Origin of the sequence: Sphingomonas adhaesiva (genome assembly GCF_002374855.1) — a bacterium.
Classification (GTDB): Bacteria; Pseudomonadota; Alphaproteobacteria; order Sphingomonadales; family Sphingomonadaceae; genus Sphingomonas; species Sphingomonas adhaesiva.
On record NZ_NWVC01000008.1, the window covers coordinates 110,585 to 168,255 of the forward strand.

Below are 57,671 nucleotides of genomic sequence, written 5' to 3' on the forward strand. Positions count from 1 at the left end.
CTCGCCCCGATCTACCGCCGCGATTTCGTGGCGCCGCTGGTGTTCGTCCTGGTCGCCCTGTCGGCGGTGACGCTGCTGCTGCTGTTCTGGTTCAGCGCCGCATCGGATAACCAGGAAATCACGCGCGAGCGGCAGATGGCGGAGTTCCTGATCGATTCGGAACGCGACTTCCTGGTCCGCAACGAACGCGGCTATGCGCAATGGGACGATGCGTTCGAGCGGATCGTGCGCCGACGCGACGCGGCCTGGGTGCATCGCAACATCGGCAATTACGTCTATCAGTCGAACCACTATGAATATGCGCTGGCGATCGACGGCAAGGATCGCACCATCTATGCCAGCTACAAGGACCGGCAGGAGCCGATCGACGCCTTCGCGCTGATCGGGCCGGCGCTTCGCACGGTCATCGACGACCTGCGCCGCCGCCCGGCGAGCGACCGCAACGAACGCGGCATGTTCGTGCGCATCCGCAACCGGCTGGCGATCGCGAGCGTGACGCAGATCACCGATGCCGACGGACGGACGCCGGGCCACCAGGACCGCTCCTACCTCATCTTCGTCAACGTCCTGTCGCCGGCCGAACTGCAACGCCTGGGCGGCGAGCGCGAGCTGGCGGATGTCGAATTCGTCCGATCGGGCGCGCCGGTACCGGCCGGGCATGCGACGCTGCCGCTGCGCGACGTGCGCGGCATGCAGATCGGACGCCTGCAATGGGACGCGCAGCAGCCCGGCACCATCCTACGCAACCGCTGCCTGCCGGGGGTGCTGATCCTGCTGGCGCTGCTGGCGCTGCTGACGCGGCGGGTGCTGAAGCGATCGCGCGACACGCTGGCCCGTACCGCGGCCGCGCTCGCGCAGTCCGCCAGGGATACGCGGCAGGCGCAGGACGCGCTGGAGGAGCTGAACCGCGCCCGCGATGCCGCCGCCGAAGCGGAGCAGGAAGCGCGCGAATGGCTGGAATGGACGGTGGCGCAGGTGCGCGCCGAAAACCGCGCGCTGGACGCCAAGGTGCGCGAGGCCCGCGACGTGGCGATGGCCGAGGCGCGCCAGCAGCTGGAGAGCGAACTGGCGCCGTTGCTGGCGACGATGCGCGGGCAGGCCGCGTTGCTGGCGGGCGCATCCGAGCAGGTCCGCGACCAGGCGCGCGGGCTGGAGACGCTGGCGACCACCGCGTCGACCGCCGCCGCCGCCACCGAACGCCGCTCGCTCGACCTTGCCCCGCAGGCGGCGACCTTCACCGAGGCGAGCCGCGAGATCGAGCGCCAGTCGCTCGCCGCCCTGTCCGACGCGCGCCGCGCCGCGGGCGACGGGCAGGAGATCCAGGCGAGCGTGGGCGAACTGGCGGGATCGCTGGACGAGATCGGCGGCGTGCTGACGCTGATCGACGACCTGTCGCGGCAGACCAACCTGCTGGCGCTCAACGCGCAGATCGAGGCGGCGCGGGCGGGCGAGGCCGGCTCCGGCTTCGCGGTGGTCGCCAGCGAGGTGAAGTCGCTGGCGCATCACACCGCCGATCTGACCGCGCGCGTCACCACCCAGATCGGCGCGCTGCGCGACCGCGTCGGCACCGCAATGGAATCGATCGGGACGATCGGCGACGCACTGACCCGCACCGAACAGGCATCGAGCGTCATTACCGAGGCGGTGAACCGCCAGGCGCGCGGCATCGACGGCATCCGCGCGGGGATCGACGGGATCGCCGCCGAAAGCCGCACCGCCGCCGCATCGGTAGGCGACACGCGCTCCGCGATCGCCGCCGGCCATGCCGCCGCCGACCGGCTCGACGGCGTGGCGCTGGACCTGACCGAGACGCTGTCGCAGCTCGACCGCAGCGTCGCCACCTTCCTGCAGCAGTTGCGCACCGCGGCCTGACCCGCGCGGCTGGACTTTCCCGCCCGCGCGCCTAGCTACGCCATCATGTACGCCTTCGACATCGCCGCCACCGACCGCGCGGAATTGTACCGCGATCTGACCGCCGCGCTCGACGCACTGACCGCGGGGGAGCCGGACGCGATCGCCAACATGGCCAATGCCGCCGCGCTGATCGGCCAGTATCTGCCCGACCTGAACTGGGCCGGATTCTACCGGATGGTCGACGGCGAGCTGGTGCTGGGACCGTTCCAGGGGAAGGCCGCGTGCATCCGCATCCCGCTGGGCAAGGGCGTGTGCGGTACCGCCGCGGCCGAGCGACGCACCCAGCTGGTGGAGGACGTCCACGCCTTTCCGGGGCATATCGCGTGCGATGCGGCGAGCCGGTCGGAACTGGTCGTGCCGATCCTGGACGGGGACCGGCTGATCGGCGTCCTCGATCTCGACAGCCCGCTGCCCGCGCGGTTCGATGCGACCGACGCTGCGGGGTGCGAGGCGATGATGGCGCTGCTCGCCCCGCGCCTGCGCGGCTGATCGCCAACCGCCCCGGATCGGGACAGGTCACCGCGGCTCTGGTTGCGGTGGCGTCACGATGGTAAGCAACCCGTTCACCACGGGCGCGTTGCGGCCGGGTTGCTTCAGGGGAAGGATTGCGCCCATGCGCCTGCTGCCGATCGCCGCCATCGCCTCATTCGCCGTCGCCGCCGGCATGCCTGCCGCGGCGCAGACGGCGCCGGGGACGACCGCATGGAACGGCGGCCGCCATGGTCTGGCGAACGGCGGCCATTGGAACCGCGGCGACGGGAACGGCAACCGCGCGTGGCGCGCGCCGCGCTGGGGCGGGCAGATCGGCGGCCGCTGGTGGGGCGGAATGCGCGCGCCCGGCGGATGGGGTGCGTATCGCCGCCCGGCGCGCGGCTGGGTGCTGCCCGGTTACTGGATCGCGCCCGGCTGGTCGATCAACGACTGGCAGGCCTATGGCCTGCGTCAGCCGCCCTATGGCTATACCTGGTCGCGCTATTATGACGATGCGGTGCTGATCGACCCGCGCGGCACCGTGTACGACAGCGTCGGCGGGATCGACTGGGCGCGCGGCGACGACGGATATGGCCAATATGCCGACGGCTATCCCCGGCTTGCCTACCCCACGCGCGACGCCGACGGCGGGCTGGGCGGCGCCGCGATCGGTGCGGTGGTCGGCGGGGTCGCGGGCAATGTGATCGCGGGATCGGGGAACCGGCTGGGCGGGACGTTGCTGGGCGCGGGTGCCGGCGCGCTGGCCGGTATGGCGATCGACCGGGCGGACGGCGCGGGGCGCGTTCCCGTCGCACCGCCGCCGGGGGCCGGCTATCCCCCTCCCGGCGCAGGCTACCCGCCGCCGCCGCCGCATGGCGGCGGCCCGGGCGCGCCGCCGCCCCCGCCGGTCGTCGCCTATCAGCAGGGCAGCTATGGCGGCGATTATGCCGGCACCACCTATTCGGGGACGACCTATTACGGGCCGCCGCCGGTCGCCTACCCCGGCTACGCGCCCTATCCTCCGGCGCAGGTGATCGGGGGCAACGGCACGATCGTCACCACGACCCAGGGCGCGCCGGGCTATGTCGCGGGGGGCTGGTATTATCCGCCCGCCACGATCACCACCGTCACCGTCCAGTCCGGCAGCACCGGGCAGACGGTGGAGGACGTCTACGAGGACCGCGTGGTCTACACCGGGCATCGCTACACCAAGGCGCCGCGCCGCTATGCCAAGGGCCGCTGCCGCTGCTGATGCGGCGGCGGGCCTGCCGCCAGCGCCTCAGCTGAGCCGGTCGATCGCGGCGGCGTCCAGCCCGCCCGGGACGATCATCAGCGGCACCGACAGCGTGCCGGCCTCCGCCGCGAAATGGCTGACCAGCGCGCCCGGGGCGCCGGGCGCGGCGCCCAGCACCAGCGCGGCGATGCGCGGATTGTCGGCGATCATCTGCCGGATCACCTTCGGCCCGTCGCCCTCGCGCACGGTCAGCGACGGGCGCACCCCCGATTCCTCCAGGATCGTACCCGCCGCGCGCGCGACCAGCCCCTCCGCATGGTGGCGCTGTTCTTCCTCGATCGTGGCCTGAACCCCGCCGAAGGCGATGAATTCCTGTGGCGGCAGCAGCGCCAGTATCTCCACCCCGCCGCCCGTCTTCACCGCGCGCCGCGCCGCGAAGCGCAATGCGCTCAGCGCCTCCGGGGTGTCGTCGATCACGGTCAGGTAGATGCGCATCCGGGCAGCCTACGCCCCGCCGCGACGCACGCCAAGGGGCAGACGGGCTTGACCGCATAGCGCGTGTCCGCGACAGACGGCGCATTCCCCAGGAGCCTTTCGAGGATCACGATGCCCATCGAAATCAAGATGCCTGCCCTGTCCCCGACGATGGAGGAGGGCACGCTGGCCAAATGGCTCGTCAAGGAAGGCGACGAGGTGAAGTCCGGCGACATCATGGCCGAGATCGAGACCGACAAGGCGACGATGGAGTTCGAGGCGGTCGACGAAGGCCGCATCGCCAAGATCATGGTGGCCGAGGGCACCGACGGCGTGAAGGTGGGCGCGGTGATCGCGCTGCTGGAGGGCGAGGACGAGGAATCGGCGCCGCAGCCCGCCGCGACGAAGGAGGGGGCGCCCGCCGCTGCCCCCGCCGACGCCGATCACGGCAAGCCCGCCGACGCCGCGGTCGCCAGGGAAGAGAAGCCGGCGACCCCTGCCCCCGCGCCCGCTCCGGCGCCGGCCGCCGCGCATCAGGATGGCGAGCGCGTGAAGGCCAGCCCGCTGGCGCGCCGCATCGCCGCCGACAAGGGTGTCGACCTGTCCGGCGTCACCGGCTCCGGCCCGAACGGCCGCATCGTCAAGGCGGACGTGGAGAAGGCGCAGCCGGGCGCCGCCGCGCCGGCCGCCACCGCTGCCGCGGCCCCGGCCGAGGCGCCCGCCGTCGCCGCTGCGCCGAAGCCCGCGCAGGTGCCGGACATCCCGCACGAGACGACCAAGCTCAGCAACATGCGCAAGACGATCGCGCGCCGCCTGACTGAATCGAAGCAGCAGGTGCCGCACATCTACCTGACGGTGGATGTGCAGCTGGACAAGCTGCTGAAGCTGCGCGGCGAATTGAACGCCGGGCTGGAAGCGCGCGGCGTCAAGCTGTCGGTCAACGACCTGCTCATCAAGGCGCTGGCGGTGTCGCTGATCCAGGTGCCCAAGTGCAACGTGATGTTCACGCCCGACCAGCTGGTCAGCTTCCACCGTGCCGACATCTCAGTCGCGGTGTCGACGCCCGAAGGCCTCATCACCCCCGTCATCACCGAGGCGGACAGCGCGTCGCTGTCCAGCATCTCGACGCGGATGAAGGATCTGGCCGCCCGCGCGCGTGACAAAAAGCTGAAGCCGGAGGAATTCACCGGCGGCACCGCATCGCTCAGCAACATGGGCATGTTCGGGATCAAGCAGTTCGAAGCGGTCATCAACCCGCCGCAGGGCATGATCCTGGCGATCGGCGCGGGCGACAAGCGCCCGTGGGTGATGCCGGACGGCTCGCTGGGCGTCGCCAGCATCATGAGCGCGACGGGCAGCTTCGATCACCGCGCGATCGACGGCGCGGACGGTGCGCAACTGATGCAGGCGTTCAAGACGCTGGTCGAAAACCCGCTGTCGATGCTCGCCTGAGGCGGGCCGCGATGGCGCAGATGCAGCTCTCCGCCGAAAAGCGCGAGATCGCATGGACCGTGCTGGGCTTCGGGATCACCGCGCTGGTCTTCCAGGGCGCGGCCTGGAGCTATCCGCAGGGCGCGGATACGATCTGGCTGATCGGCGCGGCCACCCTGGTGGTGGTCGGCGTACTGGGCGCGCGCGACGTCGGGCGGGTGCAGCGCGGCGGGGGGGCGGCATGACCGATGCCGCACTCCCGCCCGAGCGCTCGCCGACGATCCGGGTCAGCGCAATGCCCGCCGACGCCAATGCCTATGGCGACATTTTCGGCGGGTGGCTGATGAGCCTGATGGATTCGGCCGCGGGGCTGGTCGCCGCGCGCCGGTCACGCGGGCGGGCGGTGACGATCGCCACCGACGGGATGCATTTCCACGCCCCCGTCCATGTCGGCGACGAAGTGTCGGTCTATGCGCAGATCGAGAAGATCGGCCGCACGTCGATGGCGATCCAGGTCGAAAGCTGGGCGCGCGACCGCCATGGCGAGGAATCGCGCAAGGTGACCGAGGCGCGCTTCACCTTCGTCGCGATCGACGAGAACCGCCGCCCGCGCGACGTACCGCCGGCGGCGTGAGCTTTCACCCGGCGCGCGCGACCCGCGCCGCGCCGGTTATGCGATGACACACAGGGCTGCGGCCCGGGAGTTTTGAAATGGCTGACACCTACGACCTGATCGTGCTCGGCTCCGGCCCCGGCGGCTATGTCGCCGCGATCCGCGCGAGCCAGCTGGGCCTGAAGACCGCGATCGTCGAGCGCGAGCGGCTGGGCGGCATCTGCCTGAACTGGGGGTGCATCCCGACCAAGGCGCTGCTGCGCACGTCGGAGGTCTATCACTATATGACCCATGCCGCCGACTACGGGCTGAAGGCGGACAATGTCGGCTTCGACCTCACCAAGATCGTCGAGCGCAGCCGCAAGGTCGCCGGAACGCTGAACGCCGGCGTCAAGGGGCTGATGAAGAAGAACAAGGTCACGGTGGTCGAAGGGTTCGGCAGCCTGGCCGGCAAGGGCAAGCTGTCCGTCAGGCAGGGCGACAAGACCGTCGAGCTTTCGGCCAAGCACATCCTGATCGCCACCGGCGCGCGCGCGCGCGACCTGCCGTTCGCCAAGGCCGACGGCAAGCGCATCTGGACGTACCGCCACGCGATGGTGCCCGAGGTGATGCCGACCAAGCTGCTGGTGATCGGATCGGGCGCGATCGGGGTGGAGTTCGCCAGCTTCTACAACGACATGGGCACCGATGTGACGATCGTCGAGATGCTGCCGCGGATCCTGCCCGTCGAGGACGAGGAGGTCAGCGCCTTCATGGAGAAGCGCCTGACCAAGGACGGCATCAAGATCGTCACCGGCGCTGCGCTGGAGAAGATCGACAGCGGCGCCAATGCGGTGAAGGCGACGATCAAGGGCAAGGACGGCAAGAGCACGACCGAGGAATACAGCCACGTCATCGTCGCGATCGGCATCGTGCCGAACACCGAGGAGATCGGGCTCGAGACGCTGGGCGTCGCCACCGAGCGCGGGCATATCAAGGTCGACGGTTTCGGGCGCACCAACGTCGAGGGCATCTATGCGATCGGCGACGTCACCGGCGCGCCGTGGCTGGCGCACAAGGCGAGCCACGAAGGCATCGTGTGCATCGAGAAGATCGCCGGCCAGAACCCCCATCCGTTCGAGACGTGGAACATCCCCGGCTGCACCTACAGCCGCCCGCAGGTCGCCAGCGTCGGCCTGACCGAGGCGAAGGCCAAGGAGCAGGGCCGCGACGTCAAGGTCGGCAAATTCCCGTTCATCGGCAACGGCAAGGCGATCGCGCTGGGCGAGGCGGACGGTTTCGTGAAGACCGTGTTCGATGCGAAGACCGGCGAATTGCTGGGCGCGCACATGGTCGGCGCGGAAGTGACCGAGTTGATCCAGGGCTATGTCGTCGCGCGCCAGCTGGAGACGACCGAACATGAGCTGATGGAGACGGTGTTCGCGCACCCGACGCTCAGCGAGATGATGCACGAAAGCGTGCTGGGCGCCTACGGCCGCGCGCTGCACATCTGACGCGGCGGCGGCGGCGGGGGTGCCGCATCGGGGGGACGGCAAGCGATGACGCGGGTTCTTCGGACGGCGGGCGGCGGTGCGGCGGCCCCCGCCGCTGCCGCCGCCGCGCTGTTCGCGGCATCGCTGGCGGTGTTCTGGCCGGGAATCGTCGAATATGACGTCCTGCGCCAGTACGAACAGATCGTCGCGGGGCGGCTGGACGACTGGCATCCCCCGGCGCTGGCGCGATTGTGGGAAGCGACGCTGGCGTGGCGCCACGACCTGGCGCCGCTGCTGGCGCTGCAGCTCGCGCTCTACTGGCTGGCGATCGGGCTGATCGCCACGGCGCTCGCCCGGCGCGGACGCGCGCGCGCCGGCTGGGCGACGCTGGCGGTGGCGGCGCTGCCGCCTTTCCTGGGGTGGCAGGGCGTCGTCGTGAAGGACACGCAGTTCGTCGGCGCGACGCTGGCCGCGGTCGGGCTGACCGCGTTCTGGCGGCTGCGGGGGCGCGCGGTGCCGTGGGGCGCGGGCATCGCCGCGGCGGTGCTGCTGGCCTATGCCATGCTGCTGCGCGCCAATGCGGTGTTCGCGCTGGCGCCGCTGATCGCCATGCTGCTGCCGCTGCCAAGGATGCGCCATCGCGCGATCGCCGGGGTGCTGATCCTTGCGGCCGGGCTGGCGCTGTCGGGGCCGGTCAACCGCCACCTGCTGGGCGCGACGCGGCCGAGCGGGGTGCAGAAGACGCAACCCTTCTACGATCTGGCCGGCATTGCGGTGCGCACCGGCGGCAACGACGGTACCGGGCTGTCGGCGCAAGCCGCGCGCGTGATGGCGGCGCGGCATTGCGTGTCGCCGCTGTTCTGGGATTCGATCGGCGACGACGCGCACTGCGGCCCGGTGACCCGCCGGTTGTGGGGGCAGCCGCCCGCCACGCTCTATCCGCGGCTGGCGATCAGCGCGGCGCGCCATCCGCTGGCGTATCTGTCGCATCGCGCCGCCCATTGGAACATGACCGAGCGGTGGATCGTGCCCGCGCACCTGCCCTTCGCCGATCCCCCCGCCTGGGGCGAGCCGAACGCGGTCGGCCTGCCCACCGCCGGGGGCGCGGCGATGCATCGCTGGCAGGCGATCGCGGCATGGCTGGTGGAAACCCCGCTGGGCTGGCCGATCGCGTGGCTGGCGCTGGCCGCCGGGCTGGCGTGGACGGCATGGCGGCGCCCCGCCGCCCCGGCGCGCGATCTGGCAGCGGCGCTGCTGGCGTCGGCGATCGCGCTGGAGGCCAGCTTCGTCGCGGTCTCGATCGCGTCCGACCTGCGCTACCACCTGTGGCCGATGATCGCGACCGCGCTGGCGGGGGTGCTGCTGGCGGACCGGGCGGTGCCGCGGCGCGCCTTCGTGCCGCTGGCGGTGGTCGTCGTCACCGCCACGCTGGCGCGGCTGGCGCTGCCCACCCCGCCGCAGGATTATGCCGCGCTGATCGGCTGGTGGCCGGGCGCGATCGCGCTGCAATAACCCGCGCCGCTGCGCGCGTCCTTTTGCGATGATGTGCGTTGTGCCGCGCATGAAACGATCCGCCCGCCCCGCGGCATGAACCGCCTGGCCCCCGACGATTCGGATGCGCGCTTCCTGCGCCGGGTCCTGTGGCTGATCGTCATCGTCGCGGTCGTCGCCGCGCTGTACCTGGCGCAGCATCTGCTGATCCTCGCGTTCGGGTCGATCCTGATCGCGATCGTCATCCACGCGCTGGCGGACCTGTACGAAAACCACGCGCGCCTTCCCAAGCGCCCGGCGCTGATCGCCGCGATCCTGTCGGTGTTGGGGTTCATCGCGCTGATGGTGTGGCTGTTCGGCGTCGAATTCCGCGCGCAGGTGAACACGCTGGTCGTCGCGCTGCCGGGCCTGATCGACCAACTGGACGATTATCTATCGCAAAGCCCGGTGGGCGCCAAGGTGGTCGATGCGGTGCGCGCCGCCTTCGCCGGCAGCCGCGTGGCGCAGGACATCGGCCAGATCGTGCGCGGCGCGGGGCAGCTGTTCCTCAATTCGTTCATCGTGCTGTTCGGTGCGATCTTCTTCGCGGTCGACCCCAAGGTGTACGAACGCGGCTTCCTGCTGCTGATCCCGCCGTCGAAGCGTGCCGCGGTGGAGGATGCGCTGGGCGACGTCGGCTCCACGCTGCTGCTGTGGCTGCGCGCGCAGCTGATCCAGATGACCGCGATGGGCACGATGGTGGGCATCGGCCTGTGGATCGCGGGGGTGCCGTCCGCCGCGCTGCTGGGGTTGCTGACGGGGATATCGGAGTTCATTCCCTATGTCGGCCCGCTCGCCGCGATGCTGCCCGCGCTGGGGCTGGCCGCGACCGCGGGGACGGAACCGCTGCTGGGCGCGCTGGCGACGTTCGCGCTGGTGCGCATCGTGCAGACCAACCTGGTCACCCCCTATGTCACCGGGCGGGTGATCGCGATCCCGCCCGCGCTCAGCCTGTTCGCGATCATCGGCACGGGCGCGGTGTTCGGCGTGTTCGGGCTGTTTTTCTCCGGCGGAATCCTGGTCGTTACCTACACATTGGTGCGCAGCCTGTACCTGCGCGAGGTACTGGGCGAGGACATCCCGCCCACCCGCGAACGCCGCCTGTTCACCGCCAAGGGCACCCCGCGGGATGCGCCGGCCAAAGAACTCAAATCAGATTCGGGTGACGACTCGCCGGAATCATTGGCTTAAGTCGAAATTAACCTTTTGCGTTCAGAAGCGGTTTGGTAAATGGATATCTGGTGAGGCGGGCCGACAGGGTGGTGCCGCGCTTGCGAACCGGGGGACTGCACCTATGCGCGTTCTGCTGATCGAGGACGAGCCGACCACCGCCAAGGCTATCGAGCTGATGCTCTCGACCGAAGGGTTCAACGTCTATTCGACGGACCTGGGCGAGGAAGGCCTCGATCTGGGCAAGCTGTACGATTACGACATCATCCTGCTCGACCTCAACCTGCCGGACATGCACGGCTATGACGTGCTCAAGAAGCTGCGCGTCGCACGCGTGCAGACCCCGGTGCTGATCCTGTCGGGCATCAACGAGATGGATTCGAAGGTCCGCAGCTTCGGCTTCGGCGCCGACGATTACGTGACCAAGCCGTTCCACCGCGAAGAACTGATCGCGCGCATCCACGCCGTGGTCCGCCGTTCGAAGGGCCATTCGCAGTCGGTCATCAAGACCGGCAAGCTGTCGGTCAACCTGGACGCCAAGACGGTCGAGGTCGACGGCGCGCGCGTGCACCTGACCGGCAAGGAATATGCGATGCTGGAGCTGCTGTCGCTGCGCAAGGGCACCACGCTGACCAAGGAAATGTTCCTCAACCACCTGTACGGCGGGATGGACGAGCCGGAACTGAAGATCATCGACGTCTTCATCTGCAAGCTGCGCAAGAAGCTGAGCACGGCCTGCGAGGGCGAAAACTACATCGAGACCGTGTGGGGCCGCGGCTACGTGCTGCGCGAGCCGGAAGAGATCGTCGCCGTCGCCTGACGCGACCACCGTTTTCCCCCGGCGTGTCCGGGGAACAGGAAAGGCCGCGGCACCGGGGGGCGCCGCGGCCTTTTTTGTGCCCGCCGATGTGGCCCCGGCGCATCACCGACGCGCGATTCGCCGCGCCGGGGCGATCGGCGCGCGGCAGCGCGATGGTCCGTTACGAAACCGCAACCGAACCGTCATCGCCCTGACCCGAAACATCGGCACCGGCGCCCCCGAACCTGTTCCGGGGGAAACATAAGATAATGACGACCAAGTTCATGCTGCTCGCCGGCGCCACCGCGCTGCTGTTCACCGCAACCGCCGTCGCTGCGCAGGAAGCGCCCGCGCCGACCGCCGCCGCCGACCAGCCGGCCGCCGGGGAGAATAGCGACATCGTCGTGCTGGGGTTCGGCCAGGCGCGGCAGGTGCAGACCGTGACCGCCGCCGATCTGGAGCGGCTGACCCCGGGCACGTCCCCGCTGAAGGCGGTGGCGAAACTGCCGGGCGTCAATTTCCAGTCGGCGGACGCGTTCGGCGCCTATGAATGGTCGACGCGCATCTCGCTGCGCGGGTTCAACCAGAACCAGCTGGGCTTCACGCTGGACGGCGTGCCGCTGGGCGACATGAGCTACGGCAACGTCAACGGCCTGCACATCAGCCGAGCGGCGATCTCCGAAAACCTCGCCAGCACCACCGTGGCGCAGGGCGCCGGCGCGCTGGGCACCGCATCGACCAGCAACCTGGGCGGCACGCTGCAATTCGTCACCCGCGCGCCGTCGAATGACGCCGATATCGTCGCATCGGGCACCTATGGCAGCAACGACACGATACGCGCGTTCGCGCGCATCGACACCGGCGATATCGCCGACGGGCTGAAGGGCTATATCAGCTACGGCTTCCTCACCACCGACAAGTGGAAGGGCTATGGCGTGCAGCGCCAGCACCAGGCGAATGCCAAGCTGGTGAAGGATATCGGCGATCGCGGCGCGATCACCGCGTTCCTGAACTTCTCCGACCGGCGCGAGAACGACTATCAGGACCTCAGCTACGACATTCTGCGCCGTCGCGGCTATTATGCCGACAATATCTCGAACGACTATCCGCTCGCGCTGCAGATCGGACAGATCTACCAGAACCAGGCCGCGCGTGCGGGCAATGCCAATGCCGCCCTGCCCTATCCGAACGCCGGCCTCACCTTCCCGGCCGGCATCGGCACGGTCGACGATGCCTATTACGACGCGGCCGGCGTGCGCCGCGACTGGCTGGGCGGAATCACCTTCGATGCGAAGCTGACCGACGCGCTGTCGATCGTGTCGACCAGCTACGGGCACAAGAACCGTGGCCAGGGTTCGTGGATCACGCCCTATGTCGGCTCGCCCGCCGGCGTTCCGGACGGCAACGGCGGCACGCTGTCGGCGGCATCGCCGCTGTCGTTCCGCACCACCGAATACAGCATCCGTCGCGCCGGCAACCTCACCAACCTGGCGCTCGACATGGGGGCGAACCGGCTGGACGTGGGCGGCTGGTACGAAACCAATACGTTCAACCAGGCGCGCCGCTTCTACGGGATGACCAGCGCCGCGACGCCCAACCGCAACGCGCGCGATTTCCAGAGCGACCCGTTCTTCACCCAGTGGAACGGCAAGTACGATACCGAGACGATCCAGTATCACGTCGCCGACACGCTGACGCTCGACCGGCTGACGCTGAGCGGCGGGTGGAAGGGGATGCAGGTCCGCAACCAGGCGACGCTGCGCACCGGGTCGCTGGTGTCGGGCCGCATCCAGTCGCGCGACTGGTTCCTGCCGCAGGTGGGCGCGGTGTTCCACCTGGGCGGCGGCGCGGAGGTGTTCGCCAGCTATACCGAGAACATGCGCGCGTTCGTTTCCTCGGCCACCAGCGGGCCGTTCGCGACGACCCAGGCCGGGTTCGACGGCATCCGCAACACGCTGAAGCCCGAAACGTCGAAGACCGGCGAAGGCGGCGTGCGCCTGCGCAGCGGCGGGCTGCAGCTGTCGGCGGCGGGCTATTACATCCACTTCGCCGACCGCCTGCTGACCTTCGCCAACGGATCGGGCATCCAGGGCAACCCGCCGACGCTGAACAACGCCGGCGACGTCGAAAGCTATGGCGCGGAAGTGTCGGCCTTCTACCGCGTCATGCGCCCGCTGACGGTGTTCGCCAGCTATTCGTACAACAAGGCGACCTATCAGGATAACGTCGTCAACGCCGCGGGCACGATCCTGACCGCGACCAAGGGCAAGACCGTGGTCGACACGCCCGAGCATATGGCCAAGGGCGAGATCGTCTATGACGACAGCCGCGTGTTCGGCCGGGTCGGCGCGGATTATCTGTCGAAGCGGTATTTCACCTACCTCAACGACCAGTCGGTCGACGGGCGCGTGCTGGTCGATGCCAGCATCGGCTTCCGTTTCGGCGACGGCTCCGGCTTCCTCCGTGGCTTCGCGATCGAGGGGAGCGTGACCAACCTGACCGACAAGCAATATATCTCGACGATCGGCACCAACGGCTACACCGCCAGCGGCGACAACCAGACGCTGCTGACCGGCGCGCCGCGCCAGTGGTTCGTGACGCTGCGTCGCGGCTTCTGACCGGACGACCGCGCGGGAGGGGGCGGCGCCCGTCCCCTCCCGCCGGCCGGATCAGGGCTTCCGGGCGCCCTTGGCCGCCGCGCCATCGCCCAGGTTGGCGCGTGCCCAGCGTGCCTCGTCGATGACATAGTGGCGGATCGCCTGCGCCTGTTCCGGGGTGATGACCCGCGCGAAGCTGACCATCCCGCGTTCCTTCAACGCGCCGTCGATCAGGATCGACTTCCACGTATCGGCATCCGACAGCACGGGCGAGTTCTGGAGGTTGGGCAGCACCCCGCCGCCCATCGCGCTGGCGCCGTGGCACACCTGGCAATAGCGGCCGAACAGCAGCTTGCCCTGCGCCACCTGTTCGGGCGGCGCCTTATCATCGGGCAGCGGAACGGGCGCGGCGGGCGTCGCGCCCGGCGACGGCGGCAGCGCGGCCTTGCCGCCCAGCGCGAACACCAGCAGCCGCGGATTATTGGGCACGTCGCGCGCCTTGCCGATCGCATAGCCGATCGACAGCGGCAGCGCGCCGCCGCGCCCGGCCAGCACCGCGACATATTGCTTGCCCTTGACCATATAGGTCGCCGCACCCGCCATGATCCCGGTGCCCGCCGGGAACGCGAACAATTGCTTGCCGGTATCGGCGGCATAGGCGCGGAATTCGCCCAGCGACGTGCCCTGGAACACCAGATTGCCGGCGGTGGCCATGGTGCCGCCGTTCCACGACGTCGGGTAATCGACCTTCCAGCGCGGCTTGTTGGCGACCGGATCCCACGCCACCAGCGATCCGGTGGCGCTGGCGATCATCCCCTTCACCGCGGCGGCGTCGCGCGGATACATGGCATTGCCCAGATCCTGCCCGACGTTGAAGCCGATCGCCTTGCGCTGGTCGAGCGGCGAGGACGGGTTGAGATAGGCCGAGCCGACCGTCTGCGCGGGGATATAGGCCAGCCCGGTCTGCGGCGAAAACGCCATCGGCTGCCAGTTGTGCGCCGCGATCGCCGAGGGCAACGCCAGGAACGGCTTGCCGGTGCGGTAATAGCGCGACGCCGGATTCTCGATCGGCCGCCCGGTCTTCATGTCGTATCCGGTCGCCCAATTGACCCCCGGAATGAACTGGCCGGCGTTGATGAGCCGCCCGTTGGTGCGATCGACGACGTAGAAGAAGCCGTTCTTCGGCGCCTGCATCAGCACCTTGCGCGGCTGCCCGCCGATCGTCAGCGTCGCCAGCACGATCGGCTGGGTGGCGGTGAAGTCCCAGGTTTCGGCGGGCGTTTCCTGATAATGCCACAGATACTGGCCGGTTTCCGGCTTCAGCGCGACGATCGAGGACAGGAAAAGATTGTCCCCCTGTCCTTCGCTGCGCAGCCCGTGGTTCCATGGGCTGCCGTTGCCGACGCCCAGGTACAGCTGGTCCAGTTCCGCGTCGTAGACGATCGAATCCCACACCGTCCCGCCGCCGCCGGACTGTTTCCACTGGCCGTTGGCGGACCAGGTCGGCGCCACCTTCGCCATCGCCGCGTCGGATGCCGCGCCGTCCTTCGCCCCGGTGGGGTTGGGGACGGTGTAGAAGCGCCATTTCTGCGCCCCCGTCGCCACGTCATAGGCAGTGACATAGCCGCGCACGCCGAATTCCGCGCCGCCGTTGCCGATCAGCACCATGTCCTTCACCACGCGCGGCGCGCCGGTGATCGTATAGGGCTTGCTGTTGTCGGTGGTCTGCACCGACCAATTGGGCGTGCCGGTTTCGGCGTTGAGCGCGATCAGCCGCCCGTCGAGCGTGCCGACGAACAACTGCCCCTTCCACGCCGCGACGCCGCGGTTGACGACGTCGCAGCACGCCTGCACGCCCTTCTGCGGATCGACCTTCGGGTCATATTCCCACAGCTTGGCGCCGGTCGCGGCGTCATAGGCGAACACCTTTGACCAGGGGCCGGTGACGAACAGCTTGCCGTCGACCACCACCGGGGTCGCTTCCTGCCCGCGCGCGTCGGGCATGTCCGCGAACCAGGCCAGCCCCAGCTGCCCGACATTGCCGGCGTTCACCTGGCTGAGCGGGGAGAAGCGCTGTTCCTGGTAATTGAACCCGGTCATCGCCCAGTCGCTGCCGTCGCCGCCGGTGGTCAGCAGCGCGGCGTCCACCTTTCCCACGCCGCTGGTCGCGGTGGCGGCGGGCGCCGCCGCGTCGCGCTGGCCGCTGCCGCAGCCCGCCAGGATCGTCATGGCCAGCAGCGGCCCCACGCATCTGCGCATCCTCATCCTCTCCCCATACACCGTCATCGCGGGTGCCTGATGAGACTGACTTAGATTGCCCGCGAAGGAAAGGGTTTTGGGGCAGGTCCATGCGCTAGTATCTCCCGCCGCGGCGGTGGTAGAGGCGCGCCATGGCGCACGGTCATCACCACCATCACGGGCGCGATCACTCCCACGGGCACTCGCACGGGCACAGCCACTCGCACGGGCATTCGCACGGGCACGACCATGCGCATCACGCCCCGCCGGAAAACTGGGACCGCGCCTTCGCGATCGGCATCGCGCTCAACCTGTTCTACGTCGTGGCGGAGGGGGCGGCCGGCTTCGTGCTGGGATCGGTCGCGCTGCTGGCGGATGCGGGACACAATCTGTCCGACGTGCTGGGGCTGGCGATCGCCTGGGGCGGCGCGGCGCTGGCGCGCAGCGCGCCGTCGAAGCGGTTTACCTATGGGCTGAAGGGATCGACGATCCTGGCCGCTCTCGCCAATGCGCTGCTGCTGCTGGTGGCGATCGGCGCGATCGCGCTGGAGGCGATCCAGCGGCTGGGCGATCCCGCGCCGGTACAGGGGCTGGACGTGGCGATCGTTGCCGGGATCGGCATCGCGGTGAACGCGGTCACCGCCTGGCTGTTCGCGCGCGGGCGCAAGGGCGACGTCAACATCCGCGGTGCCTATCTGCACATGCTGTCGGACGCGGTCGTTTCGGCCGGGGTGGTCGCGGCGGGCATCGCGATCTGGGCGACCGGGGCGGCGTGGCTGGACCCGGTGGTCAGCCTGGTGATCGCGGCGCTGATCTTCTGGCAGACCTGGGGGCTGCTGCGCGAAACCGTGGAAATGGCGCTGGCCGCGGTGCCGCGCGGCATCGATTATGACGGGGTGCACGACGCGCTGGCGGCGCTGCCGGGGGTGACCGCGGTGCATGATCTGCACATCTGGCCGATGTCCACGACCGAACCGGGGCTGACCGCGCATCTGCTGATCCCCGCCGGGCATCCGGGCGATGCTTTCCTGGGCGAAACGCAGGACATGCTGCACCACCGCTTCGGCATCGGCCATGCGACGATCCAGATCGAGACCGGCGATCATGACGCCGGGTGCAAACTGGCCGATCCGGCGCGGGTATAGCCGCGCCCGGTCAGTAGGCGCGCGCGACCGCGAACTCCACCGCCTCGACCATCGCATCCTTCGCCGCGCCATCGTCGAACGCCGCCAGCGCGTCGATCGCCTGCTGCCCGTAATGGCGCGCGCGCGCGAACGTATCCTCGACCGCGCGCGTGCGGCGCACCAGATCGACGGCGTGCGCGAAATCGGCATCGCCCGAGCGGCGCCCCTCCACCGCATCGCGCCAGAAGGTGCGATCCGCCTCGTCCCCGCGGGCATAGGCCAGGATCACCGGCAGCGTCATCTTGCCTTCGCGGAAATCGTCGCCCGCGTCCTTGCCCATCGTGCCCGCGTCGCTGGTATAGTCGATCGCATCGTCGACCAGCTGGAACGCCACGCCCAGGTTGCGGCCATAGGCGTCGAGCGCGGCCTCGTCCGCGGGGCGATCCGCCACCACCGCGGCAACGCGGCACGCCGCCGCGAACAGCGCCGCGGTCTTCGCGCCGATGATGTCGAGATAGCGTTCCTCGGCCAGGTCGACGCGCCTGACCGCGGTCAGCTGATTCACCTCGCCCTCTGCGATCACTGCGGATGCGTTCGACAGAATCTCCAGCGCGCGCAGGCTGCCGCTTTCGACCATCAGCTCGAACGAGCGGGAAAACAGAAAATCGCCGACCAGCACGCTGGCGGGATTACCCCAGATGATGTTGGCGGTGCGCCGCCCGCGGCGCAGGTCCGACCCGTCGACCACGTCGTCGTGGAGCAGCGTCGCGGTATGGATGAACTCCACCGCCGCAGCGAGCAAATGGTGGCGATCGCCGCCATAGCCCAGCAGCCGCGCACTGGCGAGCGTCAGCATCGGGCGCAGGCGCTTGCCCCCGCCGGCGATCAAATGCCCGGCGAGTTCGGGAATCAGCGGGATCTCGGACCGCATCCGGTCCACGATCACGTCGTTGACCGAATCCATGTCGCGCGCGACCAACCCGATCATCGGGTCGAGCGAGGGCGCGTGGCCGGCGAAGCGGTGAAGGGTGACGCTCATCTGCCCTGCCCTTACGGTCGAGGCGGCGCGCAAGGCAAGCGCGGGCTTGCCCATCTCCGCCGGTCGCCGCATGGAAGCGCCCGTTGACCGATGACGGGGATGAGGCGCGGATGACGGACGAGGTGCTGAAACGGTACCGCAAGAGCATCGACAATATCGATGCCGCGCTGGTGTGCCTGCTGGCGGAACGGTTCAAGGTGACGCAGGCGGTCGGTGCGTACAAGGCGACCGCCAACCTGCCCCCCGCCGATCCGGGGCGCGAGGAAGCGCAGATCGCCCGGCTGCGCGCGCTGAGCGAGGAAGCCGAGCTGGACCCGGAATTCTCCGAAAAATTCCTGCGCTTCATCATCGACGAGGTGATTCGCCATCATCAGGCGGCGGCGCGGGGATAAGGACGATCCGGCATGAGGGGGCCGGGGACGGCATCCGCGATACCCCTCCCCTCATACCGGACCTGTTCCGGCATCCACCGCACCGCGTGATCCGACGCGACCGATCTCGCGAGACGGTGGCCCCCGGAACAGGTCCGGGGTGACGGCCTGCGCGAGGGGCGCGCGCCCCTACCGCGGCAGGCGCGCCACCACCGCGTCGTAATCGCGCATCGTCTCCTCGAAGATCTGCGCGACCGGCATCACCGAATCGATCCGCCCCGCGACCTGCCCGGTCAGCGCCACGCCGGCCTCCAGGTCGCCGCCGAAATAGACCGCCTGCGTATCGGCGAATTCGGCGAAGATGCCGCCGGGCGCGCCCTCCTTCTCGATCCGCGTCGTGCGCTCGGTGCGCAGCGCGCGCAGCGCCGGGCCGGGGCCGGCGCGGTTCAGGAACACCGTGTCGGTCGCATCGGCGGACAGGATCGCCTGTTTCCAATTGTCGTGGACCGGGCATTCGGCGGCGGTCAGCATCCGCGTGCCCATCACCACCCCCTCCGCGCCCAATGCGAACGCCGCCGCCATGCTGCGCCCGTCGACGATGCCGCCGGCGGCCACGACCGGCACGTCGACCGCGGCGACCACCTGCGGCACCAGCACCATCGTCGACACGTCCTTCGGGTTCTTGAACCCGCCGCCCTCGCCGCCCTCGACGATCAGCCCGTCGACCCCCGCCTCGACCGCGCGCAGCGCGCCCGCCAGGTTGGGGACGACGTGGAACACGGTCAGCCCGGCGTCCTTGAGCATCGCGGTATATTTCATCGGATCGCCGGCGGAGGTGGTGACGAACCGCACCCCCTGTTCGATCACGAACTGCACGATCGACGGATCGCGCACGAACGCCTGCGCCACGTTCACGCCGAAGGGCTTGTCGGTCAGCGCGCGCATCTTGACGATCTCGGCACGTACCGCGTCCAGTTCGCCGGACGACGTTTCGATGATCCCCATGCCGCCGGCGTTCGACACCGCGGAGGACAGCTGCGACCGCGCGATCCAGCCCATCGCGGCCTGAATGATCGGCTTTTCGATGCCCAGCATCTCGGTCACGCGCGTCTTCATGCGAACAGCTCCTTCAGGAAATCGCGCATCGCCTGCCAGCTGCGGCGCTCGGCGCGCGGTTCATAGGCAATCCCCGGGATCCCCGTGGCCGTTGCGGACATGTCCGTGAAGGCATGTCCGGCGTGGCCATAGGCATGAACCTGCCAGTCCGCCCCGGCTTCGGTCAGTTCCTGTCCCAGCCCGACGAGTGCGTCGGGCGGCGCCAGCGGGTCGTCCCAGCCGTGGCACACCAGCAGCTTCATCGTGACCGGCGTGGTCGTCGCATAATCGGGCCGGTCGTAGACGCCATGGAAACTGACCCCGCCCAGCACGTCCAGCCCGGCTCGGGCCATGTCCAGCACGCATTTGCCACCGAAGCAGAAGCCGATCGCCGCCACCTTCGCGGCATCGACATCCTCCTGCGCGCGCAGTGCGGAAAGGCTGGCGGCGAGCCGGTCGCGCAGCAGTGCCCGATCGGCGTTCATCTCGTCCATGTAGCGGCTGTAGCCCTCGCCGCGCTCGGCCCGGCGCCCCTGCCCGAACACGTCGCAGGCGAACGCGGCATAGCCGAGCGCGGCGAGATCCTCGGCCTTGCGGTTGTCGGCTTCCTTCTGCCCAAGGACATTGGGGATCACCAGAATGCCGGGGCGCGGCCCGCCGTCGGCATCGTCCCAGGCGAACACGCCCTCGAACGGACCGCCCGGCCCGTCATATACGATCGTGCGGCGCTGTACCGTCACTCGTCCTCTCCCGCCCGCCTGCGCGGCCTGTGTGCGCGACTTGTCTGCGCGTCACCTTTCGCTAGACGGGGCGGCGAAGGGGGGCAAGCGAATGCAGGTGCGTATCGACGATCCGACCAACCCCGCGGTGGCGCCGCTGCTGGCGGAGCATGTCGCCGACCAGCACGGCAACACGCCCCCCGGCTTCGCCTTCGCGCTGGGCGCGGAGGGGCTTTCCGCGGCCGACGTCACCTTCTTCTCCGTGTGGGACGGCGAGACGCTGGCCGGGATGGGCGCGTTGAAACAGCTCGACGCCACCAGCGGCGAGGTGAAGTCGATGCGCAGCACGGCCGCCGCGCGCGGCCGCGGCGCCGGCCATGCCGCGCTGGCGCAGATCATCGCCACCGCCCGCGCACGCGGCTACGCCCGCCTCTATCTCGAAACCGGCACCACGCCCGCCTATGACGCGGCGCTGGCGCTGTACCGGCGCGCCGGGTTCGTGCCCTGCGCGCCGTTCGGCGATTACGCGGCCAGTCCGCACAACCAGTTCTTCATGCTGATTCTAGAGGAAAACTGATGCCCACGCTCGTCCTGATCCGCCACGGCCAGTCCGCCTGGAACCTCGAAAACCGTTTCACCGGCTGGTGGGACGTCGACGTCACCGAAAAGGGCGCGGCCGAGGCGCGCGCGGCGGGCGAGCTGATGGCGGCGAAGGGGCTGGATTTCGACCAGACCTTCACCAGCCTGCAGACGCGCGCGATCAAGACGCTGAACCTCGCGCTGGAGGCGATGGGGCGGCTGTGGCTGCCGGTCGAGAAGGATTGGCGCCTGAACGAGCGGCATTACGGCGGGCTGACCGGGCTGGACAAGGCGCAGACCGCGGCGAAGCATGGCGACGAACAGGTGCACATCTGGCGCCGCAGCTTCGACACCCCGCCACCGCCGATCGAGGCAGGCAGCGAGTTCGACCTGTCGGGCGACCGCCGCTACGCCGGAATCGCGGTGCCCGCGACCGAGAGCCTGAAGGACACGATCGCGCGCGTGCTGCCCTATTGGGAGGGCCGCATCGCCCCGGCGCTGAAGGACGGGCAGCGCGTGCTGATCTCCGCGCACGGCAATTCGCTGCGCGCGCTGGTGAAGCACCTGTCGCACATTTCGGACGACGAGATCACCGGGCTGGAAATCCCCACCGGCCAGCCGATCGTCTACGAACTGGACGCGGACCTCAACGCGACCGACCGCTATTACCTGAACGAGCGGTAAGCCCGGCGCCTGCCCCCCTTCGTCATGCCGGACTCGATCCGGCATGGCGGCGTGGGTTCCGCCGCTGCCCCGGCCGAGTTCGGTGGCCACCGGAACGGGTCCGTCACGACGGCCCGACGTCACCCCGCCATCGGCAGGCGGAGGCGCACCAGCAGCCCGCCGAGGTCCTCGCTCTCCTCCAGCGACACCGTCCCGTCGTAGATTTCGGCAACGTCGCGCACGATAGCGAGGCCCAGCCCCGTGCCCGGCTTCCCGGTGTCGAGCCGCACCCCGCGGTCGAAGATGCGGATGCGGTCCGCCTCGGGGATGCCCATACCGTCGTCCTCGACCATGATCTCAACGAACCCGGCCTGCGCCGCGACGGTGACGAACACGCTGCCGCCGCCGTATTTCGCGGCGTTCTCCACCAGATTGCCCATGATCTCGTCCAGGTCCTGCCGCTCGATATGCGCGACCAGATCCTTCGGCCCGTCCATGTCGACGCGCACATGCGGGTAGAGGCGGCGGACCGCGCGCTCGACCGATTCGACGCTGGGCCACACCTGGGCACGGCTGTGCGCGGAGCCGCGCCGGCCGACCGCGCGCGCGCGCGCCAGATGGTGGTCGACCTGCCGCCGCATCGTCCGCGCCTCACGCACCACGGTGTCGGCCAGGTCGTCCGACTGCGCGGTCGCGGCGTTCATGATGACGGTCAGCGGGGTCTTGAGCGCATGGGCGAGGTTGCCGGCGTGGCGGCGCGCCTCCTCGGCCTGCGTCTCGTTATGCGCGACCAGCGCGTTCACCTCCTCGACCAGCGGCATCACCTCGCGCGGCATGTCGCCGGCGATCTGGTTGGTGCGGCCGGCGCGCATCTTGGCGATCTCCATCCGCACCTTGCGCAGCGGCCAGAGGCCGTACAGCGTCTGCAACGCCGCCAGGATGATGAGGCCGACGCCCAGCAACACGAAGCTGCGCACCAGCGTCCGGCGCAGCACGGTGATCTGCGCGTCCAGCGCCTCGCGGCTGGCCGCCACTTGGAACCGCCAGCGCACCGGCGATCCCGGCAGCTTGACGTCGCGCTCGACGATGCGCAGCTTCTCGTCGCCGAACTGCTTGCTGTCGTAGATGTGAACGCCGCGGTCGTCGTGCTGCGCGCCATAGGCGATCTGCCGATCCCACAGCGAGCGCGACGGGAACACCTCATGCCCCGGTGCCGACACCTGCCAGTAGAGGCCCGAATACGGCTCCAGGAAACGCTGGTCGGCGGGTTCGCGGTTGAACGTCACCTCCCCCGCGGTGTCGATCTCGGCGGACACCAGCAGCGAGCGCAGTACATATTCCAGCTGGTCGTCGGCATTGGTGGTCACCGCCGCCACCAGCACGCGGTCGAGCGCGAACCCGCCCGCGCCCAGCAGCACGCTGATCCACAACGCCGCGATCAGGATCATGCGCCGCGACAGCGAGCCGCGCGCGCGCAGCCCCGCCGGCTCGATCGCGCCCGAATCGGTCACCGCGTCAGGCGTCCGGATCTTCCAGGCTGTAGCCTAGCCCGCGGATGGTGGTGATGACGTCCTGACCCAGCTTCTTGCGGATGCGCGTCACGAACACCTCAATCGTGTTCGAATCGCGGTCGAAATCCTGATCGTAGATATGCTCGATCAATTCGGTGCGGCTCACCACCTTGCCCTTGTGGTGGAGCAGGTAGGACAACAGCTTGTATTCCTGCGCGGTCAGCTTCACCGGCTCGCCGGCGCGGGTGACCTTGCCCGATCGCGTGTCCAGCCGCACGTCGCCCGCGGTCAGCTCGGACGAGGCATTGCCCGATGCGCGGCGGATCAGGGCGCGCAGGCGGGCGATCAGCTCCTCGGTCTGGAACGGCTTGGCGACATAATCGTCGGCGCCCGCATCCAGCCCGGCGACCTTGTCAGACCAGCTGTCGCGCGCGGTCAGCACCAGCACCGGGGTGACCTTCCCCTCCTTGCGCCAGCGGTCGAGCACGGTCAGCCCGTCGATCTCCGGCAGGCCCAGGTCGAGGACGATCGCGTCGTAGTTTTCGGTCGAACCGAGGAAATGCCCCTCCTCGCCATCGGTGGCGAGGTCGATGGCGTAGCCGGCGCCCTCCAGCGTGGATTTCAGCTGCTGGCCGAGGTTCGGCTCGTCCTCGACGATGAGCACGCGCATGTGGGTCTCCCTGTCCTTCGTATCGTCAGTGGCCGGTACGGCCGATCACCTGCCCCGTCCGCCCGTCCACGTCGACCCAGATGACGTTGCCGTCGCGCAGGAACTTGAGCGTGTACACCCCGCTGGGCATCTCCAGGTCGACGCCGATATATTGCGCGCCCTTCATCGTGGGCACCACCCGGCGCTCGATCTCGGGCAACGGCAGGATGCGGCCGTCGCGCGTCGCCTGCCGCGCGGCCAGCCCGTCGTGCGCCTGTTCGGCGGGCACGGCCAGCGCGGGCGCGGCAACCACCGGGAGTAGGACGACCGGGCCGGTCGAAAGGAGGCGAAGCAGCATTCTCACCTGTGCTGGCATAGCGCGAAGGGATTGAACAGCCTGTGAATGACGGTGTCAGGCCCCCGCAACCCGACCATGCAACTTGCCGCCATCCCGCCGGTTCCCTAGGTGCCGCGCCATGGCTGCACCGATATTGGCATATGAGGATCTGGGACTGGTCCAGGGCGCGGGCTGGCTGTTCCGCCACCTCGATCTGTTCGTCGGCGCACGCGACCGGCTGGCGCTGATCGGGCGCAACGGCGCGGGCAAATCGACGCTGCTGAAGCTGATCGCCGGCGCGATCGACGCCGACGAGGGGCGGCGCACGATCGTGCCGGGCACCAAGGTGGTGATGCTGGAGCAGGACCCCGACGTCGCCGGCTTCGCCACGCTGGAGGAATATGTGCTGGCCGGCGCCGGCGCACCCGCCGCCTATGAGGCCGCGGCGATCGCCGACCAGCTGGGGATCGACCTGTCGCGCGAGGCGGCGACCGCGTCGGGCGGCGAGCGGCGCCGCGCCGCGATCGTCCGCGCGCTGGCGATGGACCCGGACGTCTTGTTGCTGGACGAGCCGACCAACCACCTCGACATCGCGGCGATCGAATGGCTGGAGGACTGGCTGAAGCGGTTCACGGGCGCGTTCGTCGTCATTAGCCACGACCGTACCTTCCTGACGCGGCTGACGCGGCAGACCTTGTGGCTGGACCGCGGGCTGCTGCGCCGGGCGGAGGTCGGCTTCGGCGGGTTCGACGCCTGGACCGAGCAGGTCTATGCCGAGGAGGAGCGCAATGCCGCGCGCCTCGATGCCAAGCTGAAGATCGAGGAACACTGGCTGCAACGCGGCGTCACCGGGCGGCGGCGGCGCAACCAGGGGCGGCTGGCCAAGCTGAAGGAGATGCGGGCGACCCGCGCCGCGATGATCGGCCCGCAGGGCGCCGCCGCGTTGCAGGTGGCGGCCGACGACGTGAAGACCAAGGTGGTGATCGACGTCGAGCATGTGACGAAAAGCTATGGCGAGCGCACGATCATCCGCGACCTGACCCTGCGCGTCGCGCGCGGCGACCGGATCGGCATCGTCGGGCGCAACGGCGCGGGCAAGACGACGCTGTTGCGGCTGCTGACCGGGGAGCTGGTGCCGGACAGCGGCACGGTGAAGCGCGCGAAGACGCTGGACGGCATCGTCATCGACCAGCAGCGCAGCCTGATGGCGCCGCAGAAGACGGTGCGCGACGTGCTGGCCGACGGGGGCGAGTGGATCGACGTGCTGGGCGTGCGCAAGCACCTGCACGGCTATCTCAAGGAATTCCTGTTCGATCCGTCGCTGGCGGAGGCAAAGGTGGGGACGCTGTCGGGCGGCGAACGCTCGCGGCTGCTGCTGGCCCGCGAGTTCGCGCGCGAATCGAACCTGCTGGTACTGGACGAGCCGACCAACGACCTCGACCTCGAAACGCTCGACCTGTTGCAGGAGGTGATCGCCGATTACGGCGGCACCGTGCTGATCGTCAGCCACGACCGCGACTTCCTGGACCGCACGGTGACGGTGACGCTGGGCCTCGATGGATCGGGGACGGTCGACGTCGTCGCAGGCGGATACGAGGATTGGGAAGCCAAGCGCCAGCGCCGCCCCGACGCGCGCAGGCCCGCCGCGTCGAAGGCGCCCGCCGCCCCGCCGCCGCCCGCCCCGACGCGCGTCAAGCTGAGCTTCAAGGACCAGCGCGACTACGATCTGCTGCCGGCCCGGATCGAGGCGATCGACCGCGACGTCGCCGCGCGCGAGGAGCGCCTGGCCGACCCGGCACTCTACACCCGCGATCCGGCGGCGTTCGACCGGCTGACGAAGGAGATCGCCGTGCTGCGCGACGAAAAGGACGCGGCGGAAATGCGCTGGCTGGAACTGGCGGAACGGGTCGAGGGCGCGGGCTGACCCCTAACCGCCGCAGGCCCGCCGCGCCGCCGCGCTTTCTCCGGCCGGCCGCGTCGCGACTGTCATCATGCCGCAACCGCCGTTCGCCACAGCGCCGCTGGTCCAGGGGGGACTCATGGCGGGCGCGACACCCACGACGATCGATTGGCTGGCGACGCATATCCTGCCGCACGAGGCGGGGGTACGACGCTGGCTGATTGCCGGCGGCGCCTCGCCTGACGAGGCCGACGATCTGATCCAGGACGCCTATTGCCGGCTCGGCGAGCTGGCGTCGACCGACCATATCGCTTCGCCGCGCGCCTATTTCGTCCGCATCATCCAGAACCTGCGCCGCGAATCGTTCCGCCGGCAGAAGGTGGTGCGGTTCGACATGCTGACGGAAACGCAGGCGTCATCCATCATTGACGAGCGCGCCGATCCCGAACGCGTCGCAGACGCCCGCCGGCAATTGTCGATGGTCGCCGCGGTGCTGACCGGATTGCCTGCCCGCTGCCGGGAGATTTTCCGGTTGCGGCGGATCGAAGGTCTCTCGCAAAGAGAGATCGCGCACCGGATGGGCGTCAGCGAAGGTGTGGTCGAAAATGATGCGGCAAAGGCGATCCGTCACCTCATGTCGGCGATGCGCGCCGATGGCGAGACGCTAGCCGGTGGAACGGCCACCCGCCGACGCGCGTGACGAACGCGACGCCCGCGCGGCGGAATGGGCCGCGCGGCTGGCTGGCGGCGCCTTGCCGACGGCGCCCGCGGCGGACCTGGACCGCTGGCTCGAGGCCGATCCGCGGCATCGCGGCGCGCTGGTACGGGCACAGGCGGCGCTCGCCGCGCTGGCAAGGCCGCCGATGGACGACGTCGTGCCCGCGGCGCCCGTCAGACTGCCCCCGCGTACGCTTGGCCGCCGCGCCCTGCTGGCCGGCGGCGCGGCCTGCGGGCTTGCCGGGCTTGCGATCGCGCTGCGCCCCGTCCCGTCGCTGGCCACCGGCATCGGGGAAATTCGCCAGACCCCGCTGGACGACGGGTCCAGCGTCGTGCTGGACACCGCCACTCGCGTGACGCCGCGCTTTTCCGCCGCCGTGCGCGACCTGCGCCTGGACCAGGGGCGGGCGCTGTTCCGCGTCGCGCATGATCCGGCGCGACCGTTCGTCGTGGAGGCGGCGGGCATCCGTATCCGCGCCATGGGCACCGCCTTCTCCGTCGCACGGGAGGACGGCGTCGAGGTACTGGTTACCGAGGGGATCGTGGAGGTGACCGGCGCCCTGCGTCCGGCGCGGCTGCGTGCGGGCGAGCGCGGGCGCTTCCGCGCCGGAGATGCCGCCAGCACCGACCGGCTGTCCGCCGATGCCATGGCACGCGCGCTGGACTGGCGCGACGGGCGGCTGGAGTTGCAGGGTCAGTCGCTGGCCAGCGCGGTGGCCGCCATCAACCGCTACAACCGCCGCCCGATCGTCGTCGCCGACGCGGCGCTGGCGCGCGAGCCGCTGCACGGCGCGTTCCGCAACGACGATCCCGAAGGGTTCGCGCGCACCGTCGCGCTGACGCTCGGCACGCGCTCGCACGTCGAAAACGACCGGATCGTCATCGGGCCATAAGGAAACCGCGCCGTCGATCGTCCTTGCCGGCGAAGGGGGCGATCGCGCCCCGGCAAGGGGGCAACATGCACATCCACTGGTTTCTCGGCGCCGCGACCGCGGCGATCCTGACGACGAGCACACCGGCCACGGCACAGGTGGCGACGGTCGACATACCGGCGCAGTCCGCCGCCGAAGCGGTCGCCACGCTGGCACGGCAGGCACGTGTCCAGATCCTGGTGTCCGACACCGTCACGCAGGGTCGCCGCGCCCAGCCGGTGCGCGGGCGCATGACGGTGGCGCAGGCGCTGGACCGGATGCTCGCCGGATCGGGGCTGGTCGCGCGCGCCGCGGGCACCGGCACCTGGGTGGTGGTACGCGACGACACGGCCGCCGGCGTGCCATCCTCCGCTGCTGCACCGGACATCGGCGACCACGGCGCCGCCAGCGACATCGTCGTCACCGCGCAGCGCACGGCGGAGCCGCTGGCGAAGGTGCCGTCCAGCATCGTCGCGCTGGGGCGCAGCCGCATGGACCAGCTGGGCGTGCGCGACTTCGCCGATATCGCGCAACTGACGCCGGGCGTGCGCCTGCGCCCCGAAATCAACCAGATCGCGATCCGCGGCCTGTCCTCCAACGCCGGAGCCGCGACCACCGGTGTCTATCTGGACGAAACGCCGATCCAGGTCCGCACCTTCGGCGAGGGCGCTGCCGCCGCGCTGCCGCTGGTGTTCGACCTCGACCGGGTGGAGGTGCTGCGCGGGCCGCAGGGCACGCTGTTCGGCGCCGGATCGATGGGCGGGACGGTGCGCTACATCACCCCGCAGCCGTCGCTGACGCAGACCGACGTCTACGCGCGCGGCGAACTGGCCTTCACGCAGGGCGGTGCGCCGACGTGGGAAGCGGGAGCGGCGGTCGGCGTGCCGATCGTCGAAGGGCTGGCGGGGCTGCGCATCGCCACCGACTATCGCCGCGCCGGCGGCTGGGTCGACCGGTACAATCCCGACACCAATGCGCTGGTCGAGCGCAACGCCAATCACACGATGATCGCCAGCACGCGCGCGGCGCTGCGCGTCGAACCCGCGCCGGGGCTGTCGATCACTCCGGCGGTCTATTTCCAGCGGCGCGAGCGGGCGGACACCGACCAATATTGGGAATCGCGCTCCGATCGCGCGCAGCACCGCTACGTCAACGCCAATCCGGTGCCGCTCGCCAACCGCGATCGCTTCGTCCTGCCCAGCCTGGCGCTGCATTACGACGGCGCGGGCTTTTCGGTGACGTCGAACACCGCGTGGTTCGATCGCCACCAGACGCGCTATTACGACAACACGCTCTACAATTTCGCGGGGTATGAGGATTTCGCGGGCCAGCTGCTGACCGCCAATGGCCCCAATTACGCGATCCTGCCGCGCGGGCTGCGCTCCGACGGCGTGGTGCGCAACACCCAGGCCAATTTCTCGCAGGAAGTGCGCGTCCAGTCCACCGACCCCACGGGGCGGGTGCAATGGCTGGTCGGCGGCTTCTATTCGAACAATCGCCAGCGCAACGTCGAAACGCTGATCGAACCGTCGCTGGAACAGTTCTTCCGCGCGATCTACGGCATCGGCGTGGTCGACACGCTGGGCATCCCGCTGCTGCCCGGCGGGATCAGCTATAGCGGCGACCGGCTGGAGCGTGAGCGGCAGGTCGCGGCATTCGGCAACGTCAACGTCGAGCCGGTCGACGGCCTCCATGCGCAGGCGGGCATCCGCTGGTCGCAGATCCGGCTGGACAATGACAATGTCTTCACCGGCCCGTACATCGGCACGGCGCCGCGGCGCGATGCGGGGCGCACCCGCGAACGTCCGGTCACGCCGCGCTTCGTGCTGAGCTACGACGGGGTGCGCGACGTCAATCTCTACGCCAGTGTCGCCAAGGGCTATCGCGCCGGCGGGATCAACGCGCCGATCGGGCAACGCTGCCTGGCGCAGCTGGCGGCGGCGGGGCGGCCGGTACCGGACGTTCCCTATACCTCCGACAGCGCCTGGTCCTATGAGATCGGTGCGAAGGGGCGGCTGAGGGGGCTGAGCTTCGATGCCAGCGCATTCCGTATCGACTGGTCGAACATCCAGCAGCGCGTCACGCTGGATCCGTGCGCGGTCACCTATACCGTCAATTCCGGGCAGGTGCGTTCGGAAGGGTTCGACCTGGCGATGACCGCGCGCCCGGCGCGTGGCGTCACGCTCGACCTGTCGGTCGGCTATGTCGACGCGCGCTTCACGCAGCGGGTATACGTCAACCGCGGCGCCACATCCGGGGCGTTCGGTACCGACGCGGGCAACGCGCTGTTCCAGGCGGGCACGCCGTGGCAGGTGGTCGCGGGGGGCCGCTACGATTTCGCGCTGGGCGGGCATGAAGCGTTCGTGCGCGGCAATTACGAATTCGCCAGCCGCAATTTCCGCGAACGGTCGAGCCTCGATCCCGACACCGCCTTCTACAATCCGATCCTGGGCGACCGCCCGCCGACGCATTACGTGCGGATGCGCACTGGCATCACGTTCGACCAGGTGGAAGCGCAGCTGTTCGTCGACAATCTGTTCGACGCGCATCCCGGGCTGGAGCGGTTCAACTACGGCGGCCGCTCGCCGTTCTTCGTCAACAGCAGCTTCCGCCCGCGGACCGTCGGGCTGACACTGCTCTATCGCCGCCGGCCGTGATGCCGCCGTCGCCGCACCGTCGCGATCCGCGGCGGTGCGGCGGTGCGGGGCGGGGGTTATTTCGGCGTGTCGCGCTCGTAGCGGGGCCAGTCGGCCAGCAGCGTGTCGACGACCTTCGATCCGACGAGGTACAGGCTCTCCAGCGCGGCGCTCATCCCGCTATAGCCCTCGTTCTCGTGCAACAGGTTGTCGGCGGCGGTGACGCCCGGCGGCGGCTGATCGTAATTGCTGCCTGCGCGCAGCACCATCACGCGGTCGCGGTCGGCGCGGCCGATGCGGGTCAGATAGTCGATCGCCTGGATCGTCCCCGTCTCCTCCATCGCGGAGGTGACGTATTCGCCCTGCCCCTTGGTCCAGTAACGCGTCCAGTCGTTGGCCCAGCCGCTCAGCAGCGCGCCGTGCCAGAAGGTCATCGCCGCCAGCTGATCGCCCTTGAGCACGAACGGCGCGCGCTGCGCATTGGGAAAGCCGGTGTAGCGCCGCCGCTCCGCCGCGATGCCGGGATCGTCGGGCAGCGTCATGTCGCGGGTCAGCGCATAGGCCCAGTCGCGCAAGCCGGCGTTCAGCTCGAACACCTCGCCCGACGGTGTCGGCGGCGGCGCGGGATCGTTCGGGCCGCGCCGCCCGCGCGGGAAATAGCCGGTCTTCCAGTCCTTCGGCATCTCGCGCGCGTCGATCTCATGCGCCAGATCGCCGTCGACCAGATAGCGCGCCCAGGCCGCCGATCCGATCGAGGCATCCTTCGGGTCGATCCCCGCGATTCCCGCCACCAGCCAATAGGCGCGCGACAGGTCCAGCCGCTGGTCCAGACCCAGCGCCATGATCGCGGTCGCCGACTTGATCGAACCGACGCCGGTCACCACCGACAGGATCTGACTGTCGGGATTGTAGTAGAGATCATGATAGCCCTGCGGGAACGGAATCCGCATGGTCAGCCGGCGGCGTTCCTTCCACAGCTGGAACTCGCCGGGCGCATCGCCGCTGTCCGCGCCGATTTCGAACATCGTCACCACGACGACGCGCACCGGCAGCGGCGTGGCGCATGCCTTGCCCGGCACGCAGGCAAGCGCCGCGGGCGTCGCCGCGACCGCCGCGGCGGGGATCATGCCCCCCGCCAGCATCAGGACGGCGGCGACGGCGCGGCGCACCCCGGTCATCAGAACTTGTACACCAGCGAGCCCTGAACGCTGCGCGGGCGTTCGGGCAGGACGATCGTGCCGCCGAACAATTCGGTGAAGTTGGCGCGGAAATACTGCTTGTTGGTGACGTTCTTCACCACCACGCGGAACAGCCAGTTGTTCACCGTGTACGACGCGCCCAGATCGACCAGCGCATAGGCCGGCAGGCGCACCTTCTGCGACTGGCCCGAGAACACCGAGTCGACGCTCACCAGGCTGCCGGTCAGCGCGATCCCGTTGTCGAACGAATAGCTGCCGGTCAGCGAATACAGGTTCTTCGGGATACCCTGCCGCCGCGATGCCTCGCGGTCCGGGATCGGCACCAGCCCGATCGGCTGCCCGCCCAGGTACAGCGCCGGATTGCGCACGTTCACCAGATCCTCGATCCCGAAGAAGCTGAACAGCGATCCCGTCTCCAGCCCGGTCAAGTTGTAGACGTTGACGTGGGTATAGCCCGCCGACAGCAGCAGGTGGCGGTCCACCGCCCAGCGCGCCTCGGCCTCCACGCCGCGGGTTTCCACCGCCTGGTTGGTGACGATCGCCTGCGCGTTGAAGTCGGTGCGCTTCTGCTTGTACACCGACACCGCGGCATACAGCTTGTCGTCGAGCAGGCTGGCCTTCACGCCGCCTTCGTACAGGCGCGACGCGCTGAACCAGTTGCCGCTGGCGACCCCGCCCGGCGCGATTTCGGCACCCTGCCCGGCGATCAGCGTCGTCTGCTGCGCCGCGGTGGCATAGGGGATCAGCCCGAACGGCAGCTTGTACGATGCGCTGGCGGTCCACGACCATCCGCCCTTCGTGCCGCGCGCGCTGGCGGCCGTGCCGCCCTTGATCTTGGTCGGATCGTTGCGCGACACCGCGGCCACGCTGTCGTACCGCCCGCCCAGCGTCAGATCGAGCCCGAAGTTGAAGTCGAGGTCGGCGAGCGCCGCGATCGCGTAATTGGTGTAATGCCCCAGGACGTAATCGGTATAGTCGCGGCCCGATTCCGTCGCCAGCAACCGGTCCGACAGCGCATTATACCCCTGCGTCAGGTCGACGCGGTGGAAATATTCGTAGGTGAAATCCTCGCCATGCTTGAAGCTGGTGTAGCGGATCGACGGCGACAGCTGGAACGAGAATTTGCCCGCGCTGGTGGTGAATGCCTTCGATACGACGATCTTGTCCTCGATCACCCAGGAATCGTGGAATTGCGCGAAGCCGTAGGTATTCTCGTTGATGTTGTAATAGCCGTCGTAGAACAGCTGGTTCTTCACCTCCAGGTCGTTGCCCGGATTGAAGATGATGTCGAAATAGCCCGTCTTCGCCTTGTTATCCAGCCGGTCGTTGCGCCCGGTCAGGACGTCGCGCCGGCTCAGCTTGGCGGTGCCGACATTGGTCAGCGCCAGCTGCGGATAGCTTTGCTGGAAGCACGCATCGGTGAAGGACGCGGCGAACGGCGACGGCGCGGTCACCGTGCCGGCGGCGCACCCGAACGTGCCGAACGGCGAGAAGGTGCCGCGGGCGTCGAACTCGGCCGGGGAGATCTGCCCGTCGCCGTTGGTGTCCAGCGGCTGCGCGCTGCCGGTGATATAGGTGCCGTTGTCGACCAGGTCCTGCGTCAGCCGGTTCCAGCCGCCGTTCTGCTGGCCCTTGAAATTGTGATACATGCCGCCGAATTCGATGCGGACGGTGTCGGTCACGTCATTGTCGAACGCGGCCTGCAGGATCGTCTGCTTCGTCGACATGTTGCGGTAATAGCTGCCCGAATCCTCGATCTCGGCATACAGGCTGTACCCGAATTCGGCCTTGCCGATCTTCGCCGGCCCGCGCAGGTTCGCGCTCAGGACGTTCCGGTCCCAACTGCCGCCGGTATAGGTGATCTCGCCCGCCGGACGGTCCATCAGCGCCCCGCCCTTCACGCGCGCGGACTTGGGCACGAAGTTCATATAGCCGCCGGTCTTCGACGGGCCGTAGATCGGCGAGGCGGGGCCGCGGACGATGTCGATCCGGTCCGACGCACCGATCGGCGTGGGATAGTTGCCCGGATTGTCGAGCCGGCGGACGCCGCGGAAATAGACCTCGCCCGGTGTACCGCGAATGTCGAGCGCGCCGCCGACGCCGAAGAAGGAATTGGTGAAGGTGCCCGGCGCCTGCGCGACCAGATCGTAGATATCGGTGATGCCGAACCGCTCGATCTGCTCCTTGCTGATCGTCGAGGCGGAACGCGGCGTTTCGACCAGCGTCTTGTCGAACCCGAAGATCGAGCCGACGCCGTCGACCGGCAGCGCGTTGAGCGAACCGTTGACGACGATATCCTCGCCCGCCGGCTCCTCGCTGGTCTTCTCCGGCGCCTGCGCCTGTGCCTGCGCCGCGCCGGTCATCGCCGAACAGGACAGCAGCCCCGCGATCGCGATCGTCCAGCCACGCCCGCGCCGCCCGCGCACCATCCCCAATGCCATGCGATCCATTGCTCTCACCCCCTGTGGCGGGCGGCGCGTCCCTGCGCGTGCCCCGCCGTGTCCGACCCCGCCTCTCCCGCGTCATGATGTTATCATTGTCATCGGAATCGATGGGGGGATCGCCGGCCGCGGCCGGTCGCGGCAGCCCCCGCCACGCCGTTCGCCCTGCGCCCGACGGTGCCCCCTTCGCCCCGCCATGGTTGACGTAGGGCGCGTTAACATTGCAATCAAACGCAATGAATATCACGCATCGTTGCAAAAATTAGAGCGCCCATCATGCCCGCCTTTTCGCGTTTCCTGCGCTATTTCCTCGCCGTCGGACGGCTCGGCTCGATCCGCCGTGCGGCCGACGAACTCAACGTCTCCGCCTCCGCGATCGACCGGCAGATCCTGAACGTCGAGGCCGATCTGGGGATGCCGCTGTTCGAACGGCTGCCGACCGGGCTGCGGCTGACCGCGGCGGGGGAGATCATGATGGCGGCGGGCGGCCGCTGGCAGAAGAACATGGCGGACGTTCGCGCGCAGATGGAGGATCTGCGCGGGCTGAAGCGCGGGCATGTCGATATCGCGGTCATCGACGCGCTGGCCAAGGGCCATGTCCCCGCCGCGATCCAGTCGATTCAGACGCGCTATCCCGGCATCACCATCGGGGTTAAGGTGCTGAAGAACGACGCGGTGCGCGAGGCGATCGTGCGCGGCGAGGTGGACATGGGCATCCTGTTCGAACCCGAATCGTATCGGGATCTTCAGGTCCGCGCCTTCGTGGAGGTGGTGCTGGGGTTCCTGACGCCGAAGGGCCATCCGTTCGGCGACCGGCGCGAGGTGCGCTTTTCCGCCTGCGACGGGTCGCCGGTGATCCTGCCCGCCCGCCCGCTGGCGGTGTGCGAACAGGTGGAGGTGCTGGCCGGCACCACCGGGATCGAGCTGCAGCGGCGCGTCGAATCGGACAATATCCAGATGATCATCTCGCTGGTGCAACAGGGGCTGGGGATCGGCGTGCTCACCTCGCTGGACGTGATGACGGAGGTGCGCCGCGGGCTGTTGTCGTTCACGCGCATCGTCGATCCGGTGCTGCGCCCGATGACGCTGGCGCTGTGCACCGCCAGTTCGCGCACGCCGTCGCACGCCGCGGGGATGGTGGTGGGCGAGATCGAAGCCGGCTTCGCGCAGCTCGCCTATCCCGCGGCGCTGGCGGGATAGAATATTCGCGCCGCGACGAACGCGTCGCCCCAGCGCGGGCTGGGCCGACGTTGACCTGCGGCGCGCCTCAGCGCCCCAGCCGCGCGACCTCGCGCTCGATCAACGCCTCCATCCGCGCCGAGTCGATCGCGCGCACCACATCGGCGGGCTGTTCGCCCAACCCCGGGCGATAGGCCGCGTGCCACGACAGCAGGTCGCCGTAGTTCGGGCCGAACATCGTGTCGTAATCGACGTACAGCCGCTCGCGCGCGGTCACCACGCCGGGATCGAGCCACACGGCCGCGGCGATTTCGTCCCACATCGGAAAGCCCGGCTCCATCCGCGCGACGAAGCGCGCCACCTCCGGCGTCGCCGCCGCGGCCAGCCGGTCGCGCAGCGCGCGCGTCAGCTGCGTCGCGGTGGACGGGTCGACCGGCACGACGGTGATCGCGCGCCACGGGCTGCGCGACACGATGCTGGCGGCCTCTGGATCGAAGCGGATGTTGAATTCGCGTCGCGGCGTGTTGACGAATTCGCGCGCGAAGTCGCGCGCCGACCGGTCGTCGCGCACGCGCTGCGGGTTCAGGCTGCCGCCCATATAGACCAGCTCGCGCGCCAGCCCGGCGAAGGCCGGGTCCAGCCGCTGCGCCAGCGCCAGGTTGGTCATCGGCCCGCCCTCGATGATCGTCACCTCGCCGGGGTAGCGACGCACCATGCGGATCAGGAAATTGGCCGCGATCTCGCCCGCGGGCTTCGTCGTGGGATTGCCCCATGGCAGGTCGACCGGATCGTCGGGGCGGTGGTAGGGCGGCGTGCTCTGCACCGTGGGTTCGGCCCACGCCTTCATCCACGCGCCCTTCCACGTCAGCTTGCCGTACAGCGCCTCCCACCGCTCCGTCGCCGCCTCGGTGTTGACCAGCGGATAGGTGGCGCCCGGCACCACCGGCACGTCGCGGCGCCCGACGATCTCCAGCCCGCGCAGCGCCTGCGCGGTGGCGCGGTTGACCCAGACGTTGCCTGATACCGTGGTGATGCCCAGCACCTCCACATCCGGATCGGCCAGCAGCATCATGTGCATCAGGCCGAAGCCTTCGTCGTCGATGATGACCTTGCGCTTCGCCTCGGCCGGGATCGCGACCAGCAGCATCAACAGCAGCGCCGCGATCCGGCGGATCGTCATGCGGGGTGAACCATCGCATCGACCCGCGCGACATGCGCGGCAACCGCATCGGCCGGCAGGAACGATCCGGTGAAGCTGTTGCGCGCCAGCGTCGCCAGCGCGGCGCGATCCAGCCCGCGCGCCGCCGCCACCGCGCGGTAATTGTCGGCGACATAGCCGCCGAAATACGCCGGATCGTCCGAATTGATCGTCGCGCGCAGCCCCTGCGCCAGCATCGCGTCGATCGGATGATCCTCGATCCGGTCGACCACGCACAGTTTCAGGTTGGACAGCGGGCAGACGGTCAGCGTCATCCCCTCGCGCGCCAGCCGCTCGACCAGCGCGGGGTCCTCCAGCGAGCGGTTGCCATGGTCGATCCGGTCGACCGCCAGCACGTCCAGCGCCTGCCGGACGTATTCCGGCGGCCCTTCCTCGCCGGCGTGCGCGACCAGCTTCAGCCCCCTGCCGCGCGCCGCGGCGAACACGCGCGCGAACTTCTCCGGCGGGTGGCCGACTTCGGAGGAATCGAGGCCGACCGCGGTGATCCGGTCGAGCCACGGCGTTGCCTCCGCCAGCGTCGCGAACGCCTCCTCCTCCGACAGGTGCCGCAGGAAACTCATGATCAGCGCGCTGGTGATGCCGTGGCGCGCCTGCGCCTGCGCCATCGCGGACAGCAATCCCTCGATCACCTCCGCGAAGGGGATGCCGCGCGCGGTGTGGGTCTGCGGATCGAACATGATTTCGGCATGGACGACGCCGTCCGCCGCCGCGCGATCGAAATAGGCCGCCGCCAGATCGTGAAAATCCGCGCGCGTGCGCAGCACGTCCGCCCCGGCATAATAGATGTCGAGGAAATCCTGCAGGTTCGAAAAGGCATAGGCCGCACGCACCTCCTCGACGGAGGCATAGGGGATGGCGACGCCGTTGCGCGCCGCCAGCGCGAACATCAGCTCCGGCTCCAGGCTGCCTTCGATATGCAGGTGCAGCTCGGCCTTGGGCAGAGCGGTGATGAAGTCCTTGGTCATGTGAAGCTCCCGGCGCGGCGTCCGCGCAGATAGGTGGCGCGGATCGCACGATCGTCGCCCAGTATCTGGAGCGCGAACAGCCGTTCCGCCAGCGTCGCGCCGCGCGTGCGCCGCGCCATCAGCGGCGTGGCAGCATCGTCCAGCACGACGAAATCGGCCTCCTGCCCCGGTTCCAGCGCGCCGATCCGGTCGGACAGGTGCAGCATCGCCGCCCCGCCCGCGGTGGCCCAGTACAGCGCCCGGAACGGGTCCAGCCGCACGTCGCGCGCCAGCGCCGCCTGATAGGCGAGGCCGGCGGTGTGCAGCATCGACAGCCCGGTGCCCGCGCCCACATCGCTTCCCAGCGCCAGCGCCACGCCGAACCGGTCCGCCTGCGCCAGATCGAGGAAGCCCGATCCCAGGAACAGGTTCGAACTGGGGCAGGTCGCGATCCCCGCGCCCGTCGCCGCCAGCCTCGCGCACGACCGGTCGGTCAGGTGGCACCCATGCGCGAACACCGATCGCGCGTTGACCAGCCCGAACCGGTCGTAGACGTCAAGATAATCCGCCGCGTCCGGGAAGCGCGCCGCCACCGCCGCGCATTCGCGTGGATTTTCCGCCAGATGGGTGTGGAGCAGCACGTCCGGGTGCGCCGCCAGCAGATCGCCCGCCGCCGCCATCTGCGCATCGGAGGAGGTCAGCGCGAACCGCGGCGTCACCGCATAGCCCAGCCGCCCGCGCCCGCGCCACCGCGCGATCAACGCCTCGCTGTCGCCGCGCGCGGTCTCAGGCGTGTCGCGCAACCCCTGCGGGCCGAGGTCCATCAGCACCTTGCCCGACACGATCCGCATGTCGCGCGCCAGCGCCGCCTCGAACAGCGCATCGACCGACCCTTCGTGGACAGTGGCGAACACCAGCGCGCTGGTGGTGCCGTGGCGCAGCAGTTCGTCGAGGAACGCCGCCGCCACCGCATCGGCATGCGCGCGATCGGCAAAGGCCTGTTCGGCGGGGAAGATGTGCCGTTCCAGCCAGTCGAGCAGCTGCTCCCCGTGCGACGCGATGCGGTCCAGCTGCGGATAATGGACATGCGCATCGACGAAGCCGGGGACGATCAGCCCGCCCAGCCGCTCCGCCGGCACGCCCGCGAACCGCGCCACCAGCGCATCATGCGGCCCGCGCGCGACGACCACGCCGTCCTCGACCACCAGCAGCCCGTCCGGCTCGTAGCGGACGGCGGCGGGATCGTCGCGCGGATCGCGGACGACCGACAGGATCTCGCCGCGGAACGCCGTCAGCACGGCGCGCGCTCCAGCCGCAGCAATTGCGCCAGCGTGGCGATCGCGATCACCTCCGGCTCCTTGCCCGTCACCCCCTCCACCCCGATCGGGCAGGTCAGCCGCGCGCGCGCATCGGCATCCACCCCGTCGCGCTCCAGACGTGCCAGGAAGCGCGCGCGCTTGGTCGCCGATCCGATCACGCCGACGAACGCGACCGGATCGCGCCGCAACGCCGCCAGCACCAGCGCATAGTCCAGCGCATGGTCGTGCGTCAGGATGACGATCGCGGCATCCCCCGGCGCGTCGGCGATGCACGCCGCGACCGCGTCCTCGGGCACCGACGTCACCCCGTCGATCGTCGCGAACAGCGGGCGGGTGTCGAACCACGCCAGCCGCAGCGGAAGCCCCGGCAGGTGCCGCGCGATCGCCTGACCGACATGCCCCGCGCCGAACAGGTACAGCGCGCGCGCCTGTTCGCCGATCGTCTCGCTCCAGCGCGCGCCGGCGCGCAGCGTGTCGCCGCGCGCGGACGGCACCGCCGCCACCGCCTCCCCGGTCACCTGCCGCTCGACACGGGTCGCGGTCAGCGTCGTCATCAGCCGCAGGCCCGCCGCCGCGCCCGCGATCCAGCCGAGCGCCTCGCGATCGACATGCTCGACCAGCAACCGCACCCGCCCGCCGCAGCACTGGCCCAGCAGCGGCCCCAGCGGATAATCCTGCACCCGCCACGTCCCCGCCGGATGCGACAGGATCGCGCGCGCCTGTTCGATCGCCTGATATTCCAGCCGCCCGCCGCCGATCGTGCCGTGCGCCGCGCCCGCGGTCACCAGCATCCGTGTGCCGGCACCGCGCGGCGCGGACCCCTCGGTCGCCAGCACGCTGACCATCGCCAGCGGCCCGCGGCGCGCGTGATCGGCCAGGCCGGAAAGCCAGTCGCTCATGCCGCGCGATGCGCCGAGATCGCGCGCAGGATCGCCTCGGGCGTCGCCGGGGCGTCGAGCGGCACCGGCGCGCGCGCGGCCGGCCCGGTCGCGGCGACGGCAGCGGACAGCGCGGAAAAGACCGACAGCGCCAGCATGAACGGCGGTTCGCCCACGGCCTTCGACCGGTTGATCGTCGGCTCGACATTGCCGCCGTCCCACAGCGCGATCGTCATCCGCGCCGGGCGATCCGACGCGGTCGGGATCTTGTAGGTCGCGGGCGAATGGGTCAGCAGCCGCCCGGCATCGTCGAACACCAGTTCCTCGGTGGTCAGCCACCCCTGCCCCTGGACGAACGCGCCCTCGATCTGCCCCAGGTCGATCGCGGGGTTCAGCGAGCGGCCGACGTCGTGCAGGATATCCACCGCCAGCACGCGGCTCTCGCCGGTCAGCGTGTCGATCACCACCTCGCTCACCGCCGCGCCATAAGCGAAGTAGTAGAAGGGCCGCCCCTTGTGCGCCGCGCGGTCGTACAGGATATGCGGCGTGGCGTAGAAACCGGTCGCGGACAGCGACACCCGCCCCAGATGCGCCTTGCGCGCGACGGTGGCGAACGGGATCGTCTCGCCGTCCACGACCACCCCGGCCGGGGTGAACGCCACCGCGCCCTCGTCGCAGCCGTAGGTGCGCGCCAGGAACGCCGTCACCCGCTCGCGGATCGTCATCGCGGCATTGTGCGCCGCCATCCCGTTCAGATCCGCACCCGACGAGGCCGCGGTGGCGGAGGTGTTGGGCACCTTGTCGGTGCGCGTCGCGGTGATACGGATCGCCTCCACCGGCAGCGCGAATACGTCCGCCACCACCTGCGCCACCTTCACGTACAGCCCCTGCCCCATTTCGGTGCCGCCGTGGTTCACCTGGATGCTGCCGTCGGCATACAGATGCACCAGCGCGCCCGCCTGGTTGAGGTGGGTGACGGTGAAGCTGATCCCGAACTTCACCGGGGTCAGCGCGATGCCGCGCTTCAGCACCGGGCTGCCGGCGTTGAACGCGTCGATCGCCGCGCGCCGATCGTCATAGCGCGCATCGGCGCGCAGCCGCGCGATCAGGTCGGGCGCGATATTGTCCGCCACCGTCATGCCGTACGGCGTCACGTCGCGACCCGGCCCGTACAAATTGGCGATCCGCACCTCCAGCGGGTCCAGCCCCAGATGCGCCGCGACCGCATCCATCACCCGCTCGATCGCCAGCATCCCCTGCGGCCCGCCGAACCCGCGAAAGGCGGTGGCGGACACCGTGTTGGTCCGCCAGCGTTCGGACACGATCTCCACATCGGGCAGGAAATAGCAGTTATCGCTGTGGAACATCGCGCGGTCGTTGATCCCCGGCGACAAGTCCACCGTCGCCCCGCAGCGCGACGACAGCGTCAGGCGCAGCCCGCCGATCCGCCCCGCGGCGTCGAAGCCGACGTCCCACGCCACTTCGAAATCGTGGCGCTTGCCGGTCATCACCATGTCGTCGTCGCGATCGCAGCGGAACTTGGCGGGGCGGCCGGTCTTCACCGCCACCAGTGCGGCGGCGGCGGCGAAGGCGGCGGCCTGCGTCTCCTTGCCGCCGAACGCGCCGCCCATCCGCCGCACCTCGACCGTGACGTCGGCGGAGTGGACGTCCAGCACCTGCGCGATCAGATGCTGCACCTCGCTGGGATGCTGGGTGGAACTGAGCACGTGCACCTGCCCCTGTTCCCCCGGCGTCGCCAGCGCGACCTGCCCCTCCAGGTAGAAATGGTCCTGGCCGCCCATCGCGAACCCGCCGGTCAGGCGGTGCGGTGCGGCGGTGAGCGCGGCATCGGCATCGCCGCGCGCCATGCGCTGCACCGGCTCGATCTGCGATCCCGCCGCGCGCGCCGCCGCGATCGTCAGCAGCGGGGGCAGCGGTTCGTAGTCGATCCGCCCCGCCCGCGCCGCGCGCCGCGCCGCATCGCGGCTGGTCGCCGCCACCAGGAACACCGGCTGGCCGACATAGGTGACGACGCCATCCGCCAGCAGCCGGTCGTCGTCGGCCAGCGGGCTTACGTCGTTCTCGCCCGGAATGTCAGCGGCGGTATAGACCGCGACCACGCCGGGCATCGCGCGCACCGCGTCCAGATCCACCGCGACGATCCGCGCATGCGCCTCCCTCCCCTGTCCGAAGGCGAGGTGGAGCAGGTCGCCCGGTTCGGGCAGGTCGTCGATATAGCGCGCGGTACCCGCGACATGCAGCGCGGCACTGTCGTGCGGCAGGGACGGCTTATGCACCGATCGCCTCCACGTCGCGCACCGATACCGCCCGCCCCGCCGCGCGATGCCACATCCGCCACAGCACCGCCGCCGCCGCCTGCCGGCGATAGGCGGCGCTGCCGCGCACGTCGCTGAGCGGGGTGAAATCGCCCGCCAGCGCATCGGCCGCGCGCACGATCGTCGCCTCGGCAAAGGGCTGGCCGGTCAGCGCCGCCTCGCACGCCGCCGCGCGCCGCGGCGTCGCCGCCATTCCGCCAAACGCGACCCGCGCCGCGGCGATCACGCCATCGGTCACGCGCAGCCGCACCGCGCCGCACACCGCGGAGATGTCGCTGTCGAACCGCCGCGACAGCTTGGCGACATGGATCACGTCATCGGCGTGCGGACGGGGCACGAAGATGCTCTCCACGAACTCGCCCGCGCGGCGATCCTGCCGGCCGTAGTCGAGAAAATAGTCCGCCAGCGCGATCGTCCGCCGCCCGTCCGCGCCCGCCAGCGTCAGCGTCGCGTCCAGCGCGATCAGCGCGGGCGGCCCGTCGCCGATCGGCGATCCGTTGGCGATATTGCCGCCGATCGTCGCAGCGTTGCGCACCTGCAACCCGCCGATCCGCCGGACCAGCTCGCCAAGGTCCGGGTGCAGCGCGGCCAGCGCGCGATGCGCCTCGGCATAACGGACGCCAGCGCCGATCGTCAGGCCCGCCGCGCTTTCCTCGATCCGGCGCAATTCGGCGATATCGCCGACGAAGATCACCGTGCCCAGATCGCGCAGCCCCTTGGTCACCCACAAGGCCACGTCGGTCGCCCCGGCGACGACCCGCGCATCGGGGTGCGCCGCCAGCAGCGCGGTCAGGTCCTCGACCGTGGCGGGCGCGTACCAGCCATCGCCCGACGCGCCCGCCGGAATCGCCGCCAGCGCCGCCGCCAGCGCGGCATCGTCGCGCACTACCGGCGCGACATCCCGCCCCGCCGCCAGAATCGGGCCATAGCCGGTGCAGCGGCACAGATTGCCTGCGATCACATCCTCGACCGGCAGTTCGCACCCCGCCGCGCCGATGCTGCGACCGTGCAGCGACATGACGAAGCCGGGCGTGCAGAACCCGCATTGCGAGCTGCCGTTGGCCGCCATGCGCGATTGCAGCGGCGTATCGCCGCCCAGGCTCTCAACCGTCATCAGCGCTTTGCCATGCAGCATCGGCAGGAACTGGATACACGCATTGACCGCGCGCCACGCCACCCGCGCGCCGTCCGCCTCGCCGACCAGCACGGTACAGGCGCCGCAATCGCCCTCGGCACAGCCTTCCTTGGTGCCGGTCCGCCGCAGGCGGTAGCGCAGGTGATCGAGCAGCGTCGCGGTGGCGGGCGCATCCGCCACCTCCACCGTCTCGCCATCCAGGATGAAACGGATCGTCACCTCAACTCCCGCGATAGGTGGAATAGGAAAAGGGCGAGACGAGCAGCGGCACATGATAATGGCCGCCCGCGCCCGACATGCCGAACGCGATCGTCACCACGTCCAGGAACGGCGGATCGGGCAGCGCCACGCCGCGCGCACGAAAGTAATCCGCCACAGCGAAGTCCAGCCGGTACGCCCCCGCCGCCAGCGCGGGCGGGAACAGACCCGGGCACCGCCCGTCGGCATCGGTGACGCCCGCCGCCAGCGGCACGCCGTCCGCACCATGCAGCGTCACCGCCATGCCCACCGCGGGGCAGCCGTGCATCGTGTCCAGCACATGCGTCGACAGCGTCGTCATGCCGCCACCCCGCGCGGCCACTGGCCGGCGAATTCGGGTTCGTCATAGGCGATGAAGGCGTCGACCAGCGCGCCGGCATCGTCGCGGAACAGCTGGTCCGCCACCCCCTTCGCCAGTCGCGGCAGCGCGTGCCTCAGCCCCGACAGCGCGGCGGCGGACAGGCCGATGCTGGCCAGCGCCGAATAATTGAACGCGAACAGGCCGTGGAGCGCCGCGGCGTCCTCGGCACGGCGCGGCAACAACTCGAACGCCGGGCCCAGATAGGGATGGGCGTCGAGCAGCGGATGCCTCTGCCCCGGCGGCGGGGTGTAGTGGTCGGACCAGCGCGCGATCCGGTCCGCCACCCCGCCCAGTTCGGGGCGCAGCGCCGGGTCGGACAGCAGCCCGGTCGACAGCACCAGGAAATCGAAATCGAACGTGTCCCTCGGCGTCGTCACCCGCGCGCCTGTGCCCGCCGCCTCTACCGACAGCCACGGGCTGCCCAGGTGCAGTGCGAAGCCGGGATGCGCGCTCGCCGCCTCGAACATGTCGGTGGTCGGCGGCTGGTTCTTCATCAGGAAGTCGCGCATCGCGCGATATTTGTCGGCATCGGCCAGCGCGGGATAGCGCGGGGTCATTCCCACCCGCTCCATGAAGCGGATCGGGTTGACGCGCGGCAACGCCTCGCGCCGCGCGAAGACGTGCACCTCGGCCACCCCCGCCTCCAGCGCGGCATTGGCGTTGTCGAACGCCGACGCGCCGATCCCCAGCACGCCGATGCGCTTGCCCGCCAGCGCGGCATAATCGATCCCGGCGGAGGTGTGCGCGTACAGGTGCGGCGGCAGCGCGTCGCTGACGAAGGCGGGGACATGCCATTCCCCGCCGCCCTGGATACCGGTCGCCAGCACCACCTTGCGCGCGGTCAGCGCGCTGCCATCCGCCAGCGTCACGCGGAACAGCCCCGCGCCGGCGGGGTCGATCGCCACCACCTTCGCCTCGTTGCGCACCGGCAGGTCCAGCACGCGGCGATACCAGCGCAGATAGTCCATCCACATCGGCCGCGGGATCTTGCCCAGCGCGTCCCAGCCGTCCGCCCCGAACTGCGCCTCGTACCAGGCGCGGAACGTCAGGCTGGGGATGCCCATGTCGATCCCGGTCAGGTGCTTGGGTGTGCGCAGCGTGCGCATCCGGGCATAGGTGGCCCACGGCCCCTCGCGCCCGGCCGGATTCTCGTCCAGCACCAGGATGCGGTTCACCCGCTCGCCGATCAGCGCGAAGGCGGCGCCCAGCCCGCTCTGCCCGCCGCCGACGATCAGGACGTCATAGACGTCGTCGCCGCGCGGCACCGTCCAGTCCGCGCCGCCCCAGTCGAGCCATTCCAGATCGCGCGCAACCCGCGCCTCCAGCCCGGTCAGCGTCATGCCGCCCCCTCCAGCCGCAGCTTCGTGATCTTGCCGATCTCCGCGATCGCGGTCGCGATCTCGACGTCGCGTTCGTTCGCCAGCCGCGCCGCCATCGCCGCCAATATGCCCGCCTTGTCGGTCAGCCGGACGCAGATAATGAACGGAAAGCCGAACCGCGCGCGATATCGCGTGTTCAGGTCGTGGAAGCGCGCGAATTCCTCCGCGGTCAGCCGGTCCAGCCCCGCCGATGCCTGTTCCGCCGCCGACGCCTGCGTCAGCGTGCCGTCGATCGCCGCCTTGCCCGCCAGTTCCGGGTGCGCGCGGATCAGCGCCAGCCGCTCGGCATCGCTGGCGGTCGCCACCACCGCCATCAGATCGGCATGGCGATCCCCCGACGACGGCCGCGCATCGGCGCGCGCCTCCACCCACGGGCTGTGTTCGAACAGCGCGGTCATGATCCCGTCCCCTCAAGGCTGACATGGGCGGACACAACCTTCCAGCCGTCCGCGAACCGGACCCACGCCTGCGTCTGCCGCCCGCGCCGATCGCTGCCCTCGCGATGGAATTCCGCATCGGCGGTCGCGAATTGCCCGCCGTAGACGGTGATCGCGACGCGCCCCAGCCGCCGCTGCGGCGATCCGCCGCGCCCCTTGCGAAAGTCGCGGATCGCGTCGATCCCGTACAATACCTCGCCCACGCCATAGCGGTTCGTCGTCGGCGCATCGTGGAACAGAGCGTCCATCGCCGGTATGTCGTCCGCCATCAGCGCGCGTTCATAGGCGTGGAACGCCGCGGTCACCTCGGCCAGCGCCTCCGGGTCGTTGATCGTCATCATGCCGGGTGCACCGCCTGCCAGTGGCGCGCGATGTCGATCCGCCGCGCGATCCACGCGTCGCCGCTGGCGATCACGTGATCGACGAACCGCGCCACCGCCGCCGCGCGCGCCGGCCGCCCGGCGATCCGCCCGTGCAGCCCCACCGACATCATCCGCCCGCCCTCTGCGCGCAGCGCCTCGAACGTGTCGCGCAGGTAGCGGAAGAACTGCTCCCCCTCGGTAAAGCCGTTGAGCGCCACCATCTTCATGTCGTTGGCGTCGAGCGAATAAGGGACGATCAACTGGCCCTGCACATAATAAGGCAGGTCGTCCGCATAACTGTCCGCGTCATAGACGAAGCCGCCCTCCTCGCGCACGATCCGCGCGGTGTTGGGGCTGGTGCGCCCCTGATACCAGCCGAGCGGGCGGGTGCCGGTCAGCCGGGTGTGCACCTCGATCGCGCGCGCGACATGGTCGCGCTCCACCGCCTCGGGCACATATTGATAGTCGATCCAGCGCCAGCCGTGGCTCGCCACTTCCCATTCGGCGCGCAGCATCGCCTCGACCGCCGCCGGGTTCATCGCCATCGCCGCCGCCACGCCGAACACCGTGACGGGCACGCCGCGCGCGGTGAACAGCCGGTGCAGCCGCCAGAAGCCGGCGCGGCTGCCATATTCGTACAGGCTTTCCATCGCCATCGCGCGGGCGGGATGGCTGCCCGCGCCGACCATGTCGGACAGGAACGCCTCCGACCCGGCGTCGCCGTTGAGGACGCTATTCTCCGCGCCTTCCTCGTAATTGACGACGAACTGCACCGCGACACGCGCACCGCCGGGCCAGCGCGCGTCGGGCGGCGTCGCGCCATAACCGATCAGGTCGCGCGCGCTCATCCGTTCCACGCCGCCAGCGCCGCGTCGACGCCCGCGCCGGGCGGGGTCGCATACCCCTCCGCGCGCAGCACCGCCTCCAGCGCGCCGATGGTCAGCGCGACCTTATGCTTCATCGCATTGTAGCCCATCGCGCCGATCCGCCACACCTTGCCCGCCAGCGGGCCGAAGGCGGTGCCGATCTCGATCTCGAAATCCTCGCGCATCCGGCGGCGCACCGCCTCGCCGTCGACGCCCTCCGGAATGTGGATCGCGGTGACGTTGGTCATGCGGTGCGCATCGTCGCCGAACACGCGCAATCCCATCGCGCGCGCCGCCGCCGTCACCGATGCGCCCGCGCGCGCATGCCGCTCGAACCGCGCGGGCAATCCCTCGCCCAGCGCGACGCGCGCGCATTCGCGCGCGCCGTACAGCATCGTCGTCGCCTCGGTATGATGGTTCAGGCGCTTCTCGCTCCAGTAATCCATCACCATCGCCAGGTCGAAATAGTTGGACGCGATGCGCGGGCCGCGCCCGTCGGCGATATCGGCGCGGCGGATGCCCTGTTCGACATGGCGGCGCGCGAAGATCCGCTCCGCCGCGCGATCCGACACGGTGATCGGTGCCGATCCGGACGGCCCGCCCAGGCATTTCTGCAAGCCCCCGGTGACGATATCCACGCCCCAGGCATCGGTGTCGATCGCCATGCCCCCCAATGTCGCGGTCGCATCGACATAGCTGTACGCACCCGCGCGGCGGCACAGATCGCCCAGCCCGGCCAGCGGCTGCGCCATCGTCGTGCTGGTATCGCCATGCACGCTGGCCACCACGCGCGGCCCGTGCCGCTCGATCGCGGCGGCGATCGCCTCCATCGGCATCACCTGGCCCCATGGCGCCTCGACCGACACGATCGGCGCGCCGATCCGCTGCAATATCTCCTTGAGCAACAGGCCGAAGCGGCCGAAGTCGATCACCAGCACCGTGTCGCCCGGCTCCACCAGCGACACCAGGGACGCCTCGATCGCCGCGCGCGCGGTACCGTCGATCAGGAAGGTCCAGCGATTGTCCGTCCCGAACACCGGGCGGTACAGCGCCATCACCTGTTCCATGTAACCGGTCATTTCCGGGTCGAACTGCCCCAGCAGATCGGCGGACATGGCGCGCAGCACGCGCGGATGCGCATTGACCGGCCCCGGCCCCATCAGCAGCCGCTGCGGCGGATCGATCTCCCCGAACAGCATCGGATCAAGCCCGCTCACAACGCTCTCCCAATTTGTCGATGAACCGCCGCATCACCGCCAGCGCGGCATCGGCATCGTCGTCGCTCACCTGTTCCGCCGGATCGTGGCTGATGCCCCCGCGGCAGCGGATGAACAGCATCGCGGTGGGACACAACGCCGCCATCACCATTGCATCATGCCCCGCCCCGCTCGCCAGCCGGCGCGGCGGGTGGCCGCACGCCGCCAGCGCCTCGGTCATCAACTCGGTCAGCGCCGGGTCGCACGGGCTGGCGGGCAGGTCGTGGATCGGCGTCGCGGCGAAGGTGACGCCGCGCCGCGCGGCGATGCCCTGCGCGCCTGCCAGAATGTCCTGCGCCGCCGCATCGCGCACCGCCGCATCGGGGGAGCGGACGTCGATGGTGAAGACGACCACGCCCGCGATCACGTTCGCGGCGCCGGGCGATACGGTCAGCTGGCCGACGGTGGCGACCAGATCGTCACCGCCCGCCAGCGCGCGCGCCTCCACCGCCAGCACCATTTCCGCCGCCGCCGCCAGCGCATCGCGGCGCAGCCGCATTGCGCTGGTCCCGGCATGGCCCGCCTGCCCCGTGACGGTGCAGGAAAAGCGCAGCTGCGCCGCGATCCCGGTCACCGCGCCCAGCGCCAGCCCCTCGGCCTCCAGCACCGGCCCCTGCTCGATATGCGCCTCCAGATAGGCGAGCGCGCCCGGATGCCGCGCGGCCAGCATCGCCGCCGGCGTTGTCCCCGCCTCCGCCAGCGCGGCGGCCAGCGTGACGCCCGCCGCATCGGCCATGTCGGGCACCGCCGCCAGCGTCCCCGCCACCGCACGGCTGGTCAGCATCGCGGCGGGGAAGCGCGATCCCTCCTCGTCGCCGAACGCGATCACCTCGATCGGAAACGGCATCCGCCGCCCGCGCGCGTGGAGCGCCGCGACGCATTCGATCGCCAGCGTGACGCCCAGCATCCCGTCATAGCGGCCGGCATCGCGCACGCTGTCGATGTGGCTGCCGATCAGCAGCGGCGGGCCGTCGCCTGTCCCCTCGTACCGCCCGATCAGGTTGGTCGCGCCGTCGCGCCGCACCGTCATCCCCGCCAGGGCCATCCAGTCGCCCAGCAGCGTCTGCGTCACCCGCCACGCGGGGGACAGCCAGCCGCGGAACAGCCCGTCCGGCGTGTCGCTATAGGGAACGACGCCCAGCGTGTCGCACCGCGCCACCGCGCGCGCGCCGCCGGGGTGCAGGTGGCTCACCATGCCGCCACCCCGCCGTCGCTGCGCGGATCGGTGGCGCCGTCCAGCCGCCCGTCGGCATGGCGCACCACCGCGCCGGCATGGCCCATCGTCGCGGTCGGACCGCCGACGCGCTCCACCTCATGCCCCGCCGCCGCCAGCGCGGCGTACAGGTCCGGGGCGAAACCGTCCTCCAGCTTCAGCGACGTCGTCTCCTCGCCCCAGGTCCGCCCCAGCAGCCAGCGCGGCGCGCTGATCGCGTCCTGAAGGTCGACGCTGCGCGCATAACGGGCGAAGACGACGGCCTGCGTCTGCGGCTGCCCCTCCCCGCCCATCGTGCCATAGGCCATGACCCGCCCGTCATCGAACCGCGCCAGCGCGGGGTTCAGCGTGTGGAACGGCTTGCGACCGGGCTTCAGCGCGTTCCAGCCCTCCGCCGCCAGCCGGAAGCTGCTGCCGCGGTTCTGCCAGGTGATGCCGGTGCCGGGCAGCACCACGCCCGACCCGAATTCGAAATAGGTCGACTGGATGCACGACACCACCTGCCCCGCCGCATCGGCCGCGCCGAACCAGCAGGTGTCGCCCCATTGCGGCGGCTGCGGCCACGGCAGCGCGCGGGCCGGGTCGATCCGCGCCGCCATCGCGTCCAGCGCGGCGGCATCGTCCAGCAGCGCCTGCGCGTCCGCGGTCATGTGCGCCGGGTCGCCGCAATGCCGATCGCGCCAGCGAAACGCCTGCTTGGTCGCCTCGACCAGCCCGTGGACGAACGGCAGGTCGTCGACACCGTCCACGCCCAACCGGTCGAACAGCGCCAGGATCAGCAGCGATGCGATCCCCTGCGTCGGCGGCGCACTGTTCCACAGCCGCGCGCCGCGGATCGCAACGCTCAGCGGCGCTGGCCGCGTCGCGCGATGCGCCGCCAGATCGTCCGCCGACATCGGGCTGCCCAGCGCCGCCAGGTCCGCCGCGATCCGCCGCGCCAGATCGCCGCGATAGAAGCTGTCCAGCCCCTCCGCCGCCAGCGCGCGCAGCGTCGCGGCCAGTGCCGGCTGGCGCAGCAGGTCGCCCGCCGCCAACGGCCTGCCGTCCGGCTCGAAAATCGCGGCGTAAGCGCCCGGCTGCACCCGCAATTCCGCGCCCTTCGCCGCCGCGATCGCCGCGCCGCCCGCGGTCACCGCCACGCCGCGCTCGGCATGGTCGATCGCATCGCGCAGCAACCGCGCCAGCGGCAGCGTCCCGCCGTCCAGCGCCGCTTCCCATGCCGAAATCGTGCCGGCGACGGTATTCGCCGCCAGCGGCCCGCGCGTCGGCACCGCCGCCATCCCGGCATAAAGCGACAGGTCCGCCGCCGCCGCCGCGCCGCCGCATCCGTGGATACCATGCACGCGCCCGTCCGGCTCGGCGATCAGCCAGAAACCGTCGCCGCCGATCCCGGTCATGTGCGGATAGACGACCGCCAGCGTCGCGGCGACCGCGACGCACGCCTCCGCCGCGCTGCCGCCGTCGCGCAGCACCCCGCACCCCGCCTCGGCCGCCAGATGGTGCGGCGCGCTGACGATCCCGTGGCGGCCGGTGACGGTCCACATCGCGCTCAATCCGGCAGCGCGGCGACGAACGCGCGCACGACGTCGGCCGAATTGACCGAGGAGAGCGCCATGAACGTCGTCATCTGGTTCGCATGTTCGTCCCCGCCCGCCAGGTCGGACAGGCTGCGGAACACCACCGCGGGCACGCGATTGGCATAGGCGACCTGCACCACCGCCGCGCTTTCCATGTCCAGCACGCGCGCCTGCCACGCATCGTGCAGGTACGTGCGGAACTGCGCATTGTCGGCGAACACCCCCGCGCTGACCCCGGTACCGCCAACGACGATCTGCGGCGCATGATCCAAGCACGCCGCCTTCGCCGCATCCGCGCACCGGCGCAACGTCACGCGCCCCGCCACCTGCCGCGCCAGCGCCAGCAGCTGCGGGTCGACCCCCAGCAGGTAATGGCGCGCCGCCGGCTGCGCCTCGTTGCCCACGCGCACCCCGCGCGGGAACATCATTCCCCAATTGGCGGGCGCACCGGCATCGACCGGCTCGGGCGTGACCCAGCCCTTGGGCGTCTGTCGCGCGAAGGATACCTCCAGATACTGGCCCCAGTTCTCCGGCACGATCACGTCGCCGATCGACAGCTGCGGGTCCACGCCGCCCGCGATCCCGGAAAAGACGATGCGCTTCACCCGGAACCGGTCGAGCACCAGCTGCGTGTTCATCGCCGCATTGACCATGCTGACCGCGCTCTGCATCAGCACCACCGGCTTGCCCGCCATCGTCCCGGTCATGAAGGTGAGGCCGTTGACGCGATATTCGCGCGGCTGCTCCACCGATCCGACCAGCGCATCCCATTCCGGCGGAAACGCCGTCATCACCACGGTGCGCGGCGTGTCGTCCAGCCGCCCCCGGTCCTGTTGCGCGGCGGCGGGCGTCGCGATCAGCGCGGCGACCGCGATCAGCAGGCGCCGGATCATGCCGCCCCTCCCATCCAGGCGAAGCGGATCACGAACAGCGCCGCCAGCAGGAACAGGAACCAGTCGCCCTTCGTCGCGGTACCGCGCAGCAGCTTTAGCACCGCATGCGCGACGATGCCGAACGCCAGCCCGTTCGCGATCGAGAAGGTCAGCGGGATCATCGCCACGGTCAGGAACGCCGGGATCGCCGACAGCGGGTCTTCCCACGCCACCTCCGTCACCGGCAGCAGCATCAGCCCGCCGACCACGATCAGCGCGGGCGCGGTCGCGGCCAGCGGCACCAGCTGCGCATAGGGCGCGACGAACATCGTCGCCAGGAACAGCACGCCGGTGACCACCGCGGTCAGCCCGGTGCGCCCGCCTGCCTGCACCCCCGCGGCGCTTTCGACATAGCTGGTGACGGTGCTGGTCCCCGCCATCGACCCGACGACGGTCGCGACCGCATCGGTGACGAGGATGCGGTTCAGCCCCGGAATCCGCCCCGCCGCGTCCATCAGCCCGGCGCGCTTCGTAACCGCCACCAGCGTGCCCAGATTGTCGAACAGGTCGACGAACAGGAACACGAACAGGATTTCCAGCAACCCCAGCCCGTGGCTGCCGGTCAGCCCGAACACACCCGGCAAATCGAGCTGGAACGCGGTGCCGGTCAGCGCGGCCAGGCTGTACGGCTCCGGCTTCATCACCACCTGCCCCATGATCCACGCGACCAACGTGGTGGCGACGATCCCGATCAGCATCGCGCCGCGAACGTTCCACACGCTCAGCGCGCCGATCAGCGCCAGCCCGAACAACGCCAGCAGCGCGCCCGGCTGCGTCAGGTCGCCCAGCGCCACCAGCGTCGCCGGATTGGCGACGATGATCCCGGCGTTGCGCAGCCCGATAAAGCCGATGAACAGCCCGATGCCCCCCGCCACCGCCGCGAACAGATGTGTCGGGATCACCGCGACGATCAGCTGGCGCACCCCGGTCAGCGTCAGGATCAGGAACGCGACGCCCGACAGGAACACGCACCCCAGCGCGACCGGCCACGGCACGCCCATCTGCTGCACCACCGTGAAGCTGAAATAGGCGTTCAGCCCCATGCCCGGCGCCAGCGCCAGCGGCACGTTGGCCGAAAGGCCCATCAGGATCGAGGCGAATGCCGCGGCGAAGCACGTCGCCGCCGCCACGCCCGCCACCGGCATCCCCGCCTGTCCCAGGATCGCCGGATTGACCAGCACGATATACGCCATCGTCAGGAAGGTGGTGAACCCCGCCAGCACCTCCGTCCGTGCCGACGTGCCGCGCTCCGCCAGCGCGAACCGTCGTTCCAGCACCCCCGTCATGCCCATTCCCCCACGTCTTCGATGACCGGCACGGTCGCGCCGATCAGTCCCCGTTCTTCCCACGCCGCCGCCGCGCGGAGCAAGGCCGCCTCGCCCCCGCGCCGCCCGATCAGCTGCAATCCGATCGGCAGCGCCCCGCCCGCGCGTCGCAACGGCACCGCCAGCGACGGCAGCCCGGCGAAGCTGATCGGCTGGGTATGGATGCCCAGGTCCGCACGCGCCGGCACCCGCTGACCGTCGATGGTGATGAACGGATCGTCGATCCGCGGCGCGACGCACGGCGCCGCCGGCGCCAGCAGCACGTCGTGATCCGCGATCAGCGCATCCACCGCCGCGCGAAACGCATCGCGGAACGCGCATGCCTCGTCATACAGCGCGCGCGGCAGCAGCGCGCCGGCGAGCAATCGGTCGCGCACCGCCGGATCGAACGCCATCGCGTCGCGCGCCAGCGCCTCGCGGTGTAGCGCGCCGCCTTCGTAAGCGGTGATGACGAACGCCGCCGACCGCGCGCGCGCGATATCGGGCAGCTCCAGCAGCGGCGCACCCGCCGCCAGCGCGTCGATCGCCGCGATCTGATCGGCGTCGGTATTCTCGCGGAACCGCCCGCCCAGCCGCGCCAGCCGCGGCGGCGCGCCGGTGCCGACGTCCTGTCCGGCGAGCACCTGCCACGCCAGCGCCATGTCCGCCGCGCTGCCCGCGAACGGCCCGGCATCGTCGAAACTTTCCGCGAACGGGAACACCCCCGCCATCGGCAGCGCGCCGTGCGTCGGCTTCAACCCGTACAATCCGGTCAGGCTGGCGGGCACGCGCACCGATCCGTTGGTGTCCGATCCCAGCGCCAGCGGCACGATCCCCGCCGCCACCACCGCCGCCGATCCGCCCGACGATCCGCCCGCCAGCCGGTCCGGTGCGTGCGGGTTGCGCGTCGTGCCGTGGCGCGCGTTGATCGTCGCGAAGCCATAGGCGAATTCGTCCATGTTCAGCGTCGCGACCAGCACCGCGCCCGCCGCCTGCATCCGCCGCACCGCCTCCGCATCGCACGCCGCCGGCGGCGCATCGGCATAAAGCGCCGACCCCGCGGTCGTCGGCAAGCCCGCAACGTCGAACAGGTCCTTCACGCCATAGGGCACGCCCGCCAGCGGCCCGGGGTCACGCCCCGCCGCCACCGCGGCATCGACCGCGCCCGCCTCCGCCAGCGCGCGCTCGCCCAGCCGGCGGGTCACCGCGCACAGCGCCGGTTCCGCCGCGTCGATCGCCGCCAGCGCGCGCAACGCGACGTCGCGCGCGGACACGGTGCCGGCGCGCACCGCCGCCGCGATCTCGCCGGCAGTCCTCATGCCGCCGGCCCGCGCAGCGTCGCGGCATGGCGCGTCAGCAGTTCCAGATTGGCCGCCACCCCCGGCAGGCAGGCGTCGGGGATGACGAACCCTGCGCGTGCCGCCGCGGCGACCGCGCCGTCTACGCCGACCGGCGGCAGGATTGCGGCGTCGCGCGCCGCCGCGGCTCTTGCGAAGCGCCCCGCCAGCGCCGCGCACAGGAACAATTGCAGCTGGTGGAACACCATCAGCGGCAACACCACCAGCCCGACCTCAGCCGGCGCGAACAGCGCGCCCGCCATCGGCACGCCCGACACCAGGCTCTTCTTCGACCCGCAGAACAGCAGCACGATCGCATCCTCGCGCGACAGGCCGGCGACGCGCGCCGCGACGACATTGGCCACCATCACCACCGCCAGGATCAGCGCGCACCACAAAAGCAGCCCCGCCAGGTCCAGCGCGCCGACACGCTGCCAGATGCCCTCCACCACCGCCGCGCTGAACGCGGCATAGACGACCAGCAGGATCGATCCGCGATCGACCGGTTGCAGCACCGCCTTGTGCCGCGCCACGAACCCGCCGATCCACGGGCGCAGCAGGTGCCCGGCGACGAACGGCAACAGCAGTTGCAACGCGATCGTCTTCACCGATCCCCACGCCATGCCGCCCGCGCCCGCGCCCGCCGACGGATGCATGAAAACCTGCACCAGCAGCGGCGTCGCGACGATCCCGATCAGGTTGGACAGCGACGCACTGCACACCGCCGCCGCGACACTGCCACGCGCCATCGCGGTAAAGGCGATCGACGATTGCACCGTCGACGGCAGCAGCGTCAGGAACAGCAGCCCCGACGCCAGCACCGGGTCGATCGCCCCGCCGCCGACCCGCAGCACCGCCAGCCCGACGATCGGAAACAGGACATAAGTGGACGCCAGCACCAAAGCGTGCAGCCGCCAGTTGCCCATCCCCGCGACGATCGCCTCGCGCGACAACTTTGCGCCGTGCAGGAAGAACAGCAGCGCGATCGCCGCATCGGCCAGCATCCCGAACGCCGTCGCCCACCGCCCCGTCGCCGGCAGCAGCGATGCCGCCGCGACGGTGCCGATCAGCCACAACAGGAACGGGTCGACCAACGGCAGGGACAAACGACGCATGATGCGATCCTGATGCCCGCCCAGCCCCTATCCATCAAACGCAATGATCGGAACGGATCGTTGCAAAAATGAGCGCAGGGGTGCCTCCATCTGTCCAGCGAAAGCCGGAATCTCCCGCGGCTCGCACGCGGCCGGTCGCCAGACGCTCACGTCATCCCAGCGAAGGCTGGGATCTTACGCGGAAAGCGCGCGGCCGGTCGCCAAAGGCCCCAGCCTTCGCTGGGGCGACGCTGTGTTCGTCCAAACGCGTAGAGATGCGCGCGCTCCCCGAAACGGCGTCCTGAAACGCAGGGGGTGCTTCGCGTCACCGCAACCTCTCTACGCCTCCGCGTCTCTGCGCGATCAACCCTTCTTCCTTACAGGCTCAGCGCCTCAGAACCGGAACCCGCGCGACACCGCCCACGCAGCGGCGCCTGCGATCGCCACGCCCAGCAGCGCGCGCCACCACGACGCGCCCAGCGGCTCCACCGCCTCGCCCTCCGCCACAACGCGCCGTCCGTGGATCATCGCGCCGATCAGGTTGCGCCCGCGGACCAGATACACCAGCACCGCCGCGACATGCAGCGCGATCAGCGCGAGCAGCACGTTGAAGATCGCGCCATGCCATTCGGCCGCCATCCGCCCCTGGTCGAAGGTGACGTAATCGGCCAGCGGCCCGCTCTCCAGTCCGTCGACATCGACCGCGAACAGCCCCGCCGTCACCATCGCCGCGACGGTCGCCAGCATCGCCACGACGCTCCACCCGCCCAGCGGGTTGTGCCCCGGCGGCGCTCCCGCTCCGCCGCGGACATAGGCGATCACCGCGCGCGGGCCGCGCACGAAGCGGGCAAAGCGCGCGGTGCGCCCGCCCGCCACGCCCCAGAACAGCCGGAACACCACCAGCGCAAGGATGGCGTAGCCCGACGTGCGGTGCCACTCCATCTCATGGTTCTCGCCGCTCCACCACGAAAACGCGATCAGCGCGACCAGCAGCCCGTGGAACAGCCGCACCGGCACGTCCCACAACGGCGCGGCACGGGTGGTGCCGGTCGTCATCAATCCTCGGCGCGGAACTGGCGGTGGCAGGCGGCACAGGTCGCGCCGGTCGCCTTCATCTGCGCGCGGATCGCGGTGACGTCGCCGCCGTTGGTCACCGCCACCAGCTTGCCGGATTCGGCGATCAACGCCTTCATCTGCGCATCGAAAGCGGCGCGGTTGGTCCAGATCGCGGGCAGCGCCTCGGTCTTCACGCCCGCGCCGGGGCCGGTGCCGGCGGGGAACAGCGCGGCCTGCTGGCGCGCGGTGGTGGCGATCGTCTGCGCCGCGGCGACCATCGCCGGCTTGGCGGGGGCGTCGGATTTCAGCTGGTCGCCCAGCGCCTTCATCGCCGCGCCCATCTTCTTGAAACCGGCGTGGCGGGCGGCGACCACCTGCTGCGGGGGCGGTGCCGCGGCGGTCAGCGTGGCCAGCACCAGCGCTGCGCGGATCGTGTTGCGCATCATCGTCATCTCGTGTCGCTCCCTCGAAGCTGATCGGCGGTGCGTCATCGCGTCGCCGCGCCCGTCATCACTGTAGCGGGCGGATAGATGGTGCGGAAGATCGCGCGCACCTCGCTCAATCCCCCGTCCGCCAGCTGCGCCGGGGTAGTGCCGCGGCGGTCGGCGGCGTCGGCGCGCGCGCCATGCGCCGCCAGCAACCGCAACATCGCCTCCAGTTCGGGCGGGGCCGTGTCGCCGATCGTGCCCAGCAGGACGTGCAGCGCGGTGTCGCCGTTGCGGTCCGTCACGGTCGCGTCGGGCGCGATCGCCAGTGCCTGCGCCAGCGCCGCCGCACTGCCGCCGCGCGCCGCCGCCAGCACCACATTGGTCCCGTCCGGCAGTAACGCGCGCCCGTCACCCCCACCCGCCAGGATCGCCGCCATCGCCGCGGCATGACCGTTGGCGGCCGCGATCAGCAGCGGCGGGGTGGGCGGGACGGGCGGCGGCGGCACGCCGAAATTCGCCTCCGTCACCCAGGTGATGCGCGACGGCCCGGTCAGCCCGTTGGGGTCCGCCCCATGCGCCAGCAGCGCGCGGACCAGCGCCGCGTCGCCCCCCGCCGCGGCGGCGTGCAGCGGCTGCTGCCCGTTGCGGTCGCGCACCGCCATGTCCGCGCCGGGCAGCCCCGCCAGCCGTTCGGCGATGCGCCAGTTGGACTGGTACAGCGCCAGTTGCAGCGCGCTGGTATCCTCCGGCGCGCGATCGGTGGTGCGCCCACCCGCCGCCAGCAACACCTCCGCAGTCGCCGCATCGCCGCCCTTGATCGCATAGAGCAGCGGCGTCATCCCCCCGTCCGAACGACGGTGCAGGTCGGCGCCGGCCCCCAGCAACGCACGCACCGCTTCTGCGCGACCGGCGTAGGCGGCCCACATCAGCGGCGTCTGGCCGCGTGAATCCGCGACGTCCACCGGCC

General features: G+C 70.3%; 51 protein-coding genes (2 of these 51 running past the window's edge). 20 read left to right on the top strand and 31 right to left on the bottom strand.

The window, feature by feature from the left end:
* The 3 genes from COA07_RS14815 to COA07_RS14825 all read left to right on the top strand — a co-directional run.
* Positions 1-1,872, top strand: the 3' portion of a protein-coding gene (locus COA07_RS14815; protein ID WP_066711551.1) for a methyl-accepting chemotaxis protein. The gene continues 45 nt to the left of window position 1, outside the view; the window shows 1,872 of its 1,917 coding nt (coding positions 46-1,917); its start codon lies beyond the left edge, outside the window; its stop codon occupies positions 1,870-1,872.
* Positions 1,873-1,917: 45 nt separating this feature from the next.
* A complete protein-coding gene (locus COA07_RS14820; protein ID WP_066711552.1) occupies positions 1,918-2,403 on the top strand; it encodes a GAF domain-containing protein in 486 nt (161 codons plus the stop codon).
* Positions 2,404-2,527: 124 nt separating this feature from the next.
* Positions 2,528-3,637, top strand: a complete 1,110-nt coding sequence (locus COA07_RS14825; RefSeq protein WP_066711553.1) for an RcnB family protein — start codon at positions 2,528-2,530, stop codon at positions 3,635-3,637.
* Positions 3,638-3,664: 27 nt separating this feature from the next.
* Here COA07_RS14825 and COA07_RS14830 read toward each other — a convergent pair whose 3' ends face one another.
* Complete coding sequence (locus COA07_RS14830; RefSeq protein ID WP_066711554.1) at positions 3,665-4,114, bottom strand: universal stress protein; 450 nt, start codon at positions 4,112-4,114, stop codon at positions 3,665-3,667.
* A 111-nt stretch (positions 4,115-4,225) separates the two neighbouring features.
* Between COA07_RS14830 and COA07_RS14835 the strand changes: the two genes are divergently transcribed.
* From COA07_RS14835 to COA07_RS14870, 8 genes are all read left to right on the top strand, one after another.
* Positions 4,226-5,545 (top strand): pyruvate dehydrogenase complex dihydrolipoamide acetyltransferase, encoded by a 1,320-nt coding sequence (locus COA07_RS14835; RefSeq protein ID WP_096641292.1) that lies wholly within the window; start codon positions 4,226-4,228, stop codon positions 5,543-5,545.
* An 11-nt stretch (positions 5,546-5,556) separates the two neighbouring features.
* Positions 5,557-5,769, top strand: coding sequence for a hypothetical protein (locus COA07_RS14840; RefSeq protein ID WP_066713296.1), 213 nt, complete (start codon positions 5,557-5,559; stop codon positions 5,767-5,769).
* The gene (locus tag COA07_RS14845) at positions 5,766-6,158 is read left to right on the top strand and encodes an acyl-CoA thioesterase (RefSeq protein ID WP_066713299.1); all 393 of its coding nucleotides are present in this window, start codon (positions 5,766-5,768) and stop codon (positions 6,156-6,158) included. The genes COA07_RS14840 and COA07_RS14845 overlap by 4 nt, the downstream gene beginning before the upstream one ends.
* Positions 6,159-6,235: 77 nt before the next feature.
* Positions 6,236-7,630 carry a dihydrolipoyl dehydrogenase gene (gene lpdA / locus COA07_RS14850; RefSeq protein WP_066713302.1) on the top strand — a complete coding sequence of 465 codons (1,395 nt, stop codon included), beginning with the start codon at positions 6,236-6,238 and terminating at the stop codon, positions 7,628-7,630.
* A gap of 45 nt (positions 7,631-7,675) precedes the next feature.
* The gene (locus tag COA07_RS14855; protein ID WP_245842178.1) at positions 7,676-9,121 is read left to right on the top strand and encodes a hypothetical protein; all 1,446 of its coding nucleotides are present in this window, start codon (positions 7,676-7,678) and stop codon (positions 9,119-9,121) included.
* Between the two features lie 75 nt (positions 9,122-9,196).
* Entirely contained in the window at positions 9,197-10,330 is a 1,134-nt protein-coding gene (locus COA07_RS14860; RefSeq protein WP_066709254.1) for an AI-2E family transporter, read from the top strand.
* A gap of 103 nt (positions 10,331-10,433) precedes the next feature.
* On the top strand, positions 10,434-11,129 hold the full coding sequence (gene ctrA / locus COA07_RS14865; RefSeq protein WP_066709257.1) for a response regulator transcription factor CtrA: 696 nt from the start codon (positions 10,434-10,436) through the stop codon (positions 11,127-11,129).
* Between the two features lie 248 nt (positions 11,130-11,377).
* Positions 11,378-13,726 carry a TonB-dependent receptor gene (locus COA07_RS14870; RefSeq protein ID WP_066709261.1) on the top strand — a complete coding sequence of 783 codons (2,349 nt, stop codon included), beginning with the start codon at positions 11,378-11,380 and terminating at the stop codon, positions 13,724-13,726.
* 51 nt (positions 13,727-13,777) lie between these two features.
* Here the strand turns inward: COA07_RS14870 and COA07_RS14875 are convergent, their stop codons facing one another.
* The gene (locus tag COA07_RS14875; protein ID WP_066709264.1) at positions 13,778-15,970 is read right to left on the bottom strand and encodes a PQQ-dependent dehydrogenase, methanol/ethanol family; all 2,193 of its coding nucleotides are present in this window, start codon (positions 15,968-15,970) and stop codon (positions 13,778-13,780) included.
* A gap of 125 nt (positions 15,971-16,095) precedes the next feature.
* Between COA07_RS14875 and COA07_RS14880 the strand changes: the two genes are divergently transcribed.
* Entirely contained in the window at positions 16,096-17,088 is a 993-nt protein-coding gene (locus COA07_RS14880) for a cation diffusion facilitator family transporter (RefSeq protein WP_066709267.1), read from the top strand.
* A 10-nt stretch (positions 17,089-17,098) separates the two neighbouring features.
* Here the strand turns inward: COA07_RS14880 and COA07_RS14885 are convergent, their stop codons facing one another.
* On the bottom strand, positions 17,099-18,106 hold the full coding sequence (locus COA07_RS14885; protein ID WP_066709270.1) for a polyprenyl synthetase family protein: 1,008 nt from the start codon (positions 18,104-18,106) through the stop codon (positions 17,099-17,101).
* Between the two features lie 110 nt (positions 18,107-18,216).
* On the opposite strand from COA07_RS14885, the gene COA07_RS14890 reads away from it, so the two are divergent.
* Positions 18,217-18,498: a chorismate mutase gene (locus COA07_RS14890; RefSeq protein ID WP_066709279.1), complete on the top strand. Its 282-nt coding sequence runs from the start codon at positions 18,217-18,219 to the stop codon at positions 18,496-18,498.
* Positions 18,499-18,666: 168 nt separating this feature from the next.
* Here COA07_RS14890 and COA07_RS14895 read toward each other — a convergent pair whose 3' ends face one another.
* Positions 18,667-19,593, bottom strand: a complete 927-nt coding sequence (locus COA07_RS14895) for an NAD(P)H-dependent flavin oxidoreductase (protein ID WP_066709282.1) — start codon at positions 19,591-19,593, stop codon at positions 18,667-18,669.
* A complete protein-coding gene (locus tag COA07_RS14900) occupies positions 19,590-20,312 on the bottom strand; it encodes a dienelactone hydrolase family protein (RefSeq protein WP_066709284.1) in 723 nt (240 codons plus the stop codon). The genes COA07_RS14895 and COA07_RS14900 overlap by 4 nt, the downstream gene beginning before the upstream one ends.
* Positions 20,313-20,403: 91 nt before the next feature.
* Between COA07_RS14900 and COA07_RS14905 the strand changes: the two genes are divergently transcribed.
* Both COA07_RS14905 and gpmA read left to right on the top strand, forming a co-directional pair.
* Positions 20,404-20,868, top strand: a complete 465-nt coding sequence (locus COA07_RS14905; protein ID WP_066709287.1) for a GNAT family N-acetyltransferase — start codon at positions 20,404-20,406, stop codon at positions 20,866-20,868.
* Positions 20,868-21,554 (top strand): 2,3-diphosphoglycerate-dependent phosphoglycerate mutase, encoded by a 687-nt coding sequence (gpmA, locus tag COA07_RS14910; RefSeq protein WP_066709290.1) that lies wholly within the window; start codon positions 20,868-20,870, stop codon positions 21,552-21,554. The genes COA07_RS14905 and gpmA overlap by 1 nt, the downstream gene beginning before the upstream one ends.
* 119 nt (positions 21,555-21,673) lie before the next feature.
* On the opposite strand, the gene COA07_RS14915 is transcribed toward gpmA, so the two are convergent.
* The 3 genes from COA07_RS14915 to COA07_RS14925 form a co-directional block, all read right to left on the bottom strand.
* Complete coding sequence (locus COA07_RS14915; RefSeq protein WP_066709302.1) at positions 21,674-22,981, bottom strand: sensor histidine kinase; 1,308 nt, start codon at positions 22,979-22,981, stop codon at positions 21,674-21,676.
* A gap of 67 nt (positions 22,982-23,048) precedes the next feature.
* Positions 23,049-23,714 (bottom strand): response regulator transcription factor, encoded by a 666-nt coding sequence (locus COA07_RS14920; RefSeq protein ID WP_066709293.1) that lies wholly within the window; start codon positions 23,712-23,714, stop codon positions 23,049-23,051.
* 25 nt (positions 23,715-23,739) lie between these two features.
* The gene (locus COA07_RS14925; RefSeq protein WP_096641293.1) at positions 23,740-24,051 is read right to left on the bottom strand and encodes a hypothetical protein; all 312 of its coding nucleotides are present in this window, start codon (positions 24,049-24,051) and stop codon (positions 23,740-23,742) included.
* A gap of 118 nt (positions 24,052-24,169) precedes the next feature.
* Between COA07_RS14925 and COA07_RS14930 the strand changes: the two genes are divergently transcribed.
* The 4 genes from COA07_RS14930 to COA07_RS14945 all read left to right on the top strand — a co-directional run bounded on the left by COA07_RS14930 (position 24,170) and on the right by COA07_RS14945 (position 30,215).
* Entirely contained in the window at positions 24,170-25,954 is a 1,785-nt protein-coding gene (locus COA07_RS14930) for an ABC-F family ATP-binding cassette domain-containing protein (RefSeq protein ID WP_096641294.1), read from the top strand.
* A gap of 115 nt (positions 25,955-26,069) precedes the next feature.
* Positions 26,070-26,630, top strand: a complete 561-nt coding sequence (locus COA07_RS14935; RefSeq protein WP_169924242.1) for an RNA polymerase sigma factor — start codon at positions 26,070-26,072, stop codon at positions 26,628-26,630.
* On the top strand, positions 26,602-27,540 hold the full coding sequence (locus COA07_RS14940; protein ID WP_096641296.1) for a FecR family protein: 939 nt from the start codon (positions 26,602-26,604) through the stop codon (positions 27,538-27,540). Before COA07_RS14935 ends, COA07_RS14940 begins: the two co-directional genes overlap by 29 nt.
* 65 nt (positions 27,541-27,605) lie before the next feature.
* Entirely contained in the window at positions 27,606-30,215 is a 2,610-nt protein-coding gene (locus tag COA07_RS14945; RefSeq protein WP_066711747.1) for a TonB-dependent receptor, read from the top strand.
* Between the two features lie 56 nt (positions 30,216-30,271).
* Here COA07_RS14945 and COA07_RS14950 read toward each other — a convergent pair whose 3' ends face one another.
* Together COA07_RS14950 and COA07_RS14955 are read right to left on the bottom strand one after the other, a co-directional pair.
* Positions 30,272-31,372 carry a purine nucleoside permease gene (locus COA07_RS14950; RefSeq protein ID WP_083956928.1) on the bottom strand — a complete coding sequence of 367 codons (1,101 nt, stop codon included), beginning with the start codon at positions 31,370-31,372 and terminating at the stop codon, positions 30,272-30,274.
* The gene (locus tag COA07_RS14955) at positions 31,372-33,843 is read right to left on the bottom strand and encodes a TonB-dependent siderophore receptor (protein WP_096641297.1); all 2,472 of its coding nucleotides are present in this window, start codon (positions 33,841-33,843) and stop codon (positions 31,372-31,374) included. Before COA07_RS14955 ends, COA07_RS14950 begins: the two co-directional genes overlap by 1 nt.
* Positions 33,844-34,110: 267 nt before the next feature.
* On the opposite strand from COA07_RS14955, the gene COA07_RS14960 reads away from it, so the two are divergent.
* Positions 34,111-35,034 (top strand): LysR family transcriptional regulator, encoded by a 924-nt coding sequence (locus COA07_RS14960; protein ID WP_066712231.1) that lies wholly within the window; start codon positions 34,111-34,113, stop codon positions 35,032-35,034.
* Between the two features lie 67 nt (positions 35,035-35,101).
* On the opposite strand, the gene COA07_RS14965 is transcribed toward COA07_RS14960, so the two are convergent.
* The 21 genes from COA07_RS14965 to COA07_RS15060 all read right to left on the bottom strand — a co-directional run.
* A complete protein-coding gene (locus COA07_RS14965) occupies positions 35,102-36,193 on the bottom strand; it encodes a nucleoside hydrolase (protein ID WP_066712229.1) in 1,092 nt (363 codons plus the stop codon).
* A complete protein-coding gene (locus COA07_RS14970; protein ID WP_066712227.1) occupies positions 36,190-37,197 on the bottom strand; it encodes an adenosine deaminase in 1,008 nt (335 codons plus the stop codon). Before COA07_RS14970 ends, COA07_RS14965 begins: the two co-directional genes overlap by 4 nt.
* Complete coding sequence (gene guaD, locus COA07_RS18420) at positions 37,194-38,474, bottom strand: guanine deaminase (protein ID WP_157085334.1); 1,281 nt, start codon at positions 38,472-38,474, stop codon at positions 37,194-37,196. The genes COA07_RS14970 and guaD overlap by 4 nt, the downstream gene beginning before the upstream one ends.
* Positions 38,468-39,394 (bottom strand): xanthine dehydrogenase accessory protein XdhC, encoded by a 927-nt coding sequence (gene xdhC, locus COA07_RS18425; protein WP_066712224.1) that lies wholly within the window; start codon positions 39,392-39,394, stop codon positions 38,468-38,470. Before xdhC ends, guaD begins: the two co-directional genes overlap by 7 nt.
* Entirely contained in the window at positions 39,391-41,670 is a 2,280-nt protein-coding gene (gene xdhB, locus COA07_RS18430; RefSeq protein ID WP_096641298.1) for a xanthine dehydrogenase molybdopterin binding subunit, read from the bottom strand. Before xdhB ends, xdhC begins: the two co-directional genes overlap by 4 nt.
* Positions 41,663-43,063 (bottom strand): xanthine dehydrogenase small subunit, encoded by a 1,401-nt coding sequence (xdhA, locus tag COA07_RS14985; RefSeq protein ID WP_096641299.1) that lies wholly within the window; start codon positions 43,061-43,063, stop codon positions 41,663-41,665. The genes xdhB and xdhA overlap by 8 nt, the downstream gene beginning before the upstream one ends.
* Position 43,064: 1 nt before the next feature.
* Entirely contained in the window at positions 43,065-43,403 is a 339-nt protein-coding gene (gene uraH / locus COA07_RS14990) for a hydroxyisourate hydrolase (RefSeq protein WP_066710715.1), read from the bottom strand.
* Positions 43,400-44,803 carry an FAD/NAD(P)-binding protein gene (locus COA07_RS14995; protein ID WP_066710701.1) on the bottom strand — a complete coding sequence of 468 codons (1,404 nt, stop codon included), beginning with the start codon at positions 44,801-44,803 and terminating at the stop codon, positions 43,400-43,402. The genes uraH and COA07_RS14995 overlap by 4 nt, the downstream gene beginning before the upstream one ends.
* Complete coding sequence (gene uraD / locus COA07_RS15000; RefSeq protein ID WP_066710698.1) at positions 44,800-45,240, bottom strand: 2-oxo-4-hydroxy-4-carboxy-5-ureidoimidazoline decarboxylase; 441 nt, start codon at positions 45,238-45,240, stop codon at positions 44,800-44,802. Before uraD ends, COA07_RS14995 begins: the two co-directional genes overlap by 4 nt.
* Positions 45,237-45,617: an oxalurate catabolism protein HpxZ gene (gene hpxZ, locus COA07_RS15005; protein ID WP_066710712.1), complete on the bottom strand. Its 381-nt coding sequence runs from the start codon at positions 45,615-45,617 to the stop codon at positions 45,237-45,239. The genes uraD and hpxZ overlap by 4 nt, the downstream gene beginning before the upstream one ends.
* Positions 45,617-46,489 carry an allantoinase PuuE gene (gene puuE / locus COA07_RS15010; RefSeq protein ID WP_066710695.1) on the bottom strand — a complete coding sequence of 291 codons (873 nt, stop codon included), beginning with the start codon at positions 46,487-46,489 and terminating at the stop codon, positions 45,617-45,619. The genes hpxZ and puuE overlap by 1 nt, the downstream gene beginning before the upstream one ends.
* A complete protein-coding gene (locus COA07_RS15015; RefSeq protein ID WP_245842179.1) occupies positions 46,486-47,724 on the bottom strand; it encodes a pyridoxal-phosphate-dependent aminotransferase family protein in 1,239 nt (412 codons plus the stop codon). Before COA07_RS15015 ends, puuE begins: the two co-directional genes overlap by 4 nt.
* Entirely contained in the window at positions 47,711-48,958 is a 1,248-nt protein-coding gene (locus COA07_RS15020; RefSeq protein WP_066710692.1) for an allantoate amidohydrolase, read from the bottom strand. The genes COA07_RS15015 and COA07_RS15020 overlap by 14 nt, the downstream gene beginning before the upstream one ends.
* Positions 48,952-50,520: a gamma-glutamyltransferase family protein gene (locus COA07_RS15025; protein ID WP_066710689.1), complete on the bottom strand. Its 1,569-nt coding sequence runs from the start codon at positions 50,518-50,520 to the stop codon at positions 48,952-48,954. The genes COA07_RS15020 and COA07_RS15025 overlap by 7 nt, the downstream gene beginning before the upstream one ends.
* Before the next feature lie 5 nt (positions 50,521-50,525).
* Positions 50,526-51,446 (bottom strand): 5'-methylthioadenosine/S-adenosylhomocysteine nucleosidase, encoded by a 921-nt coding sequence (locus tag COA07_RS15030; protein ID WP_066710681.1) that lies wholly within the window; start codon positions 51,444-51,446, stop codon positions 50,526-50,528.
* Positions 51,443-52,771 carry an NCS2 family permease gene (locus COA07_RS15035; RefSeq protein WP_066710707.1) on the bottom strand — a complete coding sequence of 443 codons (1,329 nt, stop codon included), beginning with the start codon at positions 52,769-52,771 and terminating at the stop codon, positions 51,443-51,445. Before COA07_RS15035 ends, COA07_RS15030 begins: the two co-directional genes overlap by 4 nt.
* Complete coding sequence (locus COA07_RS15040; RefSeq protein WP_096641301.1) at positions 52,768-54,108, bottom strand: AtzE family amidohydrolase; 1,341 nt, start codon at positions 54,106-54,108, stop codon at positions 52,768-52,770. The genes COA07_RS15035 and COA07_RS15040 overlap by 4 nt, the downstream gene beginning before the upstream one ends.
* Positions 54,105-55,241, bottom strand: a complete 1,137-nt coding sequence (locus tag COA07_RS15045; protein WP_066713421.1) for a bile acid:sodium symporter family protein — start codon at positions 55,239-55,241, stop codon at positions 54,105-54,107. Before COA07_RS15045 ends, COA07_RS15040 begins: the two co-directional genes overlap by 4 nt.
* A gap of 372 nt (positions 55,242-55,613) precedes the next feature.
* Positions 55,614-56,276, bottom strand: a complete 663-nt coding sequence (locus tag COA07_RS15050) for a cytochrome b/b6 domain-containing protein (protein ID WP_174525870.1) — start codon at positions 56,274-56,276, stop codon at positions 55,614-55,616.
* Positions 56,276-56,728 (bottom strand): c-type cytochrome, encoded by a 453-nt coding sequence (locus tag COA07_RS15055; protein WP_245842180.1) that lies wholly within the window; start codon positions 56,726-56,728, stop codon positions 56,276-56,278. Before COA07_RS15055 ends, COA07_RS15050 begins: the two co-directional genes overlap by 1 nt.
* Before the next feature lie 35 nt (positions 56,729-56,763).
* Positions 56,764-57,671 carry the 3' portion of an ankyrin repeat domain-containing protein gene (locus COA07_RS15060; protein WP_096641302.1) on the bottom strand. Its footprint extends 406 nt past the window's final position, so only the last 908 of its 1,314 coding nucleotides appear in the window; the start codon falls outside the window, past its right edge; it ends in the stop codon at positions 56,764-56,766.

Coding starts and splice junctions, on each gene's coding strand:
- COA07_RS14890 (WP_066709279.1), top strand. CDS start 18,217: ATGACGGACGAGGTGCTGAAACGGTACCGCAAGAGCATCGACAATATC.
- COA07_RS14860 (WP_066709254.1), top strand. CDS start 9,197: ATGAACCGCCTGGCCCCCGACGATTCGGATGCGCGCTTCCTGCGCCGG.
- COA07_RS14995 (WP_066710701.1), bottom strand. CDS start 44,803: ATGACGCTGACCGGGCTGGAGGCGCGGGTTGCGCGCGATCTGGAATGG.
- COA07_RS14830 (WP_066711554.1), bottom strand. CDS start 4,114: ATGCGCATCTACCTGACCGTGATCGACGACACCCCGGAGGCGCTGAGC.
- COA07_RS14930 (WP_096641294.1), top strand. CDS start 24,170: ATGGCTGCACCGATATTGGCATATGAGGATCTGGGACTGGTCCAGGGC.
- COA07_RS14875 (WP_066709264.1), bottom strand. CDS start 15,970: ATGAGGATGCGCAGATGCGTGGGGCCGCTGCTGGCCATGACGATCCTG.
- COA07_RS15050 (WP_174525870.1), bottom strand. CDS start 56,276: ATGACGACCGGCACCACCCGTGCCGCGCCGTTGTGGGACGTGCCGGTG.
- COA07_RS14880 (WP_066709267.1), top strand. CDS start 16,096: ATGGCGCACGGTCATCACCACCATCACGGGCGCGATCACTCCCACGGG.
- COA07_RS15020 (WP_066710692.1), bottom strand. CDS start 48,958: ATGGTGAGCCACCTGCACCCCGGCGGCGCGCGCGCGGTGGCGCGGTGC.
- COA07_RS14825 (WP_066711553.1), top strand. CDS start 2,528: ATGCGCCTGCTGCCGATCGCCGCCATCGCCTCATTCGCCGTCGCCGCC.
- COA07_RS14870 (WP_066709261.1), top strand. CDS start 11,378: ATGACGACCAAGTTCATGCTGCTCGCCGGCGCCACCGCGCTGCTGTTC.
- COA07_RS15040 (WP_096641301.1), bottom strand. CDS start 54,108: ATGAGGACTGCCGGCGAGATCGCGGCGGCGGTGCGCGCCGGCACCGTG.
- COA07_RS14885 (WP_066709270.1), bottom strand. CDS start 18,106: ATGAGCGTCACCCTTCACCGCTTCGCCGGCCACGCGCCCTCGCTCGAC.
- COA07_RS15030 (WP_066710681.1), bottom strand. CDS start 51,446: ATGATCCGGCGCCTGCTGATCGCGGTCGCCGCGCTGATCGCGACGCCC.
- gpmA (WP_066709290.1), top strand. CDS start 20,868: ATGCCCACGCTCGTCCTGATCCGCCACGGCCAGTCCGCCTGGAACCTC.
- COA07_RS14965 (WP_066712229.1), bottom strand. CDS start 36,193: ATGACGATCCGCCGGATCGCGGCGCTGCTGTTGATGCTGCTGGTCGCG.
- COA07_RS14845 (WP_066713299.1), top strand. CDS start 5,766: ATGACCGATGCCGCACTCCCGCCCGAGCGCTCGCCGACGATCCGGGTC.
- xdhC (WP_066712224.1), bottom strand. CDS start 39,394: ATGAGCGACTGGCTTTCCGGCCTGGCCGATCACGCGCGCCGCGGGCCG.
- COA07_RS14970 (WP_066712227.1), bottom strand. CDS start 37,197: ATGACCAAGGACTTCATCACCGCTCTGCCCAAGGCCGAGCTGCACCTG.
- COA07_RS15045 (WP_066713421.1), bottom strand. CDS start 55,241: ATGCGTCGTTTGTCCCTGCCGTTGGTCGACCCGTTCCTGTTGTGGCTG.
- COA07_RS14895 (WP_066709282.1), bottom strand. CDS start 19,593: ATGAAGACGCGCGTGACCGAGATGCTGGGCATCGAAAAGCCGATCATT.
- hpxZ (WP_066710712.1), bottom strand. CDS start 45,617: ATGACGATCAACGACCCGGAGGCGCTGGCCGAGGTGACCGCGGCGTTC.
- COA07_RS15055 (WP_245842180.1), bottom strand. CDS start 56,728: ATGACGATGATGCGCAACACGATCCGCGCAGCGCTGGTGCTGGCCACG.
- COA07_RS14905 (WP_066709287.1), top strand. CDS start 20,404: ATGCAGGTGCGTATCGACGATCCGACCAACCCCGCGGTGGCGCCGCTG.
- COA07_RS14955 (WP_096641297.1), bottom strand. CDS start 33,843: ATGGATCGCATGGCATTGGGGATGGTGCGCGGGCGGCGCGGGCGTGGC.
- COA07_RS15035 (WP_066710707.1), bottom strand. CDS start 52,771: ATGACGGGGGTGCTGGAACGACGGTTCGCGCTGGCGGAGCGCGGCACG.
- lpdA (WP_066713302.1), top strand. CDS start 6,236: ATGGCTGACACCTACGACCTGATCGTGCTCGGCTCCGGCCCCGGCGGC.
- COA07_RS14950 (WP_083956928.1), bottom strand. CDS start 31,372: ATGACCGGGGTGCGCCGCGCCGTCGCCGCCGTCCTGATGCTGGCGGGG.
- COA07_RS15025 (WP_066710689.1), bottom strand. CDS start 50,520: ATGTGGACCGTCACCGGCCGCCACGGGATCGTCAGCGCGCCGCACCAT.
- COA07_RS14920 (WP_066709293.1), bottom strand. CDS start 23,714: ATGCGCGTGCTCATCGTCGAGGACGAGCCGAACCTCGGCCAGCAGCTG.
- COA07_RS14855 (WP_245842178.1), top strand. CDS start 7,676: ATGACGCGGGTTCTTCGGACGGCGGGCGGCGGTGCGGCGGCCCCCGCC.
- COA07_RS14915 (WP_066709302.1), bottom strand. CDS start 22,981: ATGATCCTGATCGCGGCGTTGTGGATCAGCGTGCTGCTGGGCGCGGGC.
- COA07_RS14840 (WP_066713296.1), top strand. CDS start 5,557: ATGGCGCAGATGCAGCTCTCCGCCGAAAAGCGCGAGATCGCATGGACC.
- COA07_RS14945 (WP_066711747.1), top strand. CDS start 27,606: ATGCACATCCACTGGTTTCTCGGCGCCGCGACCGCGGCGATCCTGACG.
- COA07_RS14960 (WP_066712231.1), top strand. CDS start 34,111: ATGCCCGCCTTTTCGCGTTTCCTGCGCTATTTCCTCGCCGTCGGACGG.
- COA07_RS14925 (WP_096641293.1), bottom strand. CDS start 24,051: ATGCTGCTTCGCCTCCTTTCGACCGGCCCGGTCGTCCTACTCCCGGTG.
- COA07_RS14835 (WP_096641292.1), top strand. CDS start 4,226: ATGCCCATCGAAATCAAGATGCCTGCCCTGTCCCCGACGATGGAGGAG.
- COA07_RS14935 (WP_169924242.1), top strand. CDS start 26,070: ATGGCGGGCGCGACACCCACGACGATCGATTGGCTGGCGACGCATATC.
- uraH (WP_066710715.1), bottom strand. CDS start 43,403: ATGACGACGCTGTCGACGCATGTGCTGGACACGATGCACGGCTGCCCC.
- puuE (WP_066710695.1), bottom strand. CDS start 46,489: ATGAGCGCGCGCGACCTGATCGGTTATGGCGCGACGCCGCCCGACGCG.
- ctrA (WP_066709257.1), top strand. CDS start 10,434: ATGCGCGTTCTGCTGATCGAGGACGAGCCGACCACCGCCAAGGCTATC.
- uraD (WP_066710698.1), bottom strand. CDS start 45,240: ATGACCGCGCTGTTCGAACACAGCCCGTGGGTGGAGGCGCGCGCCGAT.
- COA07_RS14820 (WP_066711552.1), top strand. CDS start 1,918: ATGTACGCCTTCGACATCGCCGCCACCGACCGCGCGGAATTGTACCGC.